The 54,808-nt window shown below is 65.7% G+C and carries 61 protein-coding genes (2 of these 61 cut by a window edge); 18 read left to right on the plus strand and 43 right to left on the minus strand.

Going from position 1 to position 54,808, the window contains the following annotated elements:
* The 3 genes in view from ACOGI7_RS09220 to ACOGI7_RS09230 are tightly spaced (at most 57 nt apart) and all read right to left on the minus strand, a layout consistent with a single transcriptional unit that may run on beyond the window.
* Window positions 1-874 carry the 5' end (the start) of a tubulin-like doman-containing protein gene (locus ACOGI7_RS09220; RefSeq protein ID WP_419848463.1) on the minus strand. 2,381 nt of this gene lie to the left of the window's left edge, so the window shows 874 of its 3,255 coding nt (coding positions 1-874); the start codon lies at window positions 872-874; its stop codon lies beyond the left edge, outside the window.
* Between the two features lie 57 nt (window positions 875-931).
* A complete protein-coding gene (locus tag ACOGI7_RS09225; RefSeq protein WP_419848464.1) occupies window positions 932-3,877 on the minus strand; it encodes a hypothetical protein in 2,946 nt (981 codons plus the stop codon).
* Window positions 3,877-4,248 (minus strand): hypothetical protein, encoded by a 372-nt coding sequence (locus tag ACOGI7_RS09230; protein ID WP_419848465.1) that lies wholly within the window; start codon window positions 4,246-4,248, stop codon window positions 3,877-3,879. The genes ACOGI7_RS09225 and ACOGI7_RS09230 overlap by 1 nt, the downstream gene beginning before the upstream one ends.
* Window positions 4,249-4,670: 422 nt before the next feature.
* On the opposite strand from ACOGI7_RS09230, the gene ACOGI7_RS09235 reads away from it, so the two are divergent.
* Window positions 4,671-4,871 carry a hypothetical protein gene (locus ACOGI7_RS09235; RefSeq protein WP_419848466.1) on the plus strand — a complete coding sequence of 67 codons (201 nt, stop codon included), beginning with the start codon at window positions 4,671-4,673 and terminating at the stop codon, window positions 4,869-4,871.
* Here the strand turns inward: ACOGI7_RS09235 and ACOGI7_RS09240 are convergent.
* From ACOGI7_RS09240 to ACOGI7_RS09260, 5 genes are all read right to left on the minus strand, one after another.
* The gene (locus ACOGI7_RS09240; protein WP_419848467.1) at window positions 4,868-5,020 is read right to left on the minus strand and encodes a hypothetical protein; all 153 of its coding nucleotides are present in this window, start codon (window positions 5,018-5,020) and stop codon (window positions 4,868-4,870) included. The two genes, ACOGI7_RS09235 and ACOGI7_RS09240, sit on opposite strands and share 4 nt — an antisense overlap.
* 5 nt (window positions 5,021-5,025) lie before the next feature.
* On the minus strand, window positions 5,026-5,487 hold the full coding sequence (locus tag ACOGI7_RS09245; protein WP_419848468.1) for a hypothetical protein: 462 nt from the start codon (window positions 5,485-5,487) through the stop codon (window positions 5,026-5,028).
* A gap of 97 nt (window positions 5,488-5,584) precedes the next feature.
* A complete protein-coding gene (locus ACOGI7_RS09250; protein ID WP_419848469.1) occupies window positions 5,585-6,256 on the minus strand; it encodes a ribonuclease HII in 672 nt (223 codons plus the stop codon).
* Window positions 6,257-6,269: 13 nt separating this feature from the next.
* Complete coding sequence (locus tag ACOGI7_RS09255) at window positions 6,270-7,619, minus strand: hypothetical protein (RefSeq protein WP_419848470.1); 1,350 nt, start codon at window positions 7,617-7,619, stop codon at window positions 6,270-6,272.
* A gap of 13 nt (window positions 7,620-7,632) precedes the next feature.
* Window positions 7,633-8,727 carry an NAD(P)H-dependent glycerol-3-phosphate dehydrogenase gene (locus tag ACOGI7_RS09260; RefSeq protein ID WP_419848471.1) on the minus strand — a complete coding sequence of 365 codons (1,095 nt, stop codon included), beginning with the start codon at window positions 8,725-8,727 and terminating at the stop codon, window positions 7,633-7,635.
* 88 nt (window positions 8,728-8,815) lie between these two features.
* On the opposite strand from ACOGI7_RS09260, the gene cofC reads away from it, so the two are divergent.
* Genes cofC through ACOGI7_RS09275 form a run of 3 tightly spaced genes read left to right on the plus strand, consistent with a single transcriptional unit; the run spans window position 8,816 to window position 11,107 of the window.
* Complete coding sequence (gene cofC / locus ACOGI7_RS09265; protein WP_419848472.1) at window positions 8,816-9,391, plus strand: 2-phospho-L-lactate guanylyltransferase; 576 nt, start codon at window positions 8,816-8,818, stop codon at window positions 9,389-9,391.
* Window positions 9,388-10,116: a PIG-L deacetylase family protein gene (locus ACOGI7_RS09270; protein WP_419848473.1), complete on the plus strand. Its 729-nt coding sequence runs from the start codon at window positions 9,388-9,390 to the stop codon at window positions 10,114-10,116. The genes cofC and ACOGI7_RS09270 overlap by 4 nt, the downstream gene beginning before the upstream one ends.
* 19 nt (window positions 10,117-10,135) lie before the next feature.
* Window positions 10,136-11,107 carry an NAD-dependent epimerase/dehydratase family protein gene (locus ACOGI7_RS09275; protein WP_419848474.1) on the plus strand — a complete coding sequence of 324 codons (972 nt, stop codon included), beginning with the start codon at window positions 10,136-10,138 and terminating at the stop codon, window positions 11,105-11,107.
* Here ACOGI7_RS09275 and ACOGI7_RS09280 read toward each other — a convergent pair.
* Window positions 11,104-12,009, minus strand: coding sequence for an alpha/beta fold hydrolase (locus ACOGI7_RS09280; RefSeq protein ID WP_419848475.1), 906 nt, complete (start codon window positions 12,007-12,009; stop codon window positions 11,104-11,106). The two genes, ACOGI7_RS09275 and ACOGI7_RS09280, sit on opposite strands and share 4 nt — an antisense overlap.
* A 56-nt stretch (window positions 12,010-12,065) precedes the next feature.
* Here ACOGI7_RS09280 and ACOGI7_RS09285 point away from each other — a divergent pair, with 56 nt between their 5' ends.
* The 4 genes from ACOGI7_RS09285 (at window position 12,066) to ACOGI7_RS09300 (ending at window position 15,244) form a co-directional block, all read left to right on the plus strand.
* Window positions 12,066-12,710: an RDD family protein gene (locus ACOGI7_RS09285; RefSeq protein WP_419848476.1), complete on the plus strand. Its 645-nt coding sequence runs from the start codon at window positions 12,066-12,068 to the stop codon at window positions 12,708-12,710.
* 27 nt (window positions 12,711-12,737) lie between these two features.
* Window positions 12,738-13,925, plus strand: coding sequence for an RDD family protein (locus ACOGI7_RS09290; protein WP_419848477.1), 1,188 nt, complete (start codon window positions 12,738-12,740; stop codon window positions 13,923-13,925).
* Window positions 13,926-14,009: 84 nt separating this feature from the next.
* Window positions 14,010-14,459, plus strand: coding sequence for an RDD family protein (locus ACOGI7_RS09295; protein WP_419848478.1), 450 nt, complete (start codon window positions 14,010-14,012; stop codon window positions 14,457-14,459).
* 74 nt (window positions 14,460-14,533) lie between these two features.
* Entirely contained in the window at window positions 14,534-15,244 is a 711-nt protein-coding gene (locus ACOGI7_RS09300) for an RDD family protein (RefSeq protein ID WP_419848479.1), read from the plus strand.
* Window positions 15,245-15,246: 2 nt separating this feature from the next.
* On the opposite strand, the gene ACOGI7_RS09305 is transcribed toward ACOGI7_RS09300, so the two are convergent.
* The 3 genes from ACOGI7_RS09305 to ACOGI7_RS09315 are packed head-to-tail and all read right to left on the minus strand — an operon-like array spanning window position 15,247 to window position 17,970.
* Window positions 15,247-16,227 (minus strand): LLM class flavin-dependent oxidoreductase, encoded by a 981-nt coding sequence (locus ACOGI7_RS09305; protein ID WP_419848480.1) that lies wholly within the window; start codon window positions 16,225-16,227, stop codon window positions 15,247-15,249.
* Between the two features lie 5 nt (window positions 16,228-16,232).
* Window positions 16,233-17,084, minus strand: coding sequence for a TIGR03619 family F420-dependent LLM class oxidoreductase (locus ACOGI7_RS09310; RefSeq protein ID WP_419848481.1), 852 nt, complete (start codon window positions 17,082-17,084; stop codon window positions 16,233-16,235).
* A gap of 43 nt (window positions 17,085-17,127) precedes the next feature.
* Complete coding sequence (locus ACOGI7_RS09315) at window positions 17,128-17,970, minus strand: SDR family oxidoreductase (RefSeq protein WP_419848482.1); 843 nt, start codon at window positions 17,968-17,970, stop codon at window positions 17,128-17,130.
* Window positions 17,971-18,056: 86 nt separating this feature from the next.
* Here ACOGI7_RS09315 and ACOGI7_RS09320 point away from each other — a divergent pair, with 86 nt between their 5' ends.
* Window positions 18,057-18,863, plus strand: coding sequence for an SDR family NAD(P)-dependent oxidoreductase (locus tag ACOGI7_RS09320; protein ID WP_419848483.1), 807 nt, complete (start codon window positions 18,057-18,059; stop codon window positions 18,861-18,863).
* Here the strand turns inward: ACOGI7_RS09320 and ACOGI7_RS09325 are convergent.
* From ACOGI7_RS09325 to ACOGI7_RS09345, 5 genes are read right to left on the minus strand one after another with little or no spacing between them, the layout of a single operon-like run.
* Window positions 18,860-20,032 carry an acyl-CoA dehydrogenase family protein gene (locus ACOGI7_RS09325; RefSeq protein WP_419848484.1) on the minus strand — a complete coding sequence of 391 codons (1,173 nt, stop codon included), beginning with the start codon at window positions 20,030-20,032 and terminating at the stop codon, window positions 18,860-18,862. The genes ACOGI7_RS09320 and ACOGI7_RS09325 overlap by 4 nt on opposite strands.
* A gap of 53 nt (window positions 20,033-20,085) precedes the next feature.
* Entirely contained in the window at window positions 20,086-22,521 is a 2,436-nt protein-coding gene (locus ACOGI7_RS09330; RefSeq protein WP_419848485.1) for a CaiB/BaiF CoA transferase family protein, read from the minus strand.
* An 8-nt stretch (window positions 22,522-22,529) separates the two neighbouring features.
* Complete coding sequence (locus ACOGI7_RS09335; RefSeq protein ID WP_419848486.1) at window positions 22,530-23,432, minus strand: cyclase family protein; 903 nt, start codon at window positions 23,430-23,432, stop codon at window positions 22,530-22,532.
* 53 nt (window positions 23,433-23,485) lie between these two features.
* On the minus strand, window positions 23,486-24,169 hold the full coding sequence (locus tag ACOGI7_RS09340) for a DUF3159 domain-containing protein (RefSeq protein WP_419848487.1): 684 nt from the start codon (window positions 24,167-24,169) through the stop codon (window positions 23,486-23,488).
* A 20-nt stretch (window positions 24,170-24,189) separates the two neighbouring features.
* Complete coding sequence (locus tag ACOGI7_RS09345) at window positions 24,190-24,927, minus strand: maleylpyruvate isomerase family mycothiol-dependent enzyme (protein WP_419848488.1); 738 nt, start codon at window positions 24,925-24,927, stop codon at window positions 24,190-24,192.
* A gap of 47 nt (window positions 24,928-24,974) precedes the next feature.
* On the opposite strand from ACOGI7_RS09345, the gene ACOGI7_RS09350 reads away from it, so the two are divergent.
* Window positions 24,975-25,379 (plus strand): hypothetical protein, encoded by a 405-nt coding sequence (locus tag ACOGI7_RS09350; protein ID WP_419848489.1) that lies wholly within the window; start codon window positions 24,975-24,977, stop codon window positions 25,377-25,379.
* A gap of 35 nt (window positions 25,380-25,414) precedes the next feature.
* Here the strand turns inward: ACOGI7_RS09350 and ACOGI7_RS09355 are convergent, their stop codons facing one another.
* Window positions 25,415-26,632, minus strand: coding sequence for a hypothetical protein (locus tag ACOGI7_RS09355; RefSeq protein ID WP_419848490.1), 1,218 nt, complete (start codon window positions 26,630-26,632; stop codon window positions 25,415-25,417).
* A gap of 10 nt (window positions 26,633-26,642) precedes the next feature.
* On the minus strand, window positions 26,643-27,824 hold the full coding sequence (locus ACOGI7_RS09360) for a hypothetical protein (protein ID WP_419848491.1): 1,182 nt from the start codon (window positions 27,822-27,824) through the stop codon (window positions 26,643-26,645).
* A 31-nt stretch (window positions 27,825-27,855) separates the two neighbouring features.
* Between ACOGI7_RS09360 and ACOGI7_RS09365 the strand changes: the two genes are divergently transcribed.
* Both ACOGI7_RS09365 and ACOGI7_RS09370 read left to right on the plus strand, forming a co-directional pair.
* On the plus strand, window positions 27,856-28,674 hold the full coding sequence (locus tag ACOGI7_RS09365; RefSeq protein ID WP_419847137.1) for a formate/nitrite transporter family protein: 819 nt from the start codon (window positions 27,856-27,858) through the stop codon (window positions 28,672-28,674).
* Between the two features lie 63 nt (window positions 28,675-28,737).
* Window positions 28,738-29,643, plus strand: a complete 906-nt coding sequence (locus ACOGI7_RS09370; protein ID WP_419848492.1) for an SDR family NAD(P)-dependent oxidoreductase — start codon at window positions 28,738-28,740, stop codon at window positions 29,641-29,643.
* A gap of 27 nt (window positions 29,644-29,670) precedes the next feature.
* Here the strand turns inward: ACOGI7_RS09370 and ACOGI7_RS09375 are convergent, their stop codons facing one another.
* Window positions 29,671-30,258 carry a TrmH family RNA methyltransferase gene (locus ACOGI7_RS09375; RefSeq protein WP_419848493.1) on the minus strand — a complete coding sequence of 196 codons (588 nt, stop codon included), beginning with the start codon at window positions 30,256-30,258 and terminating at the stop codon, window positions 29,671-29,673.
* Window positions 30,259-30,398: 140 nt separating this feature from the next.
* Between ACOGI7_RS09375 and ACOGI7_RS09380 the strand changes: the two genes are divergently transcribed.
* Window positions 30,399-31,688, plus strand: coding sequence for a branched-chain amino acid ABC transporter substrate-binding protein (locus ACOGI7_RS09380; protein ID WP_419848494.1), 1,290 nt, complete (start codon window positions 30,399-30,401; stop codon window positions 31,686-31,688).
* Here the strand turns inward: ACOGI7_RS09380 and ACOGI7_RS09385 are convergent.
* From ACOGI7_RS09385 to ACOGI7_RS09445, 13 genes are all read right to left on the minus strand, one after another.
* Window positions 31,657-32,715, minus strand: a complete 1,059-nt coding sequence (locus ACOGI7_RS09385) for an acyl-CoA dehydrogenase family protein (protein ID WP_419848495.1) — start codon at window positions 32,713-32,715, stop codon at window positions 31,657-31,659. The genes ACOGI7_RS09380 and ACOGI7_RS09385 overlap by 32 nt on opposite strands.
* A 2-nt stretch (window positions 32,716-32,717) precedes the next feature.
* A complete protein-coding gene (locus ACOGI7_RS09390; protein WP_419848496.1) occupies window positions 32,718-33,911 on the minus strand; it encodes an acyl-CoA dehydrogenase family protein in 1,194 nt (397 codons plus the stop codon).
* 21 nt (window positions 33,912-33,932) lie between these two features.
* Window positions 33,933-34,451, minus strand: a complete 519-nt coding sequence (locus ACOGI7_RS09395; protein WP_419848497.1) for a hypothetical protein — start codon at window positions 34,449-34,451, stop codon at window positions 33,933-33,935.
* Complete coding sequence (locus ACOGI7_RS09400; RefSeq protein ID WP_419848498.1) at window positions 34,448-34,855, minus strand: PaaI family thioesterase; 408 nt, start codon at window positions 34,853-34,855, stop codon at window positions 34,448-34,450. Before ACOGI7_RS09400 ends, ACOGI7_RS09395 begins: the two co-directional genes overlap by 4 nt.
* Complete coding sequence (locus tag ACOGI7_RS09405) at window positions 34,852-35,301, minus strand: SRPBCC family protein (protein WP_419848499.1); 450 nt, start codon at window positions 35,299-35,301, stop codon at window positions 34,852-34,854. Before ACOGI7_RS09405 ends, ACOGI7_RS09400 begins: the two co-directional genes overlap by 4 nt.
* A 12-nt stretch (window positions 35,302-35,313) precedes the next feature.
* On the minus strand, window positions 35,314-36,123 hold the full coding sequence (locus tag ACOGI7_RS09410; RefSeq protein WP_419848500.1) for an ABC transporter ATP-binding protein: 810 nt from the start codon (window positions 36,121-36,123) through the stop codon (window positions 35,314-35,316).
* A gap of 66 nt (window positions 36,124-36,189) precedes the next feature.
* Window positions 36,190-37,170, minus strand: a complete 981-nt coding sequence (locus ACOGI7_RS09415) for an acyl-CoA dehydrogenase family protein (RefSeq protein ID WP_419848501.1) — start codon at window positions 37,168-37,170, stop codon at window positions 36,190-36,192.
* Window positions 37,171-37,172: 2 nt separating this feature from the next.
* Window positions 37,173-38,315: an acyl-CoA dehydrogenase family protein gene (locus ACOGI7_RS09420; RefSeq protein ID WP_419848502.1), complete on the minus strand. Its 1,143-nt coding sequence runs from the start codon at window positions 38,313-38,315 to the stop codon at window positions 37,173-37,175.
* A gap of 48 nt (window positions 38,316-38,363) precedes the next feature.
* Entirely contained in the window at window positions 38,364-38,798 is a 435-nt protein-coding gene (locus ACOGI7_RS09425) for a type II toxin-antitoxin system VapC family toxin (protein WP_419848503.1), read from the minus strand.
* Between the two features lie 4 nt (window positions 38,799-38,802).
* Window positions 38,803-39,066, minus strand: a complete 264-nt coding sequence (locus ACOGI7_RS09430; protein ID WP_419848504.1) for a type II toxin-antitoxin system Phd/YefM family antitoxin — start codon at window positions 39,064-39,066, stop codon at window positions 38,803-38,805.
* Window positions 39,067-39,104: 38 nt separating this feature from the next.
* The gene (locus ACOGI7_RS09435; RefSeq protein WP_419848505.1) at window positions 39,105-40,163 is read right to left on the minus strand and encodes an NAD(P)H-dependent flavin oxidoreductase; all 1,059 of its coding nucleotides are present in this window, start codon (window positions 40,161-40,163) and stop codon (window positions 39,105-39,107) included.
* A 7-nt stretch (window positions 40,164-40,170) separates the two neighbouring features.
* Complete coding sequence (locus ACOGI7_RS09440) at window positions 40,171-40,938, minus strand: CoA-transferase subunit beta (RefSeq protein ID WP_419848506.1); 768 nt, start codon at window positions 40,936-40,938, stop codon at window positions 40,171-40,173.
* Window positions 40,935-41,789 carry a CoA transferase subunit A gene (locus tag ACOGI7_RS09445; protein WP_419851492.1) on the minus strand — a complete coding sequence of 285 codons (855 nt, stop codon included), beginning with the start codon at window positions 41,787-41,789 and terminating at the stop codon, window positions 40,935-40,937. Before ACOGI7_RS09445 ends, ACOGI7_RS09440 begins: the two co-directional genes overlap by 4 nt.
* A 104-nt stretch (window positions 41,790-41,893) precedes the next feature.
* Here ACOGI7_RS09445 and ACOGI7_RS09450 point away from each other — a divergent pair, with 104 nt between their 5' ends.
* Window positions 41,894-42,682, plus strand: coding sequence for an SDR family oxidoreductase (locus tag ACOGI7_RS09450; RefSeq protein WP_419848507.1), 789 nt, complete (start codon window positions 41,894-41,896; stop codon window positions 42,680-42,682).
* 41 nt (window positions 42,683-42,723) lie between these two features.
* Window positions 42,724-43,605 carry an MBL fold metallo-hydrolase gene (locus ACOGI7_RS09455; protein WP_419848508.1) on the plus strand — a complete coding sequence of 294 codons (882 nt, stop codon included), beginning with the start codon at window positions 42,724-42,726 and terminating at the stop codon, window positions 43,603-43,605.
* 40 nt (window positions 43,606-43,645) lie between these two features.
* Here ACOGI7_RS09455 and ACOGI7_RS09460 read toward each other — a convergent pair whose 3' ends face one another.
* The 3 genes from ACOGI7_RS09460 to ACOGI7_RS09470 form a co-directional block, all read right to left on the minus strand.
* Window positions 43,646-44,116 carry a hypothetical protein gene (locus ACOGI7_RS09460; RefSeq protein WP_419848509.1) on the minus strand — a complete coding sequence of 157 codons (471 nt, stop codon included), beginning with the start codon at window positions 44,114-44,116 and terminating at the stop codon, window positions 43,646-43,648.
* Between the two features lie 241 nt (window positions 44,117-44,357).
* Window positions 44,358-45,665, minus strand: a complete 1,308-nt coding sequence (locus ACOGI7_RS09465; RefSeq protein WP_419848510.1) for a peptidylprolyl isomerase — start codon at window positions 45,663-45,665, stop codon at window positions 44,358-44,360.
* Window positions 45,666-45,881: 216 nt separating this feature from the next.
* On the minus strand, window positions 45,882-47,021 hold the full coding sequence (locus ACOGI7_RS09470; protein WP_419848511.1) for a CaiB/BaiF CoA transferase family protein: 1,140 nt from the start codon (window positions 47,019-47,021) through the stop codon (window positions 45,882-45,884).
* A gap of 50 nt (window positions 47,022-47,071) precedes the next feature.
* Between ACOGI7_RS09470 and ACOGI7_RS09475 the strand changes: the two genes are divergently transcribed.
* Window positions 47,072-47,890, plus strand: a complete 819-nt coding sequence (locus ACOGI7_RS09475) for an SDR family NAD(P)-dependent oxidoreductase (protein ID WP_419848512.1) — start codon at window positions 47,072-47,074, stop codon at window positions 47,888-47,890.
* Between the two features lie 30 nt (window positions 47,891-47,920).
* Here the strand turns inward: ACOGI7_RS09475 and ACOGI7_RS09480 are convergent, their stop codons facing one another.
* The gene (locus ACOGI7_RS09480; protein ID WP_419848513.1) at window positions 47,921-48,667 is read right to left on the minus strand and encodes a tyrosine-protein phosphatase; all 747 of its coding nucleotides are present in this window, start codon (window positions 48,665-48,667) and stop codon (window positions 47,921-47,923) included.
* 59 nt (window positions 48,668-48,726) lie between these two features.
* Here ACOGI7_RS09480 and ACOGI7_RS09485 point away from each other — a divergent pair, with 59 nt between their 5' ends.
* Window positions 48,727-49,062 (plus strand): hypothetical protein, encoded by a 336-nt coding sequence (locus ACOGI7_RS09485; RefSeq protein WP_419848514.1) that lies wholly within the window; start codon window positions 48,727-48,729, stop codon window positions 49,060-49,062.
* Window positions 49,062-49,643, plus strand: coding sequence for a Dabb family protein (locus ACOGI7_RS09490; RefSeq protein WP_419848515.1), 582 nt, complete (start codon window positions 49,062-49,064; stop codon window positions 49,641-49,643). The genes ACOGI7_RS09485 and ACOGI7_RS09490 overlap by 1 nt, the downstream gene beginning before the upstream one ends.
* Here the strand turns inward: ACOGI7_RS09490 and ACOGI7_RS09495 are convergent.
* The 6 genes in view from ACOGI7_RS09495 to ACOGI7_RS09520 are tightly spaced (at most 57 nt apart) and all read right to left on the minus strand, a layout consistent with a single transcriptional unit that may run on beyond the window.
* Complete coding sequence (locus ACOGI7_RS09495; protein ID WP_419848516.1) at window positions 49,640-50,422, minus strand: SDR family oxidoreductase; 783 nt, start codon at window positions 50,420-50,422, stop codon at window positions 49,640-49,642. The genes ACOGI7_RS09490 and ACOGI7_RS09495 overlap by 4 nt on opposite strands.
* Window positions 50,419-51,312: an SDR family oxidoreductase gene (locus tag ACOGI7_RS09500; RefSeq protein WP_419848517.1), complete on the minus strand. Its 894-nt coding sequence runs from the start codon at window positions 51,310-51,312 to the stop codon at window positions 50,419-50,421. The genes ACOGI7_RS09495 and ACOGI7_RS09500 overlap by 4 nt, the downstream gene beginning before the upstream one ends.
* On the minus strand, window positions 51,312-52,214 hold the full coding sequence (locus ACOGI7_RS09505; protein WP_419848518.1) for an SDR family oxidoreductase: 903 nt from the start codon (window positions 52,212-52,214) through the stop codon (window positions 51,312-51,314). The genes ACOGI7_RS09500 and ACOGI7_RS09505 overlap by 1 nt, the downstream gene beginning before the upstream one ends.
* An 11-nt stretch (window positions 52,215-52,225) precedes the next feature.
* Window positions 52,226-52,915: a TlpA family protein disulfide reductase gene (locus ACOGI7_RS09510; RefSeq protein WP_419848519.1), complete on the minus strand. Its 690-nt coding sequence runs from the start codon at window positions 52,913-52,915 to the stop codon at window positions 52,226-52,228.
* A 20-nt stretch (window positions 52,916-52,935) separates the two neighbouring features.
* Entirely contained in the window at window positions 52,936-53,736 is an 801-nt protein-coding gene (locus tag ACOGI7_RS09515; RefSeq protein WP_419848520.1) for an SDR family NAD(P)-dependent oxidoreductase, read from the minus strand.
* A 57-nt stretch (window positions 53,737-53,793) separates the two neighbouring features.
* Window positions 53,794-54,808, minus strand: the 3' portion of a protein-coding gene (locus tag ACOGI7_RS09520) for an MFS transporter (protein WP_419848521.1). Its footprint extends 308 nt past the window's final position; the window shows 1,015 of its 1,323 coding nt (coding positions 309-1,323); its start codon lies off the right edge, out of view — the gene reads right to left on this strand; its stop codon occupies window positions 53,794-53,796.

Here is a 54,808-nt window from a genome sequence, read left to right on the forward strand (position 1 = left end):
AGGTGGACAGCGCCTCGCCTACCGCTTGGTAGACCTCGGCGGTGGACCCCAGGCTGGCACCGCTGTAGCCGTACTTGCCCAGGATGAACACCGAGTGCGGACCCACCCCCGAGTCCTGTACCCCGTCGTAGGCGAGCGGCGAGTCGATCTCGCCGGGCTCGGACCAATAGGCCGCCAGCAACTCTGACATCAGCCCCAGAGAATTGGCCGCCATGGCCTCTTCGTTGGGCAGGTCGAAAATGTCGTTGGCGAACAGCACCAGAGCGGGGTGCGCACCCTGTGGATCGCACCTCCGCACCAAATCCACCACGTCGAGGGACACCCCGGCACCGGTGCCCCCGGCCATAGACGAGCACACAACCACCATCGGCGCGGGAGTGTTCGACCCCAGTTCCGCATCCACTCCCAGATACCGGCCGACCTCATGGAGGATCGGCGCGCCGGACTTCGATCGCTCGAAGGCCGCCTTCAGGCGGGGCAACAAGACCCGCTCCAAAGACCGCAGCCCCGCGGCCCGCCCGATGGCCCGGTTCTGGCCGGCCCCGTCCTTCAACGGGATGCGCACCTGTTTGTGATCTGGCAGCCAGCCGCACAACAAGTCGGGACGACCGCGGTCGCCGCCGTGGTTGGCCATCAGCGCGCGGTGGAGGGCGGCATAGGAGTCGAACTCGGCGGAGAGCGTCAAGAAGTCCTCTCCGGGAATTGTGGGGATCTCGGTGGGCGACTCCTGGACGGTGAGCGTGTCAAGGCCGATGAACTGCCACGGTTCGGGCATCTCGCGCTCCCAGCCGGCGTGCTCCAGCCGGCGGCGCACGGCGTCCCGCACGTAGCGAACGGCCTTCTCCCCGGATCCACCGCATCCGATAAAGATCACTGGTCTCAGCATTGGCTCTTTCCCTTCATCTCTCGGTTGAACTCCTGTTGCCTTTGGTCACTCCGCGAACGGGTCGTCATCGGCGGCATCCCCGAACGGGTCGCGGCCTTCATCTGGTGGAGGGGCGGGCTGGGCTTCCCTTGACGACGAGGCGGCATCCTCTTCCGACATGGAGGCCTCACCGCGCTCCGTCCTCTCGATCCAATAGCCTGCCTCGTTCTCGGCCTCGGCCAACCGCTCGACGGTCTCTGCGTTCTCGTCCCGCAGGTCCCAGACTATGAGGCGCCTGCCGGTGGGCGAGATGTCCACCACCCAACCGTCGTCCAAGCTGTGGCCGACGAGGCCGGTTTGCTCCCGTCTCCGCGATTGCCGACGGGTGCCAATCCTGCCTTGGGGCCCCACACATCGGCTGCCCGGTGCCTTGGCCGCCAGGCGAGGGGGCCCGCCCATCAAGAGGGGCTTCCACACCGAGAACAAGCGCACCCCGCCTACCAGTCCCGAAGTCGACCTCCTGGTCAAATCCATGCACATCTGGAGATCGGCAGTGGCCGCTCCGGCCCCGTCCTCGACGTCCAACGATTTGACCAGATAGTCCGCTGACCGCAGCGGCTTCCACGGTCGCAGACGCCAAGCGGCGAGTACCCGCAGCGCCAGCGCCAGCGCCACCAAGAAAATCAGCAAGAGCAAGAACTCGCGCAGCTTGTCGCCGGGAGTGATCAGGTCCACGGGAAATGGGTCCGACTCCTTGAGCACTCGCCGGGATGCCGCAGCCTGCCGAATTCGATCCCACACTGCCGCCCACTCGTCGTCGGGGGGACTCCAAGAACGCGTTTCGCCCTCATAACTCGTGCTGGCCCGCACTGTCTCCGCCAATTCTTCCCAATCCCCGGCCAAGGCGATATCGAAGTCCAACTCCACGACAACGGTGGCATCTTCGGACAACCCCAGATCGATTGGAATGGCTCGGCAGGTCACTCTTCCACCGTCGGCAGGAACCGGACACGACCACTCCCGATCAAAAGTCAGGTCACCCGCAAGCTGCCGATTTTCAATCTGGGCTCTCACACCCTCAAGCGTTGCGATTCCAGAGAAGTAGCCGGAATTGACATCCGCCCTGAACACCACCCGGTCGTCTTCGAGGTCGTAGGGCGGATCATGTAGCTCCAAACCGGTGGGAATCGGGTCAATCTCCCCGGCCTCCATTGCCGCGGCGACCTCCTTCAGGTCCTCCCAGTTCTCTTTCGCCTTCTCGATTTCACGATCGACATCGATGGTCTCCTGCAAGTCGAGGGCGGCCTGTCCAATATCCCGGACCCAGGCCAACGGCTGGCCGCGCGAGCCGCCCGAGCCGAAGCCATCGGCACCGCCGTAGAGAAATTCCTGCTCCAACACTGCCGTGGTCGATACCGGACCGCGCGCCTCGTGAGCCGCGGTCAGTTCCAACCCATTTCCACCAGCCTCGAGACTGTCCCACCAGAAAGTCTCGTCAACCACCCTCATGATCTCGAAACGACGGCTGTCGTCCCCGCTCACCGGAACGGGATCGCACTCGCTTTCGCGGCATATCAGGTAGGGCCGTGTCGGATACACCGGTTTGCCGTCCTGGCCATCCAGCCGAAGGCGCAGCTCAACGGACGAATAGGCGTTGGGGAAGTCCCGGATGAACCCGACGAGATTTCCGCCGTCAACCGACATTTCGGCCGAAGGGGCATGCTGTGTGATTGCCCGAAACGCCGCGGCTACCTTTATCGCGTCTTCGACCGCCTGCGGGGTCTCACCCCAGAACAGCAGAGCCCATTCTCCCGCCCACTCCCAATCGGCTTCAGTCGTGAGTTGCTGGGCTGCCTGGTGGCCGATGATCTCCCATCGGCTGTCGTAGGGACGATGTGACAAGAAACCAGTACGGGCCACTGGCTGGTAGCGGACTATTTCCTGGCCGCCGACAGGGGCCACAGAGGCAATGGGCTCACTTCTCCGGCCCGAAGGGGATTGCAAGACCATGTTCACCGCAACCGGGTTTCTGATTCCCCGGTTGAGGTACGTCATGTCAACGAACACTCGGAAACTGTCATCTCCTTCGTCGAGGGAAAAGTGGTACAGGCACGGGCGGTCCTCGGTGCCATCGCCCCCTTCGCAGGGCTCGTAATCTTCATCTGGTGGTTGCCCGTCAGGCTCGCCGGGCAAGTCGTCGTCTGTGTCTGGATCGATCGTATAGATGGTTTCAGCAATCAACTCGCCCAGCGCATCGCTCAAATCATCGGCGCCGATGTCCAGCCGGATATCTCCATCGAGCGCGTGGCGACAGGGGCTGTCTCCAACACCGAATAGCTGCCGCAGGGGCCCAGCGCTTGCCGGCGAGTCAGTCGAAGAGAGGAGCACAGCCAACGACCAGACCCCTTGTTCTGCCAATTGCTGCATATCCGATGATCTGCACGCCTCCCGGAGCTGCTCCCATTCCCGATCGGACACGTGCGGGCTGGTTCCCTCGGTCGCGTGTTCGCCGTCGGTGAACCACAGCAGAATGTTGCAGTTGCCCGGGACCTCCCCGAACCTCCCGGCGGCGCCTTGCATCGCCTGGCGGTAGTCGGTATAGGTAATGGTCCCCGGGCCGGGCAGCGAGGTGATGCTCTGGAACCTGCCCGCCAGCGCCCGATGTGCTTCCTCGGCATCCTGCCAGCCATGCCGCCGCTCGTATCCGGTGGCAAACGTGTCTACCGCAACGTAGATCTCCGCTTCTGGGTTGCTGCCCGCCAGGTCTGCCAAGTTGCGCACCGCGGCATTCAAGCCAGCCCGCCGGGCATTTTCGGGGTCGGTTCTCTCGAGACTCTTTGAGGCATCCAAGAGCAGGAGAACATTGATGCGTAGGTCGTCAGGGGAGAGTTCGCACTTGTCGGTCTCCGGCACACCGGTGTCGGCCAGCGCTCCGGGCATGGCGGGCGCGGCCAGCGCCAATCCTGCGCCGACAATCAGCGCGGCCAAGGCCATGTGGGCGAATGGCTTCATCACGCACCGACCAAAGATGATGCGGCGAGCCAGGCCACCCCCACTGCCGCGGCGAATGTCGCGAACCGAAGAACCAGCATCGCCTTCGGGCGTCGATAGTTCCTGCTGTCATACCGAAACCTCCGAGTCGCCACGTCAGCCATCACCGCCAGCAGGTAGCCAGCCGCGGCCACGCCGACGGTCCCGTATCCCTGCGCTCCGGCCAGCGAGGCGACGACCGCAATGAGCGCGAGCACGGCAGCGGCGATGCCGAACAGCACTGCTGGGCTGCGCAACCGCCGCTGGGGATCACTTGACCCTGCGCCAGCAGATTCAGGCACCTCCCCGCCCGAAAACAGATCGGTCTCAGTTCCCCAAGGGTCGCCGCTCATCGTTCAGCCCGACCCTGGCCGGCTAGCCATCCAAGCCGTTGCCGTCTGCGTGTTTGCACGGTCGGAGAGGTTACGTGCGGGGTGTGACAGTTTACGGAGGAGGGTCGCCCAACTCTGCCTACGCGACCTCCGGTGCCCCGGTTGGGGGGGGGGGGGGGGGGAGCAGCATGGCCGCAGAGGTTACACGGTGGCAGTTAACCCCTGCCTTATCCCGCTGGGCAACCCCCAGCTTCCCCATAAGCATGTCTTTGCTACTGCGCCAAAGCGGCATCAACAGATGCGCCATTTCGACATGAATCCATGCGCCAGCGCAATCGCCTCAAACGCTCAGGTGACGATACCTTTATCCTGTAGCTAAGACATCTGTTTTTGCAGATAGGGATACCGCTCAGAGAGCTGCGGAGATATTGGGGACGAAAACGATGCGAGAGACCATTCATGCCTCCCTGTTGGAGGTGGTCAACGCCAAGCGGCGCCTTGAGCTGATCGGGCTACTCAGCCAACCCGAACGCTTCGACTTCGATGCCGCCGAAACCGCCTGGGGCGGAGACAAGCAGTGGAAGACGGCGTCGCTGGCTGATACAAGGGGCGGTTTCTGGCCCGATGCGATACCTAGGAGCTAGGAGGCGGCTTCTGGCTTCCGCTTCCGACGCCGCCAAAAGAACAATTCTTCCGGGAAGATACCTTGGGCAGCGGTGACGCTCTCGAATTTGATGATGTCTTCGAATACGTCCTGCTCTTCGGCCTCAGTATCTTTGTCCGTCGGCTCCATAGTGGTCATGCTAGCTCGCGAATCGTAAGAAGCAGTGTGGCGAGTCCTGCAAGAGCGATGAGACCTTGAAGGATCACGAGTCTCCTGACGCTGTTGAGGATTCTGCTGTTGTGGGCATGGTCCGCTCCAAGGGTGACGACCATGGAGAACTGCAATTGCTGACTCGTGGGCCTTCGGTCGCGGAGAGCCTCAAGGTGTTCGTTGATGCCGGGCCCCTCCTTCCATCCAGCGGCGAAGGCCTCGACGGCGAAGAGGATGATACCGAGGGCGATGACAGCGCCGAAGACGACGACAGCCGCGGGCGCAGCCAGATCCTCAGGGACCGCAACTGCGACGGTGCCAGCAGACAAAACGACGACTGGTGTGGTGGTCGCGAGCCTCAGCAATCGCTGGAGCTTGCTGTCCTGCTTGCGTCGAAGGTCTTCCGCCTTGTGGTGTATGAGTTCAAGCGTGTCTCCGTTGGCCATGGGGTGCTTTCTTCGCGCGACCGGAAGGACACGACAGGGTACACTAACTTATATACTATTTCAATATATATGCTGGTATAACCTACTAACCCTGGCATCAAGAAAACGGCAGAGGCGAGCCGGGGGTGGTGCGGAGGTGGGGCCAGCCGTGGGTGTCCATGAAGGACCAGGAGCGGCGGTGCAGGGGGGTAGGGCCTTGGGTGGTTAGGGCGGCTCGGTGGCGGGGGCAGGGGTAGCCCTTGTTGCTGTCGAAGTTGTAGTCGGGGTAGTCGCTGGCTGCGGCCCGCATGAGCCGGTCGCGGGTGACCTTGGCCAAAATGGATGCGGACGCGATGGACAGGCAGGTGGCGTCGCCTTTCACCAGCGCTTGGGTCTTGCCGTTGCCCACGAAATCCCACCGGCCATCTACCAGCACTGCGTCGGCTTCTAGGCCCAGGCCATCCAGAGCCCGTCGGGCGGCCAGCCGCTGGGCCGCCGACATCCCCAGCCGGTCGCACTCGTCGTTGTTGGCGTGGCCCGCCGACCAGGCCACGCACCAGTCGGCGACCCGGTCGAACAGCCCTTCCCGTTCGGCTTCGGTCAAGAGCTTGGAGTCCCGCACTCGGTAGACCCTCCGATCGGTGGGCAGCACCGCGGCCACCAGGGTGAGAGGCCCGGCCCACGCCCCCTTGCCCACCTCGTCCATGCCCACGACCACCTGGTGGCCCTCGGCCCACAGACGGCGCTCAACCGCCAAGGAGGGGGCAGCCGACTTGAGTGCGGCCCGCATCTCTTCAAGGTAGCTATTGGGGTGCGGCCAACAGCGTTTCTCCGGTTGATTCCTGGCTCGACCAACTCTCGTCCAGAGCGGGGGCCCGGATCACAACCGGATCCTGGCCGGGCCGGGAGTCCAGCTCCCACAGCAGCGCGGGACGGGCGCCGTGCCAGCGCACCGCATACGACACCGAGCCGAACCGAGTGGGCAGCCCGTAGACCGCCAGCGGCCCTCCCCTCCATGCTGGTCGGAAGCCGGGGGCCACCAGCAGATCTTCGCCGTGGTCGGCCACCAGCTCGGCCCTTAGCCCTTCAGCAGGAGGTTCAGCCGCATCCAATTCGAGACGACGGAGATCTTGCGCAGCCCGATCCTGGCCCGCGGCGATTAGGAGGCGCTCGACCGGCTCGACCGGCACGTCGGCACCAATCCGGGCGGCAGCCTCCACCGCCTCGGCCACCGCTTCGACGAATCGAGCAGCCGCCTCGGCGTCGCCCGTCAGGTCGTGGTGAACGGCAAGAGCGATCAGCCGCTCGGTGGGTGCCTCGGTGGTCCAGCAGGCAGCGATCTCATCCAGCACCAGCTCGGCATCGCCGTGGTACCCGTGATGGTCGAGCCGTACCGACAGCTCGCAGAGCTCGGCAACGTCGGCCGTTTCCATGCGGCCGGTGCGCCCCAGCCATCGGCGCCGATTGCGATCGATGCGCCGGGCCAAGCCCTCATCGGGTACCTCGATCCGAGCACCCCTATCCAGATGGGCCTGCCAGCCCCGCACCACCGCCTCGGCGTCGGGCAGGTCGGATGGCGCCGGCACCATGCCCCGGCCCAGCGATGCGCTCACCGCCATTCGGGCAGTATGAGGCAGCGGCCACACCGCGGCGGCGATGTCGCGGCCTTTGCAGTCCAACCCTGTCGTGGCCCCGCTTTCAACCTCGAGCAGGGTCTCCACCTCGTCAGGCCCGACCACAGCACCCGCTGGGGGACGATCCCACACCAGCACCGGCTGTCCTCCAACGGCCATTCCGGTGGAGTCCACCGCCAGCACCGCCCCCGGGGCCCGCACCACCAGTGCGACTGCGAAAGCAGTGGCGGCCTCGTTGCCGACCTCCACCACCGCCACCGCCGGTCCCCCACCGGCAGCCACCCCCCAAACCCGCTGTACCGCATCTCCATCGGGCACCTTCATCCGGGTCTCCACCACCGCACCGGCCCCCACCTCGCTCTGGCGCACGGCGGCCTCCTGCGATGCCCGGTGCCAGCGGTCAGACGCCCCCACCCACCAGTCCAGCGTCCATTCCCTCGAACCAGGGCAGACCAACCCGCGGGCATCCACCTCTCCCCACCCGGGCGCGCCCAAGACATCAAGGGACTTGTTGGCCATCAATTCCTTCTCATCAAGAAGATCGGGTAACGAACCGCCAGAACCGGCGCAGCGGCGACCCCTTGGAATCCGGCCTCTCCGGCCATAGACGGCGGAAACGCGATGCCCTGGTCGCCTCCGGCTCGGGGCGGGTTTGGCGGCCCATCAGCACCATCGATGCCTCAGCCGCGGTCCGCGTGCCCTTGATCACGGCATGCACCTCGGTGCTGATAGGCATCTCCACGCTGTGCTCAGCAGCCAACTCCACCACTACTCCGGCGGTGAACACCCCTTCGGCAACCTGGTCCATCTCAGCCACCACCGCTTTGGCTTTGCGGCCCCGTCCCAGCTGCTCGCCCACATGGCGGTTGCGGCTCTGGGGACTTATGCACGTGGCCAGCAGGTCTCCCATCCCGGCCAGTCCGGCAAAGGTGTCGGCCCGACCGCCCATGGCGGTGCCCAAACGGCCGATCTCTGCCAACCCCCTGGTAATCACCGCCGCTCGGGTGTTGTCCCCCGCGCCAAGGCCGTCCACCATGCCCGAAGCCAGAGCGATCACGTTCTTGAGGGTGCCGCCCAGCTCGCAGCCGATCACGTCGTCATTGGTGTAGACCCGGAAGCGATCGGTGGTGAACACCCCCTGGAGGGCGGTGGCCACGGTGTCGTCGGCCATGGCCATCACCGATGTGGCCGCATGTCCGGCCAGGATCTCCTTGGCCAGGTTGGGGCCGGTGAGGGTGCCCGCGGGGTGGGCCGGCGCCACCTGGTTGATGATCTCGGTCATACGCAATCGGGTGCCCTGCTCCAGCCCCTTGGTGAGGCTCACCACCGGCACCCACGGCCGCAGATGAGGGGCCACCCTCTCCAAGACTTGTCGGAACGCGGACGACGGAATCCCCATTACCACCACCTCGGCCTCCGCCACGGCCTGCTCCAAGTCGGTGGTAGCCCGCAGATGGGGATGCAGCTCGAAGCCGTCCAGATAGCGGGGATTGACGTGGCGCTCGTTCACGGCGGCGGCCGTCTTCGGATCGCGGCACCACAACACGGTGGGCTCGTTGTGCGCGGCCAAATGGGCAACCGTGGTGCCCCACGACCCCCCGCCGATGACCGCGACCCTGTTCGACATAGGCATTGAGCGTAGACGGGTCAGTACCGAAACAGGCCAGTGGTACTGCGTATGGGCCGCCTGAGCCGATGGCCGTAGACTCCTGCGGGTGAGCCCAGGGCCGACGGTGGCGGTGTTGATCCCGGTGAAGGCCTTCGCCGAGGCCAAGCTCCGGCTTGCACCGGCTCTCGGGGCCGAGGAACGAGCTGCTCTGGCCCGCGATATGGCCACCCACGTGGTTCAGTCGGCTGCTCCGCTGGCGGTGGCCGTGGTGTGCGACGACGGCGGGGTGCGCGACTGGGCCGAATCCGTGGGGGCCGAGGTGGTGTGGCGCCCCGGCACCGGACTGAACGGCGCGGTGCGCAGCGGGGTGGACCACCTGCGAGAGGCGGGATACCACCAGGTGATCGTGGCCCACGGAGACCTACCGCGGGCCGGATCACTGGCCCCGCTGGGCGACTGGCCCGGCATCACCCTGGTGCCCGACCGCCACAACGACGGCACCAACGTGATCGCCCTGCCCGGCGACTGCCCGTTTGAGTTCTCCTACGGTCGGGGCTCGTTTGCCCGCCACATGGCCGAGGCTCAGCGGCTGGGACGCAGCCTGCGCATCCTGCGCGACCCCGCCTTCGGGCTCGACATCGACCTTCCCGCCGACTTGGACGAGCTGGCAGTGATGGCGTGAGATCGCAGGATTTGACCACCCCCGAGCGGGCGCTGGCCATCGGGGCCCATCCCGATGACATCGAGTTGAACGCCGGGGCAACCCTGGCGAAATGGGCTGCCCGCGGCTGCGAGGTGAGTCTGCTGGTGTGTACCGATGGCTCCAAGGGAACCTGGGACCCCAATGCCGACCTGGACAAGCTGGTGGCGGTGCGCCAAGACGAGCAGCGCGAGTCGGCCCGGCGACTGGGTGCGGTGGGCGAGGTGGTGTTCTTGGGCTGGGTCGACGGGGAGCTGGAGTCTGGTCCAGAACCCCGCCGGCAGGTGGCCTCGTGGATCCGAACCCTGCGCCCCACCGTCGTGCTGGGCCACGACCCGTGGCGTCGATGGCGGCTCCATCCCGACCATCGCCACGCCGGCTGGCTGACCGTAGACGGCATCGTGGCTGCTCGCGACCCCCACTTCTTCCCCGAACTGGGCCTGGCCCCCCACCGCCCCGACGCCCTCCTCCTGTTCGAGGCCGACGAGCCCGACCACGCCGAGGACACCTCAGAATTCGAGTCGGCCAAGGCAAGAGCCATCGAGGCCTTCGTCAGCCAATATGAGACCACCCTGGACCTGCCCCCCAACCCCAGCCACGCCGACCTGGCCCGACTCCACGCGTGGGTGGCCGACAAGCTGGCCCAGGCAGGAGCAGAAGCCGGACTGGCTTCGGCCGAACTGTTCAAGCTGATCGACGACCTCTAGGACCTGCGAAGGAGTTCTCATGCTGCAAGACCAGAAGATCCTCATAACCGGCATGACCGGCCAGATCGCACTCCCCATGGCCGCCTATCTGGCCGAGCAAAACGAGGTATGGGGAATCGCCCGGTTCAGCGCCGAGGGCAGCCGGGAGATGGTGGAGGCCGCCGGGGTTCACACTGAGGTTGCGGACGTGGCCGACGGAGACTTTTCCATGTTGCCCGACGACTTCGACTACCTGGTCCACATGGCGGCTTTCCAGGGACAGGGCCTCGACTACGACTGGGCCATTCAGGTGAACGCCGAGGGAACCGGCCTGCTTATGGCCCACTGCCGCAAGGCCAAGGCCGCGCTCATCGCCTCCACCTGCTCGGTGTACCACCCCCACCCCGACCCGTGGCACCTCTACACCGAGACCGACCGCATCGGCGACTGCAACGCGGTGCACGCCCCCACCTACTCGATGTCGAAGATCGGCGGGGAGGCAGTGGCCCGGACCATGGCCCGAGCGCTCAATCTGCCCACCACCATCGCCCGCATCAACGCCAGCTACGGGCCCAATGGCGGGCTGCCCGTGTACCACATGGACTGGCTGATGAACGACCTGCCGATCCGACTGCGGGCCCCGGCCCCTTCGCCCTACTCCCCCATCCACCAAGACGACATGAACGCCCACGTCGAGCCGCTGTTGGCCGCGGCGTCGGTGCCGGCCACTGTGGTCAACTGGGGCGGGGACGAGCACGTCAAAGCCGAGGACTGGGTGATGCACCTGGGCGAGCTCTCGGGGAGGATACCCGAGATCGTCTACGACACCTTCCCCGGCTCACAACCCGGTGCGGGGGCCGATCCGGCCAGGCGGATTTCACTCACCGGCCCCTGCCAGGTGAGCTGGCGAGACGGCCTGGCCGGGGTCTACGAAGCCCGCTACCCCGGCGGCCAGCCCGCTCCCGGCATCGGCGGCGCCGAGCGCCTCACTGCCGCCTACGGCAACGACTAGCCCAGACGGGAGGCCAGCAAGCGGGCCAACTCCCGCGGCTGGTCGCCCTGGATACTGTGGCCAGCGTCGGCCACCACGACCACCTCGGCGTCGGGCTGGCGGCGCAAGAGCTCTTCCACGTCTTCGTCGCCCACCACTCCAGAGTTCGCCCCCCGATACAGCACCACAGGGCACGCCAGAGTGTCTACGGCGGTCCACAGGTCGGAGAACTCCGGGCTGCCCCCGCCCGGCTTGTCCGGGTCGGTGAGCTTCCAATCCCGCACCGGGTCCCATCGCCAAGTCCAGCTCCCGTCCTCCTGTTCGAAAGCGTTGTGGATGATGCCCCGCCGCAAGGACGACTCGGTGCGGGTGGGGTTGAACTCCATGGTCCGGCCCAGGATGTCGTCAAAGCTCTCAAAGGTCTGAGGCCCGGAGATGAACTCCACGATGGGCTCGGCCTTGGCGTGGTCGGTACCGGGCGTCACGTCCACCACCGCCAACGAGGGAACCACATCCGGGTGGCAGGCTCCCAAGCAGATGGCCGTCAGCCCGCCTAGCGACATGCCCACCACCAACTCGGCCTCCGGCGCCAGTTCACGGACGGCAACCGCCACGTCGTCGGCCATCGACGGCGGCCAATAGTCGTGCTCAGGCCTCCAGTCGGAGTGCCCATGGCCGGGCAGATCAATGGCCACCGCCGGCTCCCCCAGAGCCAACACCACCGTGTCCCAAGTGTGGGCGTTCTGGGCACCCCCGTGGATGAACACCACTCGCGCCGGCGAGTCGCCCCACACGATGGCGCTCAAACCAAGCCCGCTCGGCAATTCCACCCGGCACCGCTCCACCGGCGGCGGCCCCTCCCAGTCAAGCCCCACCTCAGAGGCATTGTCCGCCAGCATGGAGAACTCGTCATAACCAGTCATCCTCATCAGCTTCCCGATATCAGGTTGCCGCTGCCAACTACTACCCTGATACCAGCATGAGCGTTTCATCCTGGGAGCCCGACCCCACCGGCCGCCACCAATACCGCTGGTGGGATGGCGAGCAGTGGACCGACCAAGTCGCCGACGACGGCATCCAGTCCGTCGATCCAGTCAGCACTACCGAGGCGAGTCTTCCCCGCGATGCGCCTCCATTGCCGCCTCCGCCTCCAGGCTCGGTCCCGGGAGCACCGATCTCCGATTCTGGTTCACTGCCGCCCGACCCGCTTTCGATGCTGTCTTCAAGAAAGCGGCGCCTTGGCGCCGCACTGCTCGAGATACCACTGGCCGTGGTCACATTGGGCATCGGCTACCTCATCTGGTCGCTCATCGTCTTTGCGCGAGGTCAGACCCCAGCCAAACAAGTGCTCAGCATGCGGATTGTGCGATTGGAGGAGCGAAGAACCGCCAATTGGGGATGGACGGCGCTACGCCAGCTTGTGCTTGTTGGTGTGGTCGGCTTCGTCCTGGACTTCGTCTTCCCTGGCCTGTCCCTCGTTTGGCTGCTGGTCAACGGCATCGTCTTGCTGGCCACTAGTCGGCGCCAAGCGCTGTGGGACATGATGCTGAAGACGGTAGTGATTTATGACCCCGGCGATCTCTACAAGCGCCGCCACTCGTCGCAGACTGGGACAAACGACTAGTTGGACTATTGGTCACCCATCTGAGTCGTGAGCAACCCCGCTTGGCTTCCTGACCCCACCGGGCGTCACCAGTACCGCTGGTGGGACGGCGAAAGGTGGACCCACCATGGCGCCGACGACGGCGTTGCCACCAGCGATCCAGTCGCTGGCCTTGATGCCCTGCCCACCCCTTCTGATCCACAGGCCGCTGAGGCGGGACAATTTCACTTCGGCGGCCGAATGGCCGAATTCGGCGACGGGCGGAGCGTGACGCTGGCCAGTCCCGGCGCCCGGCTTGGGGCGAAGCTCATCGACTCATCCCTGATCTCCACGCCACTCGCCTTCCCCGCATTCTTCACAACAGAAGGGGACTTCAACTGGCAGGATTTCGCCGGTATTTTCCTAACGTCGCCAACCGTTGAAGATTGGATTTTCTTCGGGGTGGTGTTGTTCATCAGCTTCGTCTACGAGGTCGCGTTCACTGCCACAAAGGGCCAGACCTTGGGCAAGATGGCCGCGGGGATCAAAATGGTAGGAATCAAGGACGGCAGCATTCCCGGTGTCGGCATGGCGCTGCGCAGGTGGTCTATCCCCAGCTTGCTGGGCCTGGTCCCCTTCGCCGGGTTGATCTTGGCCCCACTGTGCTTTCTCGCTCTGACCTGGCACCGGGACCGCCGAGGATGGCACGACTTGGCCGCAGGCACCATGGTGGTGAAGGTGAACCGGGCTGCGTCCCCCAAAGCAGTCTGGGCCCGCACCAAGACCGGCCAGCCAGTGCTGCTGGCCACCCCCGGTGCCCGACTCGGAGCCCGAATTATCGACTTCTTGGTCATGTTCTTCTTTTGGCTTGCCCTGATATTCCCCATTGGCTTCGCTCTCGATGCCCTGGACTTTTGGGACGACCAATCCTGGCCCGGGACAGCGATCTATTGGCTCATAATCTCCCCCGTTTTCATTGTTGGCTTGCTCTACGAGGTAACGATGATCTCGGCTGGTGGGCGAACCCTGGGGAAAATGGCCACTGGGATTCATGTCATCCGCAAAGACACTGGAGACAGACCAGGACCCAGCCGATCGATCCGTCGCTGGGTCATTCCTGGGCTGCTACTGCTGATCCCATTTGTCGGGTGGCTGGCGACACTGCTCTGCCGCCTATCCCTCACCTGGGGCACCGACCGTCGGGGATGGCACGACATGGCGGGCGACACCCTCGTTGTAGTCAAGCAGTCCCGGTAGCCGACCCGGGATCCGGCAAGTGCCCTCCGACTATTCCCCGCTAGCCTGAGTCCGGTATGGGTGTGCCGTCCGTCTCCTGATGACGTGGATATTGACTCAAGCGCCGAGCAACCCGATCTGTCACCGATGCTGGCGTCCCGGGGGCAGCGATTCGGGGCCCTTTTGCTTGAACTCCTACTAGCCGTCGCCACCCTGGTGATCGGGTGGCTGATCTGGTCTCTGATCGTCTACTCCCGAGGCCAGTCACCAGCCAAGCAAGTGCTGAAAATGAGAGTGATCCGGCTCGAAAGCAGCAAGGCTGCCGATTGGAGATGGATGGCCCTGCGCGACTTGGTCTTGAAGGCGGCGGTCATCTTCCTCTTGTCCGGTGTCTTTCTCTTGGGCATCATCTGGATAATCGTCAACGGCATCGTCTTGCTGAACAACGACCGCAATCAGACGGTGTGGGACAAAATGCTGAAGACCGTGGTCATCAGCGACCCGCACAATCTCTTCAAACCTGCTCCGCCGCCGCGACACCCACAAGCCGGCTAACGCCTGTGTCGGACCTGTCGACGCAGACTGAGCCACGGTTTGATTGACGACCACCGGTTAGCCTGACCTTCCGCATGAGCAATCCCGCCTGGGAGTCGGATCCCACGACCCGTCACGAATACCGCTGGTGGGACGGTGAGAAGTGGACTGAGTATGTGGCCGACGACGGGGTGCAATCCCTCGACCACCTAACCGGCGCAGAAAACCTGGAGCCCCCCAAGAACCGCCGCGCCCGCGCCTCTGGAGCGGCAGCTGAGCAAGACAGCCTTTCATCTGTCCAACCGGTCCAACTGGCCTCTCGCACCGCTCGTTTTGGTGGCCGCCTCATCGATTTGGCCATCTATTTTCTGCTGACCCTTGTCTTTTTGCTTGTCCTTCACTTCACCGACGTCAAGCCGATACCGGTAGATGACTCGTACGATTCCGATGCCGTTCGGGACTATGCCGAAAGCGTGGATGGTCTCTATTGGGTACCAATCCTGTTCAGCGCAATATACGAAATCGGGCTGACTGCAACACGAGGCCAGACCTTCGGCAAGATGGCAACCAGAACACAGGTGGTCCGAGCCGAGGATCTCTTCCAACCCGAATGGGGTCGCACCCCCAGGTGGGGGCAATCGATCATTCGCTGGGCTCTCCCCGCAGTGCTGCTGATTCCCGCCTTCTACCTTCCCTACATCGGAGAGATTCTGTTTCTTCTCTGCTATCTGGCCCTGATGTGGGATCGCGATCGACAGGGATGGCACGACAAAGCGGCAAGAACCCTGGTGGTATCGAAGCCGTAGGTTCAAGCCTGTCTGCGGCTCGTAGATCCTGACCTGGGAATCAACCGTTTGAGCCGTTCGACCAACTCTGCGTGGAGGTCGAGCTGGTCGCGGATGTAGGCGGGTGACAGGCCGACGACGTGGATGCGGATGTTGATGGTGTCGGTGCCGGTGGCTGCCATCGCGGCGTGCAGCTTCTCAGCGGCCTCGGCACCGTCGGTGGCCAGCACGGTGTTGGCCCCTTGGTCCCAGCGGGCCATTGTGCCCTCGGTGGTGTAGGTGCGGTACAAGTCGAGCTGGTTGTCGACGGCCTCGCCGGGGGGGCCGCCGATCCACACTCGGCGGATCAAGATCTTGGGGCCGGTTCCCCCGGCCTCGTCGTAGGCATCCGACAGCGCCTGCACGTGGTCGATGGCTTGGAGGCTGTCGTAGAGGATGCCCAAGCCGAGCCCGGCCGCCCGGCGGACCGCGGCGAGCGACTGGGCAGCGGCCACCATCGGCACCGGGTTCTCGGCACAGGCAGCGATGGCCCGGTCGTCGGCCAGCGGAGGGTCGGCCTCCCCTCGCAACGCGGCCACCACCAGGGGTAGGGCCTGTTTGAACCGCGGGTTGATCTCGTCAAACGGCACCTCAGCCAGCTCGAAGTCCACGGGCAGGGCTCCTGACGCGAAACCTGCCCCCACCCGACCGGGAAACGCCGCGGCCAGCCAAGCCACTTCTTCGGCGATCAGGGCGTAGGGCTTCATCGGGAGCAGCAGTGGACATGGCGCAGCCCATCCAGACGGCATAGCTGCCAGCAGAAATCCAGCCATTTGCTGCGGACTGGGGAAGTACCCCGGAAAACCGGCGTGGTGCTCCGACACCATTACGCCGTCGTAGCCCACCTCCACCGCCCGCCGAGCCAGCTCGCGCACCTCGTTTAGCTGCTCGGCGGCTGGGCCGTCGTGGGGATACAGCCGCAGCGACACCGAGCCCTTGGCCAGTGGCGATGCGACGTCAACCATGGAGTTCAGCGCCGGATGAAGGCGTCGGCGAAGCGGCCCAGGGCGTCCCGCTTGGCCTCGATGGAGGCGCTGGCCGGATCGCCGGGGTACCAGGGCATGGCGATGGTGGAGGTGACCCCGTGCTCAGTCATCTTGTCGTGCAGGCGAGGAGAGGGATCGGCGTTGGGGATCACCATCGTCTCGAACGGCCCGTCGTCTTTGCCGGCCTCCTCGCGCAGCTCGCCGAGACGATCGAGCAGGCGGTGAACCTCGGGGAGGTCGTAGTTCATGCCCAACCAACCGTCGTTGCGGACCGCCCGGGCCAGCGCAGCCTCCGACTTGCCCCCCACCCAGATGGAGATCGGCGCGTCGGGCTGGGGGTACATCCCGGTGGGGCCGAAGTCGAAGAACTCCCCGTGGAACTCGGCGGTGCCGTCGCGCCAGAACCGGCGGCATATCTCGATCATCTCGTCGGTGCGCCGCCCCCGGGTGTGGGGGTCGGCCCCCATCAGCTCGATCTCCTCCCGCAGCCAGCCCACACCCACACCCAGCCGGAGCCGGTTGTTCGACAGCAGCGAAAGGGTGGCTACTTGGCTGGCCACCGAGAACGGGTCGCGCATGGGCAGGATGTACACGTAGGTGAGCACCTCCAGGGCTGTGGTGGCGCTGAGCATGGCCGAGGCGGTGATCAGCGGATCGGCGAACGGCGAGGTGTGGTCGAAGGGGTTCTCCCCCGACGGGTGTACCGAGGCGAACCCGGCGGGCACGGCCACGTGGTCAGCCAGTGCGACTCCGGTAAACCCCTCGGCCTCGGCGGCTCGGGCGATGTCCACCAGCTGGTCGGTCTCCTCGAACATCACTGCGGCGTAGTACTTCACTGGCTTCTCCTTCTTTCGGCACCCGCTAAGCCGCCCTGGCCGGTCATGATCCGGGCATGTCGCCCAGCATCACGTCACGGCCCAACGCGGGCTCGATAAAGGAGCCGAAATAGGGTCCCCGCCGCAGGCTGTGGCCGCCGTCGATGTTGATGCACTGCCCGGTGATCCATCGGGACTCGGGACCGATCAGGAACCGGGCCAGATGGCCCACGTCCTCGGGATACCCCACATCGGCCATGGGGGTGTTGTCGATATAGCTGTCGTACACCTCGCCGTCTCGGGGGATGCCCTCCATGATCTCGGTGGCGATGAAGCCGGGGCGGATGGCATTGAACCTGATGTTGGCCGCGCCGTACTCGTCGGCGGCGTTGCGCATGATGGCCTCGATGCCCGCCTTGCCGGGGGTGTAGGCCCCAAAGTACATGTGGGTCACGTGGCCGGCGATCGACGACATGCCCACAAACGATCCGCCCCCCACAGCCCTCATCAGGGGTACCGAATGCTTGACGGTGAGCATGGTGCCCAGCACATTGAGATGCAGCACCCGCAGGAACTCCTCGGTGTCCTGGAGGTGGTAGGGGCCCATTCCCCCGCCCCCGCCGGCGTTGGCCACCACCCCGTTCAGCGTCCCGGTGGGCTCGGCTGCGGCCGCTACGGCAGCGGCTACTGAGGCCTCGTCGGTTACATCGGCCACCACGTAGGCCACGCTGCCCCCGTTGCCAGCTTCTTGGCTGATGCGCTCGGCAGAGTCGGCCAGCTTCGACTCGGTGCGCCCGCAAATGGTCACTGCCGCGCCGTCGGCGGCCAACGCTGCCGCGCAGGCATGGCCGATGCCAGTACCGCCACCGGTCACCAGCACTCCATATCCCTTCACGCCATCTGCCATGATTGCTCCCTGATGAATCGCACAAGGCATCTCCACATTGTGCGGTTGATTGATCTCAGCAGCCGCAAAGGTAACAGGAGGATCTGATGAAGGCAGACGCGCTGGACGCATTCCGGTTGGACGGCAAAGTCGCGGTGATCACCGGGGCGGCCTCGGGCATCGGCGAGGCCACCGCCGAGCTGTTTGCCGCCGCCGGAGCCAAGGTGGTGTGTGGCGACCTCGACGGTGAGGGGGCCGAGAGCACCGTCAAGGCCATCCGCGAGGACGGGGGTGAGGCCATCGCCCAGGCCTGCAACGTGACCTCCCGCGACGAGGTGGACGCCCTGGTGGCCCGAGCAGTGGCCGCCTATGGCGGGCTCGACATCATCGCCAATGTCGCCGGCGCCATGTTCCCCGGCTTGATCGAGGACTTGACCGACGAGGACATCGACCGGGGCATCGACCTCAACCTCAAGGGGGTGCTCTATGGCTGCCAGGCGGCCATCAGGGCGATGAAGGACGATGGCGGCGGGGTGATCCTCAACGTGTCTTCAGGGGCCATCGACCTGGCCTATGAGGGCATCGGGGTCTACGCCTTCACCAAGGCAGCGGTGGCCATGCTGGGCCGCACTTTGGGGCTTGAGGTGGGCCGCTACGGGATCCGGGTGTGCACCCTGGCCCCCGGCAGCACGCTCACCAACTTCACCACCTGGCGGCTCCACAACGAGGACGGCACCTTGAACCAGGAGGCCTACGACGAGTTCTTGGACTACGCCCGAGACCTGTCCCCCCTCGGCGCCCTCGGCGAGGCCATCGACCAGGCTTATCTGATGCTGTACCTGGCCTCAGACGCCGGGAAGTTCACCACCGGCAACGTCTTCCGCTCCAACGGCGGCCAGACAACGACCTTCTAACGAGGCGACCGGGGCAAGCCCATCCCGGCAGTGGCGATGATGTCGCGCTGCACCTCGTTCACTCCCCCGCCGAAGGTTCCCACCGGCGCTCCCCGGTAGGCCCGCTCCAGCTCGCCGGCCAGCACCGCCTCCGGCGTGCCCTTGACCAGGTACGACCGCTGCCCCAGCACCTCCATAAGGGCTTGGAACGACTTCACCTTCAGTTCCGTGCCGAACACCTTCATGGCCGAGGCGTCAGCGGGCTTCAACTCGGTGTCCTCCAGCGCGGCGGCCACCTTCCAGTTGTACATCTTGAGCGCCTCGTTGCGGGCGTACACCTCGGCCAGTGCCAGACGCACCCACTCCTGGTCGATCACCCGGCGCCCGTCGCCCAGGGTGGTCTGGCGGGCCCAGTCCACCACCCGGCGCAGCGGGCCGTCGATATTGCCCGCCGGAGCCAGGCCCACGCGCTCGTGGTTGAGCTGGGCGGTGATGAGCTTCCAGCCCCCGTTCACCTCGCCGATGCGGGCCCAGTCGGGCACCCGGATGTCGTTGTAGTAGGTGGCGTTGGTGTGGCCCCCGCCCAACAGCCAGATGGGGGTGTGGCTGAAGCCGTCCAGGGTGGTGTCCACCGCGAAGATGGTGATGCCCTTGTGCTTGGGAACGTCGGGATCGGTGCGGGTGGCCAGCCACACCCAGTCGGCCTCGTGGCCGCCGGTGGTCCAGATCTTCTGGCCGTTGACGATCCACTCGTCGCCGTCGCGCACCGCCCGGGTCTTGAGCGAGGCCAGGTCGGTGCCCGCGGTGGGCTCGGAGTAGCCGATGGCGAAGTGCAGCTCGCCGGCCAGGATCTTGGGGAGGAAGAACGCCTTCTGCTCCTCGGTGCCGTACACATTCAGGGCCGGTCCCACCGTGTTGAGGGTCACAAACGGCAGGGGCACTCCCGCCCGGTTGGACTCCTCGAAGAAGATGAGCTGCTCCAGGGGGGTGTAGCCCTGCCCGCCCCACTCCTTGGGCCAGCCCACCCCCAGCCAGCCGTCCTTGCCCATCTGGCGGACGGTCTCCTTGTACACCGGCCCGCCGTGCTCTCCCCCCAGGGCGTCGCGCCGCTCGGGAGTCATCAGGCTGTCGAAGTAAGACCGCAGCGTGGCTTGCAGCTCGAGCTGGCTTTCGGTGAGGGCGAGGAACATCGACGGAAACCCTATTGCCCTGCGGGTCGCGATCCGCAGCCCGGAGACGCCGGTCAGCCCCAGAAGGCGGGGCGGGTGCCGATGACTTGGGCTTCGGCCAGGCGGGCGATCTCGGCGTCGTCGAGACCGAGCACGTCGCGCAGGATCTCCTCGTTGTGCTCTCCCAGGGTGGGGGCCGGGCGGCCCAGGCGGTGGTATTGGCCGTTGAACCGGCCGGGAAAGCTGGGGTAGGGCACCGCTCCCACCACCACGTGGTCCATCCACTGCTGGTGGCCCCGGGCGGCGAGTTGGGGGTTGTCGATGGAGTCCCGGCCGGTGATCACTGGCGCGGCGGGCACACCCGCGGCCAGCAGTTCGTCGACCGCGTCATCCCGGTTGCGTTCGGCCACCCATGCGCTGATGGCGTCGTCGATCTCGTCGTGGTGGGCCTGGCGTTCGTCTCGGCTGGCCCACTCAGCCCAGTTATCGCGTCCGATGAGGGCAGCCAATGCAGGCCACTGGGCATCTTGGTCCACTGAGATCACCACCCAGCGGTCCTCACCGGTCGCCGCGTAAATGCCCTGGGGGGCGGCGTATGGGGAACGGTTGCCCTGGCGTTGGAGCAGCTGGCCGTAGGCGGACCACTCGATCACCTGCTCGGCGGCGGCGTTGAGCCCGGCTTCGATCAACGGCACCTCCACCAGCTGCGCTTCGCCGGTCTGGGCCCGGTGCTCCAGAGCCAGCAGCGTGGCGAACACCGCGTGCATTCCGCCGAGTTGGTCGCACATTCCCCGGGGGACCAGCGGTCGGCCCTCGGGATCGCCGGTGAGGAAGGCCAAGCCGCTGGCCTGTTCGATGGTCATGGCGAAGCCGGTGCGGTCACGCCACGGCCCGGTCAGCCCGAAGGCCGGCATCCGCACCATGATGGCGTTGGGATTAAGCCGGTGGACCTCGTCCCAGTCCAGGCCGAAGTTCTCCACCACCCGGGGCGAATAATTCTCGATCACGATGTCGGACATCTCCACCAGCCGCTTCACCTGCGCCAGGCCGTCATCGCTGGACAGGTTCAGCGTCACCGAGCGCTTACCGGTGTTGGCCCCGTGGGTCACCGGGCTCCACTCCCACAGGTCGTCGCGCGTGAGCCCGCTGGCGAAGCGCATCCCGTCGGGCCGCTGGATGGACTCCACCTTGATGACATCGGCACCCAAGGCGGACAACAGACATGACGCCACCGGTCCGGCCCAAAATGTGGCCAAGTCGCACACCCGGAGCCCGGCCAGCGGAAGCGACGGCTCGGTGCGGGCCGGCCGTGGGCTTGGGGCGGGGCCCGGATCGCCAGTTGCCTCCAGGAGTTCATCGTCGGCCTCTCCCAGAGCGGGGGCGGGCGGCACCGGGTGGGGCGGACGGGCGCTGAGCTGGTAGGGCACTCGGGGCTGGGTGAACCCGCCGGGGTTCTCCACGTACACCCCCCGGTCGGCAAAGTGGTCGATCTGGGCCACCCGGCTGCCGTCTCCGATGGGGGCTACCGGTACTCGCAGGAGGGTGGCCTTGTCAACGATCTCGTCCACGGTGTGGGCCTGGGTGAAGCGAGCGATGCGGTTCCACACCTCGTCGCGGTGGTCCATTCGGCCGTCGCCGCTGGCCAACCTCGGGTCTTCAGCCATTTCAGGGTCGTCAATGACCACGCAGAAGTCCTTGAACTGCTGCCCGGTGATGGTGCAAAAGCCCACCCAGCCGTCTTTGGCCGGCTCCACTGAGGGGATCTCGATGGAGCGGGTGGCCCCGGTGCGAGCGTCAGAGGCGTAGGCCGCGTAGAGGTGGGCGTACACCACAAAGCTGGTGGTCATGGCCTCATAGGCTGACACGTCCACGTGCTCGCCCCGGGCGTTGTCTCGCCGGGCGGCCATCAGCGCAGCCAACCCCAAAGCAGCAGCGTTGGCCGCCACCAGGAACTCCCCTAGTTTGCCCCCCACGCCGAGGGGCATCTCGTCGGGAATGCCCCGGCTGTGGGTGGAGCCCACCCAAGATTGGAGGGTGAACTCGTTGGCCGGACGCTGGTCCCACGGCCCGCCGCGGCCCCACGGGGAGATCGACAGCAGCACCAAGGAGGGGTTGCTCTCGTTCAGCTCGGCGTGGCTCAGGCCCATAGCCTCGACCGTTCCCGCACTCAAGTCCTCCACCACCAGATCGGCGGTGGCCGCCAGCGCCAAGAACTGGTTCCGGCCTCCAGGACCGTCCAAGTCGATCACCACGCTGCGCTTGCCCGCATTGAGGAACTGGAAAAACGCCCCGTCACCGGAATCGCCGCCCGCGGGCGAGCCCGATGCCGACCACGACCGCAATGGGTCGCCGTCGGGAGGCTCGACTTTGACCACCTCGGCTCCGGCGTCGGCAAATAGCTTGGCGGTGTAGGCCCCGCTGATGGTGCCGGTGAGCTCCAGCACTCGCACCTGGTCGAGCACCGCCCCTTCAGGGGTGCCCAGCAGGCCTCCTCCGGCCATCTCGGGCATGGGCGGAGTTACCCGATGACCACAGGGTTGATCGGGCTGCCGGTAGCCCCGGTCACATTGAGGGGAGACACGGTCATGAAGCCCTCGTGGCAGCCGTCGGCGGCCATCTCAGAGAAGCTCAGGAACTCCAGCATGTAGATGCCTGCGCCCACCAGCAGGATCTTGTGCACGGTGAGGAAGTCGTTCTCGTCGAACGGGATGACCTCGATGGCGGCGTTGTCAGACCCCACGGCCACGACATCCTTCTCAGCCAGCCACCTGGCGCCGTCGTTGTTGATGCCCGGCTGGGCGAACGGCTGCTCGGCGGTGGGGTCGGCCTCGATCGACCACCACATGTCGAGATAGCCGGTGCGGACCAACACGATGTCGCCCGCTCGCACCGGAGTGCCCTGGGCCTCGGCGCAGGCGGCCAAATCGGCCCCGCTGATCGGCGTGCCCGCCTCCAGCCAGCCGTCGGCACCGGTGTGGGCCACCATGTCGAGCAGCACGGCCCGCCCGGCGATGGCGCCCACCTTCTCGATGCCCAACCGAGATGCCCCGGTATGGGTCTTCATGGCCTCCTTGGAGAAGCCGTTGTAGTGCTTGTCTTGGCCGTACACATGGCAAAGGGCGTCCATGTGGCTGGTGGTGTGGGAGGCGAACACCAGCACGTCCTCATGGGCCCCGGTGCCGTCGTGGCAGCCGTACGCCGCATAGATGCCCTCATCGGAGGCGTTCTGGAGGGTGAGCCGCATAGGCGTGCCCCGGTAGTCCATGATGGGCACGCCCTGCGACTGGATGGGAATGCCCAGCGGGTACACCTTCCCGGTGGTGATCGAGGCACTGGCCTCCTTCACCACCTCGGGGGTGAGCAGATTCAGCGCCCCCCGCTCATCCTCGTCGCCCCATCGTCCCCAGTTGTTCTCTCCCATGCGGGGAACTCTAGTGATACCAGCGCTCGGCGGTCACCCCAGCCAGCCCGTCTTCACTCCGAGGACGGTGGCGGGTTCATGCCGGGGCCTTTCAGACTCCGCTCCACCAGGGGCATCATGCCGGGGAAGCCGGGGATGCGGCGCAGACGGCGATCGAGGTACAGCCCGGCCAACACAATCGTGAGGATGGAAAGCCCCCAGTTGACCCCTAAGCGGATAAGCACGAACTTGTTGATCGAGGCGTTTTGGAGCAGCCAGGTGTCGAACCCGACGCTGGCGAACACCACCAGCGCCACCGCGATGGACACCCGCCGGGTGGCCGCTCGATATTCCGGGTGGGCTTTGACGTCGCGGTCGATCGGCACGAGATAGGGCAGGGCGTAGCCGGCACCGTTGCGTTTCATGGCTGCCGACACCAATAAGGCCAGCGCGGCCAGTGCCTTGGCCGAGATTCCGATGCCGAAATACACCTCTCCGCTGTCATAGATGATGCCGAACGTGCCCCGGATCAACAGGTAGACCACGATGATCGGCATCACCCGTCCGAGAGGCAAGCCCCGGCGGTAGCGGCTGACCTGGGCCTTGACGGCCCACAGCGTCATAGCGGCGATGGCGGGGATCAAACCGAACGCGCTGTTGAGCACCAAGAACAGCACGATGGGCATGTACTGGTCGAAGACATCGGCCCGGGTGGGGACCGACGGCGTGGGCGCCGGGCGGGATGTGTCGTCGGCCATGGTCGGGTTTCTCGGCGGCTCTACCGGGACAGGGCGAACCAGGCTCGGGCGACGTCGGCGTCGCCGAAGGTCTCCACGCCGGGGCTGTCCAACCCGATGCGCTCCCACGACAGCAGCAGCAGGTCGGTGCCGCTGGCCCGCACCGCGGCGCCGCCTTTGGATTGCTCATGGCTCATCTTGATGCGACCGCCGTCGTTCACCAGCAGCCACTCCCCCTCGCCGTCGGTGCGGTGCAGATGCAGGCTGGCGTCGGGCAGGGTCATGTCCCAGTTGGCCACCGCGAACGGCAGCACCACCTCGAACAGCTCGCTCACCCCGTCGGCAGCCAGATCGGAGTCGATCGGGCCAGATGCCCCGAAGGCGGCCTCTGCGTCCCAGCGGTGTACCGCAGTCTCATGGGCCATGCGGCGGAAGTAGAAGGCCATGGTGTTCTGGCCGGCCCAGCTCCACACCGCCTCGTCGGGGTCGGCGCCATCCAGCGCGTCTTGCACAAACCGGTGGCCCTCCTCGAACCATTCCCCGATGGCGTCGCCCTCGGGGGGTCGGGGAATCTCGTCGGCGGGGATCATCTCGGTGGCCCGCTCAGCCACGTGGCGCCCCACCGAGCGGTACACCCGGCCGACGTGGGCCAGCAGCTTGTGCACGGTCCAGCCGGGACACGACGGCACTACGGCGTTGATGTCCCTTCGCCCGGCCGCGGCAATGGCCTCGCCGTCGGATCGCAGGGCTTGCCGATAGACGGCCCGGTCGATGCTCATGGCGCGACGGTACCAATACCAAGTGGTCGGATAGCTAGATTGAGGCCATGATCGAAGCCAACTGGGACCTCGACGCGTTCCGAAACTTCCTTCACGTCTTGGGCGCCTCGGTGTGGGTGGGAGGCCAAGTAGTGGTAGCCGCATTAGTACCGGCCTTGCGCAAGATCGGTCCCGAGGCCACTCAGGCCGCGGCCCAGCAGTTCGGAAGGGTGGCGTGGCCGTTCTTCGCCCTGTCGGTGGCCACCGGGCTCTGGAACATCTTCGAGGTGGAATTCGCCGATGCGGCCACGAGCTATCACGTGACCTTCGGCGTCAAGTTCGTGCTGGTGATCGCCACCGGGCTGGCCGCCTGGCTGCACACCAAGGCCACCGAACGCCGCCACATCGCCATGCTGGGATCGGTGGCAGGCGTGACTGCTATCGCCGCCCTGCTCTTGGGCGTGACCCTGTAGGGCGGGAGCAAGTCCTCAGCAGCCCAGCGGCAGACTCATTCCCCGACCCTGACGAAATCGGGGACGGCGAGGACCATGCCAACCTCGAAAGCCTCTCGGGCCTCCACCAGAGCCTCCAGCGCCGAACTGGCCATATCGTGCGCAGCCCGAGTTTCAATCAGAGCCTCGGCGCCCACCGCAGCTCGGGCCTCGATCAAGGCATCGGCCGCCACGGCTCGGACTTCGGCCAATACGCCCTCCACCGCCTCGTAGGCAGCCTTGCAGCGAAGAAGGTCGTTGGTCACTTCCACAACCACATCCACGGCGGCGTCATAAGCGTCGGGCGACGTGTCGTCGGAGTCGCCGAGGGCCGCGACCATGGCCGAGGCGGCATAGGGATCGCTGTCTTCGCGGTGGACATCGACCGCGGCCTGAACCTCTCCCAGGGTTGTGGCCGCCTTGGCGAAGGCCATCCGCACCTCGGCGAGGAGGTCCCATACGTCGTTCGTCACGGTGGCGTTGTACGCCGATCGCACAACGCGCAGTTCGGCCAAAGCAGCCCTGACATCGCCCACCCGGTCCATCTGGGCCTCGGCGGCCAGATGAGCCTGGATATCGGCCGCGACGGCAGTTTGCCAGTCGGCGCCGATTTCCTGCCGGTAGGCCTCCAGGGCCTCCAGCAAGGTAATCAGGGCATCGGCCACGTCGCGATATGCGCCCCGGGCCTCCGTCAACACGCTCAGGCTTTCTGCCAGGGTGATGTAACCGTCGTCAGAAGCGCGACCGGTGTCGGCGGTCACGCCGTTTCGGCGCTCCTCGGCCAAAGAACTCAAGGCATTCACGAGGGCGTCGAAGGCGCTGCTGGACGAGATGTCTGCGCCTTCGTCTGTGCCTCGTTCGGGCAAAGCGCGGGCGCCCTCACTCGCGGCACTGGCTCCCATGCTTTCGTCGCTCTCCTCAGTGGCGGCGTAGGCCGAGGCGATCTCGGCAACGGTTTGGCGGGCCGCCTCGGCGAAGACGGCTGTCTCCTGCCTTGCCCGACGAGCTGAGACCGCGGCCCAAACTGCGGTCAGGTCGGCCTCGACGGCTGCGGCGTCGGCTTCGTCGTCCCAATTGGCCATGCTGGCGAAGAACCCGGCCCTTTGTGCGGCATCAGCCGCCTCGCCCACAAGAGCGAAGGTGCTGCGAATGGCGTCGGCGGCTCGGGCATAGAAGCCCGAATCGCCCATCACACCCCCTGGGGGCAGCTCAATGCTCAGCTCGGGCTCAGACATGGCCGTCACGCTATTCGAGGTCTCCGAAGATCTCGGGGAGAGTGAAATCGAATCCCACTTCGAAAGCGGCCCGAGCTCCGAACAGGGCGTCCATGGCGGCGCTGGCCGTGTCGTACGCAGCCCTGATCTCAAAGAGGGCCTCAGCACCGACCACTGCTCGGGCCTCAATCAAGGCGTCAGCGGCAACTGCCCGGTTCTCCACCAGCAGGGCATCCACCGCGTCGCAGGCGCTCTGGGCCCGGCGCCGGTGCTCCTTGGCCTCGATGACCACATCTCGGGCTGCGTCATAGATGTCGGTCGGAGTCCCCGAGTCGCTGAACGAGTACGCCAAGGCCGAAGCGGCGTGAACGTCGTCGGCCCCGCCGTGGTCGCCTGCGGCAGCCTGGATCTCGAACACGGTGGAAGTGGCCGCGGCCAGATTGGCCTGAGCCTCAGCCAGGGCGCTCCACAGACCGTCGGCGACTTCCGCGTTGTAGGCCGTTCGGGTTACCGCCAGCGTTGTCACCGCGGACCGGAACTCGCCGACAAACGACGACCGGATGTCATCGGCCAGAGCGGCCCCGATATCGGCGGCCACCGCGGTTTGCGAGGCCGCTTCCGACTCCTTCAGGTATGCGGTTCGAGCGTTGGCCAGCAGAATCAGAGCCTCGTCGACGTCTCGATAGGCAGTACGGGCGTCAGCGAGCACCGACAGGGTCTGGGCCAGCTTGCTGTAGCCATCGTCTTCGCCGCGGCCGGCCTCATTCTCCCGCTGCTCGGCGAGCGCGACGAGCGCACCGGACAAGTGGCCCGAGAACGACCCCTCTTCTTCCCCATCCTCCTCGGCGGCGTCGGCCTCTTCTGCGCCGGTGTCGCCGGTGGAAATGCTTGGCATTGCGGCCGCGGCAAACGCCGCAGTCACCTCGGCCAGCGTCTGCCGGGCGGCGTCGGCATAGGCGGCGACCGCTTCTTTGGCCCGCAGGGCCTCGGCCATCGCCATGACCGCGGCCTTGTCAGCATCATGAGCCGAGGCGTCGGCCTCGTCGGTCAGTTCGTCGATATCGGCGAAGAATCCGGCTCGTTGGGCCGTGTCGGCCGCCTCCCCGATCTGGGCGCAGGCACTGCGCAAGGCCTCTACGGCACCGGCGTAATACCGGGAGTCGGAGATAACGCCCCCAGCAGAGAACTCCATGCTTGCGACCGGATCAGCCATGCCTACACGCTAGTTGGGTAAGAATAGGAACATGTCGGAAGCCCTGACTCCAGAGGAGATTGCCCGGAAGATCAAGCGAGCCGGGATCGGCAAGGCCAAGTTCGACCTTGCCCAGACGACCATCCTCGGCATCATGGCCGGGGCGTTCATCGCCTTGGGCGGTGTTTTCGCCCTCACCATCGCGGTCAGCCCCGAGTTGGGCACTGGGCCGGCCCGGCTGCTCATCGGCGTGGGATTCTCCCTGGGGCTGTTCTTGGTGGTGGTCACCGGATCGGAGCTGTTCACCGGCAACAACCTCATGGTGGCCAGTTTCTTCAGCCGCCGCATCAGCGGCCGCGAGCTCACCCGCAACTGGGCGCTGGCGTTTGCGGCCAACCTCATCGGCTCGCTGGTGATCGTGTTCCTGCTGTACTACAGCCGGTGGTGGGCCCAGGGAGACTTCTCCTTCTCGGTGCGGACCATCCAGATCGCCAACGACAAGGTCAACCTCTCCTTCGGGACCGGGTTCGTGCGGGGGCTGATGGCCAACATGCTGGTGTGCTTGGCGGTATGGATGGCGGTGGCCGGCCGCACCCTGGTGGACAAGATGATCGGGATCATCCTGCCCATCACCGCCTTCGTGGCCGCCGGCTTCGAGCACAGCATCGCCAACATGTTCTTCTTGCCCCTGGGCTGGCTGGTATCCACCGACGCCGACGCCCTAGCCGCCGCCGGGCTCACCTCCGAGCAGATCAGCCGCCTGAACTTCCCCTGGGTAGTCCACAACCTCGCCGCCGTCACCCTCGGCAACATCATCGGCGGCGTCCTCGTCGGCCTCGCCAACTGGACCGTCTACCTGCGACGGCAGTAGCAGTCTGCCCACCAACGTCTCCACCTCGAAAGGCCACTGTCACCGGCGGCTACTGTGCCAGCCATGAGCAAGAGGCTGGATGGAAAAGCGGCGATGGTGACGGGGGCGGGGAATGGGATTGGGCGGGCCATTGCGCTGCTGTTGGCGGAGCATGGGGCGCAGGTGGTGGTGAACGACCTGGGGACTGATGAGTTGGGGGATGGGGCCGATGCTTCTCATGCGGCTCAGACGGTGGCTGACATCGAGGCAGCGGGGGGTACGGCGGTGGCCAACCACTCAGACGTGGCTTCCTTTGAGGGGGCTGGAGCGGTGGTGCAGCAGGTGGTGGATACCTATGGGCGCATCGACATCGCGGTGAACTGCGCGGGGGCGGCCATCGAGGGGTCGATCTATGAGATGGCACCGGAGCTGTACCACAAGACCATTGCCTTGCAGATGTCCCAGAAGTGGTACATCGCTCGCCATGCCGTGCCGCTGATGGTGGCCCAGGGCTGGGGCCGGGTGGTGAACACCACCTCCCACGGGGCGTTGGGCGATCTGGGCCAGCCGGCGTTCGCCGCGGCCATGGGCGGGGTGATCTCCATGACCAAGGCGCTGGCCACCGAGACGGCGGGCACCGGTGTCACCGTGAACTGCCTGGCCCCGGGAGCGGCAACCCGGCTGCACGCCAAGTCGCACGACGGCTTCAAAGCCTGGCACGAGCAGGGGATCATCGACGATGAGATGTGGCAGAGCTACCTCACCACTCCCCCGCCCGAGTACGTAGCCCCCGCGGCGGTGTGGCTGTGCACCGATGCGGCCGAGTACATCAGCGGCCATGTGGTCCACGCCGCGGGCGGCCAGGTGGCGGTGTTCAACGAGCTGCGGGAGGAGCGGGCCATCTACCGGGGCGACCATGCCGAGGTGGACCCGTGGACCTTGGACGAACTCGATCACCTGTTCCCCCGAAACCTGCTGCCTCGGCCCTGATTTACGGGGCTCGCCATCGGCGAGCGGTCAGAGGGCGTGCTGGCAAACCCAGCGGTGCATGGCGATGCCGGAGGCCACTCCGGCGTTGATGGAGCGGGTGGAGCCGAACTGGGTGATGGCCAGCACCGCCTCACACACCGATACCGCCTCGGGGGACAGGCCGGGGCCCTCCTGGCCGAAGAGCAGCAGGCAACGCTCGGGCAGCGAGTAGCCCTCGATGGGCTCAGTGCCGGGGCCGTTGTCGATGCCCAAAATCGGCAGCTCGGCTTCGGCGGCCCAAGCGACCAGGTCGTCGAGCTCGGGATGGTGCAGCACGTGGAGGTAGCGGTCGGTGACCATGGCCCCCCGACGGTTCCAGCGCCGCTTACCCACGATGTGCACCGCAGCCGCCCCGAAGGCATTGGCGTTGCGCACCACGGTGCCGATGTTGAGGTCGTGCTGCCAGTTCTCCACTGCGACGTGGAACCCGTGGCGGCGGGCATCCAGATCGGCCACGATGGCCTCATGGCGCCAGAAGCGGTAGGCGTCCACCACATTTCGAGTGTCGCCAGCCTCCACTAACTCGGGGTCGAGGTGGGGTGGAAGGCGCTCAGCCCAGCGTCGCGATTCCTGCACCCTCGCACCCACTGGCCGTGCCCCGAGAGCCGACGCCGCAGTGAACGGCTCGGTCGATGCTCACTGAACGACGGTACCAACCCCACGCCAATCGAGAGGAAATGGCCGAGCCAACTGCGGCAGTCAGCTAGAAACAGGCCGTGAGATCACGGTGCCTCACCGCGGCGACGTCTGTACTGCTGGCCGCCTCCCTGCTGGCGTCGGCCTGTAGCGACTCCGACCACAGTTCCCTGGGCAACGGATCGCTCGGCACCGTCACCGTGAGGCCGGGCGACTCCATTCAGATCCGGTCGATCAGCTCGTTCGACCCCTCCGGTCCCGGCGAGAAGGACTATCTCCGTGCCGTCGAGCTTGCCGTTGAGGATTACGGCCCGATTCACGGTGGGTTCAGCTTCGAAGTCGGAGAGGGCATCGACGACCCCTGCTCAGCCGACTCCGGGCCGAGCATGGCCGGGGCGGCATTGGCAGATGCGAGCACCGTCGGCGTGATCGGCCCGTCCTGCTCGGCAACCGCCACCACCGCTGTGCCGCTGATCACTGCCGGGGGGCTGGTGGTGATCTCGATGTCGAACACATCACCGCTGCTCACATCCGATCTGGCCGGCACCCCGAGCGAGCACTACCAGCCGGGGTACTACCGCACAGCCCACAACGACCTGTACCAGGGCGAGGCGGTGTCGGCCTTTTTGCACGACGAATTCGGCCCTCTGAATGTGGCGGTCGTCCACGAAGGCGACGCCTATACGCAAGGCCTGGCCGAGGCATTCCGCAGCGCATTCGAGCGCCGCGGCGGCATGATCACCGATTTCATCAAGATCGAATTGGGCGCCACCGACCTGTCAGAGGTGCTGGACCAAATCGCTGCCGGCCAGCCCGATGCTGTGTTCATGCCGCTGCTCGCGAACCCCACCGCTGAGCTGCTCGAGGTCTTGAGGGAGCATGAGGCCTTCGACGACACCGTGCTGGTGTCCGGCGACGCAGCTCTGCACCATTCGCTCTTGGAGCTGCCCACCACCGAGGGGATCTTCATCGCCGGACCCGACCGAGACTACGGCGACAACATCAACCAGGCCACCGGAGTGGATGCCAAGCAGGCTGCCGAGCGGTTCGAAGCCAAGGCGGGCACACCTCCCTTCCGGGCATTTTGGGCCCACGCCTACGATGCGACCACACTGCTGTTAGACGCGGTGAACGCCGCTTCCCACTTGGAACGCGGCAAGCTGGTGATCGACCGGGCCGGCATCCGCGACTACCTCGATCAAGCAGCCGGCTACCAGGGCATCATCGGCACAATCTCCTGCGACCTGTTCGGGGACTGCGGGCCGTCGAAGATCACCATCATCGAACACCGCGACTCCGACAACCCCGAATCCGCCTGGGAGAACGTGGTCTACCGGTTCACCCCGCAGTCACCCCCCACAGGCCGCTAGACCGCGACACCATCGCGGCGATGCGCTCAGCGTGCTCGTCGATTGACCCGAAACAGGGGGTGAGCGCCCAGGCCCGCTTGAGGTAGAGGTGGGCGTCGATCTCCCAGGTGAAGCCCATGCCGCCGTGGATTTGCACGCAGTCTTTGCCGTTGTGGTCGGCGGCCTCGGCGGCCAGGATACGGGCCCCCGATATCGCCCTGACCATGTCTGGCTGCTCCTCATCGCCTCTGACGTCGCCAGCAGCAATCGTGCAACCGTGGAAGAACAGATAGTCGCCAGGGTCAGCGGGCAAGCCAGGCCCCATCGTGGCGTCCATCACGCAGCCGGCGTAGTACAGGGCGGCTCGGGCTACCTCTTCGCGGCTGTACATGTCGGCGCACATGTGCTTGATGGCCTGGAACTGGCCGATGGGCTTGCCGAACTGCTGGCGCTCTTGCGCATAGGCCACGGCTAGCTCTCGAGCGCCCGTTGCCAGCCCCACTTGGAGGGCCGAGCTCAAGAACACCGCCCGGTTGGCCCAGCCGTAGCAGCCGTCAACCTCTTCACCCTGGGGCAGTTCGGCCACCCGGCCCACCGGGGTCAGCGGGTCCACCGACTGGGCCGGCTCCACCGACAGCTCGGCGGCGTCCACCCTCCACACGCCCTCCCGGTCAATCACCAACAGGGCATCGAGCACATCGGGGTACTCCACCAACGCGGGCCCGTCGGTGCGCTCGATGAAGCCGACCACCGCATCGTCGACCACCCCCGCGGCCAGCAGCGTGCCCACCAGCGGTCCGGGCACCAGGGCTCGGCCGAGTTGCTCGAACACCAGCCCGGCCTCGGCCCAGCCCAGACCCACCCCGCCTTCTTCCTCGGGCACCACCAGCGAGAACACGCCGGTGTCGGCCAGCTCGCCCCACAACTGGCGGTCCACCCCGCCGCAGTCGGCCAAGCCCCGCACGGTGTCGATGTCGAAGCGTCCCTGGCACAAGTCCCGGATGCCGTCGCACAGGGCAACCTGGTCGTCGGATAGCTCGAAGTCCATGCCTACCGCTCCTTGGGCAAGCCCAGGATGCGCTCGCCGATGATGTTCTTTTGGATCTGGGAGGTTCCCGCCGCGATAGACAGGCTGAGCACGTACAGGCGGCTGGCCACCATGTCGCCGCCGGTCTGCTCGTCGCCCACATCCTCGGCAAGCACGAGGGCGTCCCGCTCGAGCATGCGGTGGGCCAAGTCGGCCATCCGCTTCTTGACCTCCGCGTAGTAGAGCTTGAACACCGAGCCGCCGGGACCGGGCATCCCGGTGCGCTGGGCCTGCGACACCACCCGCTTGGTGAGCGCCCACAGGGCGTCGTATTCGGCCTGAAGGCGGCCGATCTCCCGGCGAATCTCGTCGTCATCCCAAGCGGTGGAACCGTTGCGGGGGATTTGACTGGCCAATTCGGCCATATCGGCCAGCTGGTTCATCGTGCCCAGCAGCTCACTGATGAAGGCCGTGCCCCGCTCGAAGCTGAAGGTGACCATGGCCACCCGCCAGCCGTCGTTCTCGTCGCCCACCCGGTTCTCCACCGGTATGCGGACCTCGTCGAAGAACACCTCGCAGAACTCGCTGGAGCCGGCCACGGTGGTGATGGGCCGCACCTCGATGCCGGGCAGATCCATTGGGCAGATCAGCCAGGTGATGCCCCGGTGTTTGGGGGCGTCGGGGTCGGTGCGCACCAAAAGTTCGCAGTAGTCGGCCACATGGCCGAACGATGTCCAGATCTTCTGGCCGGTCACCACGTAGTGATCACCGTCGCGAATGGCCCGGGTGGACAGCGAGGCCAGATCCGACCCGGCGTTGGGCTCGGAGAACCCCTGGCACCACACCTCTTCGCCTTTCAACATGGCGGGCAGATGACGGGCCTGCTGCTCGGGAGTGGCCTCCAGGATGAGGGTGGGGCCGGCGTGGAGCTGGGCGACGAAGTTCATCCCCACATACGGGGCACCCTTCCTGGTGGTCTCCTCCAGGAAGATCAGGTGCTCGGTGGGAGTGGAGCCCCGGCCACCGAACTCGGACGGCCAGTTGATTCCCGCATACCCGGCGTCGTAGAGCTTGCGCTGCCAGCCCATGTCCCACTCTCGGCGAGCGGTCCAATCGTCGCGGTCGGGAGGATCGCCCAGCGTCGGCAGCACTTCGCGGAGCCAGGCGCGCAGCTCGTCGCGGAACGCGATCTCGTCCGCGGAGAAACGTATGTCCATCGGCAGCGATGGTACCCAGCGCTAGAGCAAGGGCAAGAGTTGATCCATCAGCGAGTCGATCTCGCGGGCGCAGGCGATGAAGATGTCGTCGTCGAAGCCGCCGGGGTCCACCACCTCTTCGCCGTAGGGCACTGGAGCGTCGGCCAGGTTTAGGGTGGCCACCCGCTGGGCCAGCGGCTCGGGACCGGGTGGCAGGTCTTCGACAAGGCGCTTGATGGTGGCGGTGCGGGCTGCGGCTTCGGGGTGGACTCGGCGCACGTAGTCCACGTGCTCGGGAGCGAAGGCCACAATGAGGTCGGCGGCGCGGGCGTCGGCGGCGGTGAGCTGGTGGCTGCGGTGGCTGCCGTCGGCCAGTCCCAGCGACTCCAGCGCCCGCCGGGTTCGCCCGCTCATGGGCAGGCCCTCGATGCTGTGGGTGCCAGCTCCGACGAAGCGCACGCCGTCGGTTCTGTCCCGGCCGATCACAGTGGCCATCACCGAGCGAGCCGCGTTGCCGGTACACAGCATGACCACCACCGGCCGGAGGTCTGATTCAGTCATGGCCCCTCAGCGGTGGGGCGGACGAACAGAGCCTCGGCCTCAGCGGTCAGCACCCCGTCGGCATGGCACTGGCCCGCGGCGGTGACCCGCCGGCTGCGGACACTGGTCAGACTGCCGGTGAGAACTAGTTTGGAGTTGAGCGGAGTGAGCGCCCGGTAGCGCACGGTGAGCCGACCCGTGAACGCCCCCTTGCGCCCGGTCAGGCGGTAGGGCAGCACCCCCAATAGGTTGTCGAACATGGCGGCCAGATACCCACCATGGACGGAATCGGGTGGTCCCTGATAATCCTCGCCCAAACACACCACCGCGGTGACGGTGGGGTGGCCCAAGTCGTCGACGTCGTATCGCACGTCCAGCGCGGGGGGCAGCAGTGTGGGTGCGGTCAGCCGCCCCGATTCGCTCACGCCGATTGGGCTCTGCGCTGAGCCTCCTCGGCGATCCCAGCGGCCATCTTCGCTACCGCCGACGCCATCAAATTGCGCAAAATCCCGCCGGTCAGCGGAATGATGACATCGAACCAGGAATCCCAGTGGAGCTGGCAGCTATCGCCCCCGTCGTCGTCCACCAGCATCATCTCGGAGCGGTAGTTTCGTATCGGCAGCGGCGCGCTCAGAACCCGATAGACCATGCGATGAGGCGGCTCGAAAACGGTGACCTCCTCACGAGTGCTCACCGGGCCGGTGCGAAACGCCCTAACCGCCCCCACGCCGTTGGGCTCGGGCGACCCCTCGATTTCCAGGTCGACCCGGGAACTGGGCGTCCACCGGGCGTAGAGCTCGTGGCTGGTCATAACCTCCCAAGCGATCTCACGAGGAGCCGCAATAGAAGTGGAGGATGAGAAAGTCTGCATGACCGGCTACTGCTAACCCAGATACGCGTCGCGCACAGCCGGATTACTGCGGATTTCCTCGGGCGAGCCCTCGCCAATCACCTGGCCCAGGTTCAACACGGTGATCAGGTCGCACTGGGCCATGACGAAGGCCACGTCGTGCTCCACCAGCAGCACCGAGCACTGGTCCTCGGTTCGAATGGTCTGAATGATCTGGCCGAGCTGCTCGGCCTCATCGTGCTCGATGCCCGAAGTGGGCTCGTCCAGCAACAGGAGCTTGGGGCGGGACACGATGGCCCGACCCAACTCCACCATGCGGGCTCGGGCAATGGGCAGCTCCCCCGCGGGGGTGTCCTTGATATCGGTGAGGCCGCACAGCTCCAGCACTTCGTCCACTCGCTCGCGCCGCTTCGCTTCGATGCGGCGGCGGGCGGGAAGGGCGATCAGGTCGGCGGTGATACCGCCGCCGCCTCCTTCCCACTCCAAGGCCGACAGCACATTGTCGGCCACCGACAGCCAGCCGAACGGCTGCTGGCGCTGGAAGGTGCGGCGGATGCCCTGGCGGGCCCGCCAGGTTGCCGGTCGTCCGGTCAATTCCTCGCCCTCCAACCGGATGGAGCCAGCCGCCGGCGTGTTCACGCCGGTGATGCTGTCGAACAGGGTGGTCTTGCCTGCACCGTTCGGCCCAATGAGCCCTCTGACCTGGCCGGACGGCACCGACATGGACACGTTGTCCACTGCCACCACGCCGCCAAAGCGAACCGTGACCCCCTCAACTGCCAAGAGGGGCTGGCCCGAATCGGCGGGACGCTCGGCCACCGAAGTGGCACCCTCAGTGCTCATCTCCGCCACGCTACTCCAGACCGGGCCGATGCAACCGATAGAGCCATAACGGGCATGGCGCTTATGTCAGATGCCCAGTGCGGCGGCGATTCTGTTCCGGTGCCAGGCGGCGTCGCCCCAAGCGGCCGACAGGGCCCAGCCCCGCTTCATCCACAGATGCAGGTCGTACTCGAAGGTGTAGCCGATGGCGCCGTGGCACTGAAGGGCGGTGCGGGCGGCCAGGTCCACCGCCTCGGAGGCCAGGGCCTTGGCCAAGGATACGTCCCGGCTGCGGTTGGGATCACCGACGGCGATACACCAAGCAGCGTGGCGGGCCGCGGGGCGGGCGAACTCGATCTTGAGGGCGGCGTTGGCCAAGTGGTGCTTCACCGCTTGGTAGCTGCCCACCGGCTTGCCGAACTGATACCGCTGGGCCACGTACTCCACCGTGGCGTCCAGCAATTGCTGGGCCACGCCCACGCACTGGGCGGCAGCCGCTCCGGCGGCCCGGTCGAAGGCCAATGCCGGGTCGGCGTCGAGCACTGCGGCCTCTCCGTCAACTTCGAACAGGCGGCGAGAACCGTCGACCGACCGGTGCTCGACCAGCGATGCCCCGGCTACCGGCACGGCTTGGACCTGGGTGCCGATGAGCAGCACCAGATCGCAGGCGGCCGCCCCGACCGCGTAGCCCTCGGCGGGACCCGCGCCCAGGGTCGCATCCCCCACCGCAGCCCGTTCGAGCCAGGCCTCGGCAACCGCGCCGCCCCCCTCAGCCAGGGTGGGAATCCCCACTGCAGTGTGCTCAAGCAGGGGCTCGGGAAGGGCGGCCCGTCCGGCCTCTTCGAGCAGCAGCACCAAGTCGATCTCGTCCATGCCCAAACCGCCGGCCGACTCGGGGGCGGTCATGCCCACCACCCCCATCTCGGCCAGCGCCGCCCATAGGCCCTCGGTACGGCCGGTTTCGTTCTCCCAGGCCGACCTCACCACTTCGGGTGGACACTCGTTGGCCAGGAAGTCCCGCACCGCCTCTTGGAACATGACCTGGTCGTCGCTGAACGAGAAATCCACGTCTACCGCCTCGGGAGTCCCAGAACTCGTTCAGAGATGATGTTTCTCTGGATCTCGTTGGTGCCGGCGTAGATCGGACCGGACAGTGCGAACACATATCCGTCCATCCACGAGCTGTCGGCCCGCTCCCCGTCGCGGCCCAGCAGCCGCAGCGCGGTGGCGTGCAGTTCCACATCCAGCTCCGACCACAGCACCTTCATGAAGCTGGCCTCCGAGCCGATGGGGGCGCCGCCCCGCAGGCGGGCCTCGGTGGCGTAGGTCTGCCAGCGGTAGGCCTGGGCCCCCATCCAAGCGCTCACCACCTGGTCGCGGCGGTCCAGGTCGGGGCCCCGGCTGTCGGCCAGCTCCTGGTAGAGGCCCACCAGACGGTCGGCGGCGGCCATGAACCGGCCCGGCGCCCGCAGGTTCAGCCCCCGCTCGCTGCCGGTGGTGGCCATGGCCACCGCCCAGCCCTCGCCCTCGCCGCCCAGCAGGTAGCGCTCGTGTACCCGGGCGCCGTCGAAGAACAGCTCAGCGAAACCGGGCTCGCCGTCCAGGCGGCCGATGGCCCGGGCCTCGAGCCCCTCGGTATCGGCCGGAACCAGCAGATAGCTCAATCCGGCGTGCCGCTCGGAGTCGGGATCGGTGCGCACCAAACAGAAGAACCAGTCGGCGAAAGCACCCCGAGAACACCAGGTTTTCTGACCGTCGATCACGAAGTATTCGCCGTCGCGCTGCGCCTTGGTCTTGATCCCGGCCAGGTCCGACCCGGCGTCGGGCTCCGACCAGCCCTGGGCCCATACCTCATCGCCCCGGGCCATGGGCCGCAGAAAGCGGTCCTGCTGTTCAGGAGTGCCGAAGTCGAAGATGGTGGGGGCCAAAAGGCTCACCCCGTTGGACGAGACCCGTCCCGGCGCCCCCGACGCCCAGTACTCCTCCTCAAAGATGAGCCACTCCACTAGCGACGCCTCTCGGCCGCCGTAACGCTCAGGCCACGACACCACCGCCCACCCGGCGTCGAACAAGACGTGCTCCCACGCCCGATGCTCCTCAAAGCCGTGCGCGGTGTCCATCGACGCCAGCGGCTCAGCGGGCACATTCTCGGCCAACCAGGTGCGGGCCTCCTCCCGGAACTCCTCTTCCGTCGACGTGAACGACAGGTCCATCAGCGCAGAACTCTACGCGGGACAAGTCCGTTGAGACGACACGCTGAGTCAACCGGGCAAAGCGGGAGGGGAGACTGCCAGATGCTCTGCTATTGCTCCGGCGTGGAGGCGGCGATCCCAAACCGCGACCACAAGGTCGGGTGCGCCAAGAGCCAGTGCGCTGGCCAAGTGGACAGCATCGGCCCCGCGCAGGCTGTGCGTCTTGGCTAGACGGCCAGCGGCCACCTGCACACTTTGGGTGAGCTCAACCGGGCGCATCGCGGCCCAGAACTCCTCCCATTCCCGCTCACACCTCTCAAGGCTGGCCTCGTCCAAGACATGGTTGCGCCCCGCCGCAGCCAATGCCGCCCGCACTTCTGGGTAGGCGAGGCGACTCGACACTGCGGCATCACACCCGTCCCAAAGCGCGGCCGCGATATCGCTGCCGGGCTCTTCAACTACCAGCTTGACCAGTGCACTGGCGTCGAAATAGACGAGGGCCACTCAGTCAGTCCCGCAGTTCAGTAACCAGATCTGAGACCGGTCTGCGGGACCGAGGCCGCTGGCGGCCGGTGGCCACGGGACGACCCTGAGAGGACGGCCTCGCGATGATCCCCTGCTGCACCAGAGACTCGATAGCAGGAGTAGCTTCCAGACCGAGGATTTTGACCACCGGAGTACCCCGCTCGGTGACCACAACCTCCTCGCCGTCCTTGGCTCGACCCAGCCAGTGCCTCAGATTGGCCCGAAGTTCGGCAACTGCTACATCCATGTTCATTAGTGTACAACTTGTAGCGAGTGATCTGTACACTAGATAGTCAGGCGGTCTAAGACCTCGGTGGCTTCGGTAACGATGGAGTCGATGATCTCTTGGCAGCTGGGGAGGGCGTTGATGTTGCCCACCACCTGGCCGGTGGGCAGGATGCCGACCTCGGGGTGGCCGTCGACCATGGCGGCCTTGGTCATCATGGGGGCGTTGGCTGCCATGGCCATCTGGGCCCAGGTCAGGTTGAGGCTGCGGCGCATGGCCAGGCCCTCTGATAGGAGTTGGCGGTAGCCCACCCCGGTGAGGGCTCGGAACTTCAGCGCATTGCGGGCCGCCCGGATGAACGACAGCGGTCCCGAGCGCTCCAGCCGGGAGATCACACTGGTGTTGATCACCCGCTGGGGTACGCCGTCTACTGCGGTAGTGACCACTGTGCCGGTGAGCTTGGTGTCGAGATAGACGGCCTTCACGTGGTCGGGCACATCGCTGTCGGACGACAGCAGAAATCTGGTGCCCATAGCCACGCCGTCGGCTCCGAAAGCCAGGGCCGCGGCCAGCGAGCGGCCGTCCACCATGCCGCCGGCGGCGATGACCGGGATGTCCACCGTGTCCACGACCGCGGGCAGCAGCAGCGTGGTGGCAATGGGACCGGTGTGGCCGCCGCCCTCGGCCCCTTGGGCGATCACCGCGTCGACCCCCCAGGCGGCCACCTTTTCGGCGTGGCGGGGGGCGCCGATGGTGGGAACCACCACCACTCCGGCGTCCTTGAGCTTCTTGACAGTGGCCTCGCCAGGGGCCTGGGCGAAGCTGGCCACCGGGATCTGCGCCGCGATGATATGGTCAACCCGGCGGTCGATGTCGGCCGCGTCGGTGCGGAGGTTCACCCCGAAGGGCCGGTCGGTTGCCGCAGCCACCGCGTCGATGGTCTCGACCATCTGATCAAAGGTGAGCGGCGCGGCGGCAATGATGCCCAGGCCGCCGGCGTTGGAGGTGGCTGCGGTCAGCCGGGCGCCTGATACCCAGCCCATGCCGGTTTGCACGATGGGGTACTCCACCCCGAACAACTGGCACACCCGGGTCTGGAGTCGGGGATCTACAGCCATCGGAGGCTCAGCGGAACTCGGCCTTTCGGGCACTGGTGGGATCTAGCACCTCGCGGATCAGGTGAAGTTCCTCGTCGGTGGGCAGCCGAGTCTCGACTACGTCGTCGGTGCCGGCCAGCTCGAACGCAGTGGCCTCGATCACCTGCTCCACGGTCACGCCGGGGTGGACCGAAGCGATCCTCATGCGGTTGTCGTCGGTCTGGAAGTCGAACACCCCCAGATTGGACACCACCCGTCGCACCTCGTGGAAGCGGTTGCTCGGCGAGCCGAGCGCCCGCATCCGGTCGTACCCCGGCCCCGACACCACGTCCACCGAGGCCACAAACGAGCGGATGGAGTGGTTGGGCACCCAGTAACTAGTGGTGTGGTTGACCAAATTGCCCGGAGCGCCCCGCAAGCCGAGGAGCTGGGCCTTGGGCTGGCGGAAGTCGCCGATGGCGGCGATGTTCTGGTTGCCCCACTGGTCGATCTGGCTGGCCCCCATCAACACATGGCGCTTGCCCGACCACACGATGTCGAACACGGTGCGGTAGGGCACCCACGACTCCACCACCTTGGGGGCGTCGGGATCGCCCACCGGGAAATCGTTGGCGGGAAGCACCGCTACGGTGTCGGTGTACACCAGATCGGGCTCGAAGGTGGCCCGGGCCAAGCGGCCGCCCACGATGGGCACGGTGCCGATGGGGTTGCACAGGATCTCACCGTCACCCCGGAAGGCCTCGGCGCAGGCCACCACACAGATCTCGTCGATGGTTGCTTCGGTGACAGTGCTCATGACCGGGCCTCCAGCGCCTTCAGGTACTCGGCATGGGAGGGAGCGTCGAGGTAGGTGGAGCGGAAGGCCTCCCATGCCTCGGGGTCGCGGGCGGTGGCGGCGTACTCCCGCTGGAAGGCCTCATCGCGCCCGTAGTCAGGCGGGCACTCGGTGAAGTGCGCCCCTCGGGGGGCCTCCACCACGCCGTCGGTGAAGATGCGCTGGATGCGCAGCGTGTGTACCGATCCCTCGTCGAGAAGGCTCTCGGTGGGCACGATCTTCTCGGTGCTCAGGTAGGTCTTGTCGGCGGCCATGGCGAACAGATCGTCGAAATACAGGTCGGGCCCCAGGAACTGGCCGTTGCCGGCGGCGTCGGCCCGGTTCATGTGGATCAACGCGGCGTCAAGCTTGAAGGCGGGGATGGCCACCAGCTCCTCCCCGTCGTCATAGGGCGAGGTCACCGTGCGCAGCTCGGGGTTCATGGTCAGCATGTCGGAGCCCAGACCGGCCCGGGTGGGATAGAACGGAACCCGGTGAGAGGCGGCCAGAAGCCCCAGGTAGAAGGCACCCTCGTCCAGTTCGGTGAACTCGATGGCCCCGCTCTGTCGGGCCTGGCGGAAATGGGGCTCCAGCGGGATGGAGTCCAGCGACACGAACCCGTACACCGCCCGGCGCAGCTTGCCCGCCGCGCACAGCAGCCCGATGTCGGGTCCTCCGTAGGCCACCACGGTGAGGTCCTTCAGATCGGAGCGCAGAATGGCCCGCACCAGCGACATGGGCTTGCGCCGGGATCCCCAGCCGCCGATGCCGATGGTCATCCCGTCTTTCAGTTCGGAGACGACTTCGTCTTCGGTCATCCGCTTGTCGACCATGGCGGCGACGATAGCCCGCGCCTGTGACCCGGCCCACACTGGCAGAACAGCCTCCTTCGGCGCGGTCATGCTCCCGGTAGCCCCCATAAGGCACACTGGCAGCAATGGATGACCTCGATTTCACCGGCAAGACCGCCATCATCACCGGCGGCACCAAAGGGCTGGGCCGAGGGATGGCCACCCGCTTCCTGGCTGCGGGCGCCGATGTGGTGATCTGCGCCCGCCGCCCGCCGGAGGAGCCGGTAGCCGCCGACGGCCGAGAGGCGCGGTTCGTGGCCGCTGACGTGCGGGATCCCGAGCAGATCGCCGGGGTGGTGGACGCTGCGGTGGAGCGCACCGGGCGGGTCGACACCCTCATCAACAACGCCGGCGGCGCTCCTCCAGCCGATTCCGCCACCGTGTCGCCCCGGTTCAACGAGAAGATCGTGGCGCTGAACCTGATGGCCCCCATGGCGTTCAGCCAGGCGGTGTATCCGGTGATGCAGAACCAGGACAGCGGCGGGGTGATCCTCAACATCTCGTCGGTATCGGGCATCCGGCCCAACCCCATGGGGATCGCCTACGGGGCGGCCAAGGCCGGGCTGTTGAACCTGAGCGAGACGCTCGCGGTGGAGTGGGGGCCCAAGATCCGGGTTCTGACCGTGACCGTGGGGCTGATCGTGACCGACGACGCCCACCTGTACTACGGCGACGATGCCGGCATCGCCGCGGTGGGCGAGACCATCGCCTTGGGCCGCATGGGCCAACCCGAAGATGTGGCCGATGTCTGCCTGTTCTTGGCCTCGCCCATGGCCCGGTGGATGTCGGGGGCCAACATCAAGGTCCACGGCGGCGGCGAGAAGCCCGCCTATCTGGGCGTCTCCACCGGTGAGGTGGCCGCCGAGGACACCTGATCGGCCTGGAGAACCCCAACGTGGCGGTGAGCATCCCTTTCGTGACCGAGCCGGAGGTGGAATACGGCGCGGTAGTGGAGATGGCCCCCGGCCTGCGCCGGGTGGTGGCCAACAACCCCGGCAAGTTCACTTACAGGGGCACCGGCACCTACATCGTGGGCCAGGGCCGGGTGGCCATCGTCGACCCCGGCCCCGACGACGCCGACCACATCGAAGCCGTCCTGGCCGCGGTGGCCGATGAGCAGGTAGAAGCCCTGCTGGTCACCCACACTCACCGGGATCACTCACCCGCGTCACAGGCGGTGGCCGAGGCCACCGGTGCTCCGTCCTATGGGTTCGGCCCCCATCCACCTGCCGATGACGACGACGGCAAGAGCGAGGAGAGGGGCGACCTCCACTTCGTCCCCGACGCGGCGGTGATCCACGGGGATGTGGTGAAGGGACCGGGGTGGAGCTTCGAGTGCCTGTACACGCCGGGTCACATCTCCAACCACATCGCCTACCGCTGGCGGGAGGCATCCGGGGTGTTCACTGGCGATCACATCATGGGGTGGTCCACCACTATCGTTCCCCCGCCCGACGGCAACATGACGGACTATATGGCCAGCCTGCGGCTCTTGGCCGAAGCCACCCACGACCGGGTTTACTGGCCTACCCACGGCCCCCCGGTCACCGAACCCCAAACGCTGGTAGAAGCCCTTTACGCCCACCGCTTGGATCGGGAGCGCCAGATCACAGAATGTCTGGCCTCCGGGCCGCAGACCATTGCTGAGATGGTGAAGGTGATGTACGCCGACGTGGCCCCCGAACTGCACGAGCCTGCCAGCCGCTCGGTGCTGGCCCACCTCATCGCCATGGTGGGCGACGGCCGAGTGGGCACCGACGACGAGGTCACCGCCGAGTCGGTCTACTACTCGCAGTAGCAGGCGGCAACAGCTGCCGCCTCCTCGTCGGGCTGTTCAACTACGAGACGCTCGTTGAAGGCTCATTCAAGTAGCAAGCAACCAGAGCCGACGCCACCTCGTCTTGTGCCTCCCCGAAGCCCTCTCCCGTGTCGATCACCATCGCGTCCCTTACGACGTCTCGTAGCCCTTCAACTGAGATTTGTGAGGCGATGCATCTGGCTCGATCTACCGGCTCACCCTCTGCCACCAAGACATTGACCACGAAGTTTCGCCAGTCGACGCAACCCAAAGACAGATTCTCAAGGTCGAACGCCTCACGATCGGAAATGTCGAACCAGCTCCCGAACACAAACAGTCCCGGTTGCTGGTATGCCTCGGTAAACGACTCCGGGTTGAGTCCCAATTCGTCAAGCCGTTCGTCGGTGAATACGGAAAATGCCTCCTCAGCCAGACACATGATCTCCTGTCGAGATATGAAGGCGGTGACCAGCTCGTCTCCCAAGACCAGCTCAGCAAATGTGTCGGTCAACTCCTGCCTGTTGGGCCCGGGTGGATCCCCAATATCAGCCTGCTCGCCATTATCGGTTCCAGCGGCCTCGGTAGGTTGCGGAGTGGGAGCTTCGACCGCCTCAGTGGGTTGGACTGCGGAAACCTGGGTAGCTGGCACAGACGGCGCGCTGCCCTCGCTTTCGCTTGAGCAGGCCGCCGCCAAAAGGGTTGCAAGGATTATCGGGAGGAACCAGCCACGGCGCATAAAGACAGGTTCCGGGTCAGCCGGATTCCTCGATAGTCACCGAGTTGACGAACACCGGAGGCTCGGGGCCCCCACCCAGGGGATTATCGGGCTGGTCCACGTGGCTAGCCAGAATAGCCTCGGCCACCGCCAGGCTCGCATCGTCCATCTGGCCGAACACCACATAGGTGCCCTGGTTGTTGAGCCGGGCGGTCTGCTCGTTGACCGCGAAGAAGAACTGGGCGCTGGCGCTATCGGGCGCCGCGGTGCGAGCCATCACCAGCTGGCCCGGCTCATAGGTGAACCCAGAGCCCTCATCGGGAATGGTGTAGCCCGGACCGGGATCGGATGGCGAGTTGGTATGCGGCGCCCCGCCCTGAATGATGCCGATGCCCGGATCGGTCCGGAACAACAGCGTGTTGTCGTAATAGTGATAAAGGGCCAATACCGCGAAGTTGTTGGCGGTGATGGGCGTGTTGACCATGTCGAGGGCGACCCGCATCTCCCCCGCCGTGGTGTCGAACACCGCGGTGTACTGCTTGGAGGCGTCCAAGCACATCGGCTGGGGACCGTCGAAACCCAGGACCTGGGGTCCCGAACCGTCAACAGGAGGGCATGCGCCTGCGCCACCGCCCCCGCCTGGGTCGGCACCAGCCGATTGGAACCCGGAGCCGCCCATGGAATCGATCTCCTCAGGAGTCAGGCATCGGTTCTGGAGTTCCGCGAGTTCGCCCATCAACTGCAAGAAGGCTTCTTCGTCCTCAGGTTCTTCGCCTTCGAGCATCATGTCGACCACCTCGTCGGGCAGTCCGTCAGCGACGCAGCGGGCGCTCTGCTCGGAGAGGCCGTCTTGGACGAATGTCTCAAAGAGCATGTCTCGAACGCCGTCACAAGCTTGGAATGCCTCGAGCACATCCTCCTCTGCTAGCCCGAAGTCGTCCTCTGATTCGGTGATCAGCGCGCTGATGACCACATGACGGAGGGCCTCATCTGAGACCTCAGAAGCGATGCATCGGGCTTGATCCGGTCGGACCCCCTCACCAGCGATCTCTTCAGCTAGAACGGCCCTCCAATCGAGACATTCCAAGGCAGTGTCCACCAGTTCGGATGATTCCCTATCGGTGATCTCGTAGACATCGCCAAAGCCAAAAGTGCCTCTGGCCTCATATATCGCGGTTACCGATGGCCCGTTCAAACCAAGCTTGACCAACCGGTCATCAGAAAAAACCTCGGCCAAGCCGTTGGCCATGCATCTCTGGCCTTCTGTGAAGAATGGGCGCTTGTCGGCTTCGAGCATCACGGTGAGCATCGCGTCGGCCAGATCATGCCGGTCGGTCGAAGGCATGACAGGGGTCTCGGTTGCCGCTGCGGGCGGGGCGCTGTCCTCGCTATCGCTTGAGCACGCCGTAGCCATTAGGGCCAAAGCTAGAATCGGGGCAAGCCAGTAGCGGTGCATCGGACAAGTCCTTTCTCGGCAGAAACTCACTGCCATCACCTACCTACGACGCCCAAACAGTAGAAGACGTTCCAGCAAGACAAGCGGTATTGCCGACACCGCGCTTCAGGCCACCGCTCCAGACGACCGAAGCGCCTCCACTTCATGGGGGGAGTAACCCAAATCGGCGAGCACCGCATCGGTGTCGGCTCCTGTCGGCTGCGACGCCGTGGCGGGTTCGGAGGGAGTGCCCTGGAATCGGGGGGCGGGGCGGGGCTGGTTGATGCCGTTGAACTGGAAGAACGCATCGCGAGCCATGGCGTGGGGATGGGCCGGGGTCTGGCCCATGGTCAGCACTGGGGTGACGCAGGCATCGGTGCCGTCGAACACGGCCATCCACTCGTCCAGGGTGCGGGTGGCGATGATCTCCCCCACTCGCTGCTTCATCTCCGGCCACCGGTCCCGATCCATCTGGTCGGGCAGATCGTCGGCGTCGGCCAGGCCGATGCCGATCATGAACTCCGCGTGGAACTGGGGCTCGATGGCCCCCACCGCCAGCCACTTCCCGTCGGCGGTGCCGTACACCTCGTAGAAGTAGGCCCCGGAGTCCAGGAAGTTGGCCCCGTAGTCATCGGTCCAGAATCCGCTGGCATGGGCCGCATAGAGGGGCGACAGCAGGTAAGCGGCGCCGTCCACCATGGCGGCGTCAACCACTTGGCCATCGCCACCCCGGGCCACATCCAACAAGGCGGCCACCATGCCCAGCACCAGGAACACCGAGCCGCCTCCAAAGTCGCCGATGAGGTTGAGCGGCACCGACGGGGGCTGTCCTGTACGCCCGATGTGGGCCAGCGGACCGGCCAGGGAGATGTAGTTGATGTCGTGGCCGGCCCGGTCGGCCAATGGCCCAGATTGCCCCCAACCGGTCATCCGTCCGTAGACCAGCTTGGGATTGCGGGCCAGACACGCATCGGGGCCGACACCGAGACGCTCGGCCACACCGGCCCTGAAGCCTTCGAAAAGCCCGTCGGACGATTCGACCAGGCGGAGCACCGCATCCACTCCCTCAGGCTGCTTCAGGTCGAAGGCCACGGTGCGCTTGCCCCGCTCCATGGGGCCCGACTGCGAGGCCACTGGGTTGCCCGAGACGCCCACCCGGTCAACCCGGATGACCTCGGCACCCATGTCCGACAGCATCATGCCGGCAAACGGGGTCGGCCCGATACCGGCCAGTTCGATGATGCGCATTCCCTTTAGCGGACCCATGGCCCTACGGTATGCCTGAGAGTCGGAGCAACCGAAAGGCAGAGACCCAGATGAGCGCCACCGAACGAAAGACCGCCCTGGTCACCGGAGCCAGCCGGGGCATCGGAAAGGCCAGCGCCATCGCCCTGGCCCGGGCAGGATTCGACGTGGCCGTGTCGGCCCGCACCCTGGTGGACGGAGCGGGCCGCGACATGTACAACCCCGACCTCACCATCCCCGGGGGCCTCGACACCACCGTGGCCGCCATCGAAGCCGAGGGCCAACAGGGAGCAGCATTCACCATGGACCTGCTGGACCGGGCCAGCGTGGATGCGTGCATCGGCGGTGCCCTAGAGCACTTCGGACACCTCGACGTGCTGGTGAACAACGCCATCTACCAGGGCAAAGTGAGCATGACCCCGATTCTGGACCTGGAAGAACCCGAGGTTCACAAGCTGTTCGAGGGAAACGTGTTCGCCCAGATGGCGATCACCGAGCGGGTGCTGGCCGCGATGGTGGAGCAGGGCTCCGGAACCATCGTGAACATGATCTCCGCCTCGGCCTACACCGACCCGCCCGGCCCCATCGGCAAAGGCGGCTGGGGCATGGCCTACGCCATGAGCAAGGGGGCGTTCACCCGCATGACCCCGCACATCCACGTGGAGCACGGCCCCGACGGCATCCGCTGCTTCAGCATCGATCCCGGCTATGTGATCACCGAGGCCGCCCGGGCCCGCAACACCGCAGGATCGTTCCCCTACCCCGGTGGAGAGCCGGCCACCATCGGCGCAGTGGTGGCCTGGCTGGCTACTACTTCCGACGCCGACGAGCACTTGGGCGGCATCGTGTACGCCCAGAGCGAGTTCAAGAAGCGGGGCCTGTCGGCGTGAGGGCAGTGCGCCACACGCCCGAAGGCTTCGTCAGACCAAGAAGGATGCCCGCAAGCGCTCGATGGTTTGGGGCTTGACTCCAAACTCGAGGGCGTAACCCTCAAGACCGCCCCACCGGTCGTCGACGATGTCCAATAGCTCGGTAATGGCGCTGACGGGGGCATTGGTTATGTCGTCGGGCAGCTTCGCCCACACTTTGGCCATTTCGGGCAACTCGGCCAAGGACCGTTCTCGGATTGCCGGCACCGCGGGCGCGGTAGCCGCGTAGTCGCCCACTATGTCTTGGCGACTTACCCCGGCCAATCCCAGAATCATCGCAGCCAGACAGCCAGTCCGGTCCTTGCCTGCCATGCAGAAAAATGCAGTCGGCCAAAGGCCGGGATCGGCCACCACTTCGATTGCCGCGGCGAACCGCTCTCCCCCGCTGCTGATCATGTTCTCGTAGAGCTGGCCGAAGGAGCGGTTCGCCATGTCGGGATCGGGGCGCTCATAGGTGTGCATGGTCCGGTCGGTGGTTCCCACGTGGTGCTCGACGATGCCCAGGGTCGGATTGAGCACCCCAACCCGCTCCCGCTCGTCGTTTGCCCGCAAGTCCACGGCGGTGCGGACACCCAGCCGGCCCGCAATCACCTCGGAGTCCGTCGGGCTTAGGCGGTGCAGTGAGTCAGCCCGGAACAGGACTCCCCACTTGGTGGTGCCGCCCAATGAGCTGGCGTAGCCGCCCAGGTCTCGGAAGTTCACGCACCCTTCCAGAGGGATGCGCCGCTGATGGTTCATTGCTCCAATTTCCCGTCTTTCCTCCGGCCCGCAATCTAGGACACCACTAGCGTGAGGGCGTGGTCGGGAAGATTCACGTCTTGGACGAGTTGACCGTCGAACCCGGACGGCTGGACGAGGTGCGTCGGTTGATGACCGAGGGCTACATGGAGGGGGCCAAGGCGCGGGGCATGACGTTGGAGCAGACGTGGCTGACACCGCCGATTGAGCTGTTCGACCAGCCCAACACGCTGGTGTACTTGTGGTCGGTGCCCGATGCGGCTGCGTGGTGGGCGATGCGGGGCGCCGCCGGGCGAGACCCCTCCGTGGCCGGGTTCTGGGCCGAGGTAGACGCTTGCTGCGTGGAGCGGCAACGACGGTTTCTGGTGGACGATCAGATTGGCGAGGAGGAATAGTGGGCCGAACGCTGGCACTGGTGACCCTGCTGGAAAGCGCCGATCCTTCTCGGGTGGCCGAATTGGAATCGGCGGCGGTGCTGGGCAAACACCTGCCGGGCACGGTGGGCGGCGGCCACTACACCTGGGACGGAATCGACGATCCGGTCCCACCTGGCTTTGAAGACGTGGCCGATGTCGACTTGGTAGAGCTAGAAATCATCGACGGAGCGGTAGCCGATCCCGGTTTCGCCGGGGAGATCAAGCGCACCCTCCTACTTCGGGTCGAGCCCGACGCACCGGCCGATTCTGTGACTGCGTTCGAGCGGGATCTCATGGCCATGCCCGACCACATTCCGGCCATCGTGAACTGGACCCTCAGCCGAGTTGTCGGCCCATCGGGCACCCGGTGGACCCATAGCTGGGAGCAGGAGTACTACACCCTCGACGGGCTCAAGGTGGACTACATGATGAGCCCCCACCACTGGGGCCTTATCGACGGCTGGTTCGATCCTGAGATGCCCCGACAGATCGTGGACCTCAAGCTGGCCCACGTCTACCACCCCACCGACCGCTCTGTTCTGGCCGCCGCCCTCGGTTAAGGGTGCTGGGAGCTGACCGAGACGATCTCGCCAGTCATATACGTCGAGTAGTCGCTGGCCAGAAACACCATCACGTTGGCCACCTCCCACGGCTCGGCGGCTCGGTCGAACGCCTCCAGCGAAATCAAGCTGTCGAGGAACTCCTGGCTGGATGTCTTGGCCAAGAAAGGGTGCATGGCCAGGCTGGGCGCCACGCAATTGACCCTGACTCCGGTCTCGGCCGCTTCAATGGCCGCGCAGCGGGTAAGGGCCATCACCCCGGCTTTGGCCGCGGCGTAGTGGCTCTGGCCGGCTTGGGCTCGCCAACCCATCACCGAGGCGTTGTTGACGATGACTCCCGAACCCCGGGGCATCATGTGGCGCAGCGCGGCTCGGGTGGTTCGCATGGTGCCGTTGAGGGTGACATCGATCACCACCTGCCACTGCTCGTCGGTCATGTCCACCAGATTGGCGGTGCCCCCCAAACCGGCGTTGTTGATCATCACGTCCACATGGCCCAACTCGGCCACTGCGGCATCGATCAATGCTTGGACTTCCTCTTCAACCGTCACATTGCAAAGCTGTGTGGTGGGCCGGACACCAAACTCTTCATCCAAGCGGTCGGCGGCTTCATCCAAGCGGCGCTCGTGGATATCGCTGATGAGCACTCGGGCGCCCTCGGCAATGCACCGCCGAGCAGCAGCAAAGCCCAGGCCGGTGCCCGCCGCCGCGGTCACCACCACGGTCTTGCCCTCCAGCAGCCCCCGTCCCGGCGGCTCGGCGGGAACTTCCCGGCTCACGGCGACACCGGAACCGGCGGCAGATCCTTCATGGCCTCGGCCAAATCGGCGATGGTCCACTCCCGCTCTGTATCAAGGAAGTCTTGGCGCAGCCACGGGGTGTACCAGCGGACATCGCCGCCTTTGACCATGAACACCCGGCCAGTCGCCTCGCAGTCGGCGGTAGCCAGCCACCCCACCACCGGAGCGGGGTGGAACGGGTGGTACACGTCGAACCCCTCGGCGGGCTTGGCCACCATCTCGGCCACACCCGGTGCCCCCTCGGTCATGCGGGTGCGGCCCGCGGGGGTGACGCAGTTCACCCGCACGCCGTAGCGCCCCAATTCCTGGGCAATGATCACCGTCATGCCCGCAATGGCCGATTTGGCTGCGCCGTAGTTGGACTGGCCCACCTGGCCGATCAGCCCCGAAGTGGAGCTGATGTTGATCACCGAGGCGTTCACCGCCTCCGCGGCCTTGGTCTGATCGCGCCACCAGCCGGCACACACTCGGGTCATGCAGAAGGTGGACTTGAGGTGGCCTCGGATCACCGAATCCCAGTCGTCCTCGCTCATGCTGGCGAACATCTTGTCCCGCAGGATGCCGGCGTTATTCACCACCACGTCCACCCCGCCGAAGGCGTCCAGGGTCTGGGCCAGCACCGATTCAGCCCCAGCCATCTCAGCCACGTCATCGCCATTGGCCACTGCTGTGCCACCCGCAGCAGTGATTTCGTCGACCACCGCCTGGGCCACTGCTGGATCGGCGCCGGTGCCGTCGGCCTCACAGCCCAAGTCGTTGACCACCACTTTGGCGCCCTCGGCGGCAAACAGCAGGGCGTAGTGACGACCGATGCCCCGCCCGGCGCCGGTGATTACGGCGATCCGCCCCTCGAGCGCGCCGTCCGACATCAGCTGCCCTGGGCGGCCTGGCGCTGGGCGGCCTGTGCGGCCAGCAAGGCCATGGTGGGGTGCTCTTCGAAGCCGATGGTGCGGGGCAGCGACTCCTCGATCCCCTCGGGGGTCCAACTGCTGTCGGGGGCATACATGGAGCGAAGTTCGCCAAATTGGGCCCACACCGAGATCCGAGGACCGACCACTGTGTACACCTGAGCTGTGATGTCCCGAGCAGCATCGCTGAGCAGGTACACGGCCAACGGCGCCACGTCTTCGGGCTCGCCTGCCTCGATCTCAAAAGGCACGTTCTCCGACATGCGGGTCTTGGCGCTGGGAGCGATGCAGTTGGCGTTGATGCCGTAGCGCTTCAGAGCCAACGCCGCACTCTTGGTGAGCGAGATGATGCCCCCCTTGGCCGACGCGTAGTTGCACTGAGAGGTCGATCCGGTGAACGCCCCGGAGGTGATTCCCACTAGAGACCCGCCGGTCTCCTGCTTGCGCATGATGGCCGAGGCATGCTTGTACACCGTGAAGTGGCCCTTGAGGTGGACCCGGATCACATCGTCGAACTCTTCTTCGGTCATGTTGAAGATCATCCGCTCTCGCAGGATGCCGGCCACGCACACTGCGCCGTCGATGGATCCCCAGGCGTCCACCGCAGCCTGGACCGCAGCCGCGCCGCCCTCCATGGTGCTGATGTCGGAGGCCAGAGCCAGGGCAGTACCGCCCGCCGCCTCAATCTCGGCCACCACCGCGTCGGCCACCTCCGATGACGGGTCGGAGCCGTCCAGCGACACGCCGTAGTCGGCCACCACCACGTTGGCCCCGGCTGCCGCGCAACCCCTGGCGATGGCTCGGCCAATGCCGTTGCCCGCTCCGGTGACGACGATGTTCTTGCCTTCTAGGTATCCGGTCACGGGCGAAAACCCTACCCCTCCAGCGGTTCGAGCAACTGGTCGAAGAGGCCTGCCAGATCGTCGGGAAGGATCTGGCCGCTGCCCCGGCTGGCCAGCATGCCGTTTTCGTTGATGATCACCCAAAACGGGGTTCCTGAAAGGCTGAAAGCATCTGACAACGTGCTGTCGGCGTCGTCGAGGAGCACCGGGAACGGCCAACCCTCATCTTTCAGCCATTGGCTGGGGGGATAGTTATCCCGCTCCGGGTTGACCAGGGTGGAGATGCCGAAGAACTCCACCCCCTCAGGCAAGCGGTTGCCCTCATCCAGCCAGTGGGTCAGCTCGGCAATCTCGTTCTGACAAGCCGGGCACCAGTGGGCCAGAAACACGATGACCGTGGGCTCCGGACCAGGCCTCCACTCGAACGAAGAGCCGTCCATCGCGGTGCCGGAAAATCCGGGAACCAACTGCCCCTCGGTGAATTCGGGCAGCGTCCCCGTGGGAACGCCGTCAAAAGAGACCGCCGCGGTCTCCGGGACCGGGGTCGGCGCCTCGGTGGCCGTGGGTGTCGGTGCTGGCGTCGGCTGCTCGGTGGCTGCTGGCGTGGCATCCGTTGTCGGCACGGGAGGTGCATCGTCGTCGTTGCTTCCGCAGGCAGCCACCAGCAAGAGGGCAACCGCCGCGAGCGCCACGACCCGGCGGGCACAGTGCTTCGAGTTCATGACCACAGGCTACGGGCTGGCTACAGCGGCATCACCACGCCGCCGTTGGGCCGCATGGTCTGCCCGGTAACGAAGCGCCCGGCCTCGGAGCACAAGTACAAGACGGCGTAGGCAATGTCGTTGGGGTCGCCCACGAACCCCAGGGGGTTCATCTGGGCGATGGTGTCGAAGTGGTTCCGCTGGCGCTCAGGGTCCACCTTGCCGTCGTCGTCGAGGAAGTGGCGGTCGTAGATCGGGGTCTCAATGGAGCCGGGGGCCACCGCGTTCACCCGGATGGGGGCCATCTCCACCGCCGCGGTTCGGGTGATCATCTTCACCGCCGCCTTGGTGAGGGCGTACACCGAGATCATCGGGGCGGGCATATCGGCCCCGGCCGATGACAGGTTGACGATGGATCCTGATTTCTGGTCGGCCATGGCCCTGCCCGCGGCTGCGGTGCCCCAGTAGACACCCTTGATGTTCACGTTCATCACCCGGTCGAGCTGCTCGGGGGTGGTGTCCACGATCAGGCTGTCGGTGATGATCCCGGCGTTGTTCACCATGATGTCCAGCCGCCCATGCCGATTCACCGCATCAGCCACCAAAGCATCCACCGCCGCCTTGTCACTCACATCGGTAGGCACCGCCGACCAACTGGCTCCCAACTCGTCGAGCGCCCCTCCGGTCTCGCCCATCCCGTCGGCGTCCACATCGCCCAGCACCACCGAAGCCCCAGCCTTGGCCAGCGTCACCGCCGTCCCCCGGCCGATCCCCGAGGCCGCCCCCGTGACCACCGCCACCCGGTCGGAAATATCAAACGCAGCAAGGATGTCGTCGTGCATGGCCCCATCATGGCCCTTGCAGCGCCCCCAAGCCCTACCGAGCAGGCCTACAAGCAGTCAATCGGTCGTTGCAGAGTCCATCTTGTCTGCGGGCTGACGTACTCCTGTTCGAGTGTCTATTCCAGAGGCAAGAGCAATCGCTCCGACGGCACACAGAGCCCCCAACCCGAATAACCATCGCTGCTCTTCTTGATAATCGCTTACTACCCACAATACAAAAATAGAGGTATAGATTGAGACTATTGAACCCAAATAGCTAAAGAAGCTATGGATAGCCACACCAACACCCAATCTCTCCATCGGCAGAGATCGTACTGCTGCGCCTTCGATGACCGTAGAAGCAACTCCAATATTGATAATGAATGCAATCATATATCCAAACCACAAGATAGATGGAATGTACCGTCCATCGGTCAGTAATGCTGACAGCAAAGAGAAAACTACAAGAAAAGTTACCGCTACTAGAATTAGTCCCCTGTGGCCTTTCTTGTCTGCGAATCTACCTACCAAGAGGGGTAGGGCTATCACGCCGATAGGTATGCTAGCCAGGAGAAACACGGCTCGTTCTATGCTGAGACCTCTCGAAAACGCGTGAATCAAATAGAGACTTACTGCAAAAGAGATGAATCCCATAGCAGATACCCAAGCAAATTCACAACAGTTTGCGAGGACCATGTTTTTGGTCCACAATTTCCGCAGACTAGGAGTCATTTGAGGTATTATTTGTTTGGAAGATATTGGCAAGTTCCCTACCCTTAATGAAGTCTCATGGTCGTCACCATCAGTCGCCTCGACCAGTCGATTTCTCCCCAACCAAATTGTGATAGCACCAATCAACACATATACAGGAATCATCAAATTCCAATTGATTTTATCTGCCCAAGCAATGACGGAAGCGCTAACGATTGTCACCACTCCAAACATGGTGTAATAGCCCCCGACAGCGGTTGACCGCCGCCGAGCAGGTACGGCTGCAAGTAGCATCGCCATTCCTACTGGAATTGCTGCTGAGTTTCCTACAGCGCTGATAAGTCCCGCAACGATCAGTATCTTCCAATTAGAAGATAAGGCT

The sequence above is a fragment of the Candidatus Poriferisocius sp. genome, assembly GCF_965204145.1.
Lineage (GTDB): Bacteria > Actinomycetota > Acidimicrobiia > Acidimicrobiales > Bin134 > Poriferisocius.

Bases quoted from the DNA above. Each gene is read 5' to 3' on its own strand.
- ACOGI7_RS09225 (WP_419848464.1), bottom strand. From the start codon at position 3,877: ATGAAGCCATTCGCCCACATGGCCTTGGCCGCGCTGATTGTCGGCGCA.
- ACOGI7_RS09230 (WP_419848465.1), bottom strand. From the start codon at position 4,248: ATGAGCGGCGACCCTTGGGGAACTGAGACCGATCTGTTTTCGGGCGGG.
- ACOGI7_RS09235 (WP_419848466.1), top strand. From the start codon at position 4,671: ATGCGAGAGACCATTCATGCCTCCCTGTTGGAGGTGGTCAACGCCAAG.
- ACOGI7_RS09240 (WP_419848467.1), bottom strand. From the start codon at position 5,020: ATGGAGCCGACGGACAAAGATACTGAGGCCGAAGAGCAGGACGTATTC.
- ACOGI7_RS09245 (WP_419848468.1), bottom strand. From the start codon at position 5,487: ATGGCCAACGGAGACACGCTTGAACTCATACACCACAAGGCGGAAGAC.
- ACOGI7_RS09250 (WP_419848469.1), bottom strand. From the start codon at position 6,256: ATGCGGGCCGCACTCAAGTCGGCTGCCCCCTCCTTGGCGGTTGAGCGC.
- ACOGI7_RS09255 (WP_419848470.1), bottom strand. From the start codon at position 7,619: ATGGCCAACAAGTCCCTTGATGTCTTGGGCGCGCCCGGGTGGGGAGAG.
- ACOGI7_RS09260 (WP_419848471.1), bottom strand. From the start codon at position 8,727: ATGTCGAACAGGGTCGCGGTCATCGGCGGGGGGTCGTGGGGCACCACG.
- ACOGI7_RS09275 (WP_419848474.1), top strand. From the start codon at position 10,136: ATGCTGCAAGACCAGAAGATCCTCATAACCGGCATGACCGGCCAGATC.
- ACOGI7_RS09280 (WP_419848475.1), bottom strand. From the start codon at position 12,009: ATGACTGGTTATGACGAGTTCTCCATGCTGGCGGACAATGCCTCTGAG.
- ACOGI7_RS09285 (WP_419848476.1), top strand. From the start codon at position 12,066: ATGAGCGTTTCATCCTGGGAGCCCGACCCCACCGGCCGCCACCAATAC.
- ACOGI7_RS09300 (WP_419848479.1), top strand. From the start codon at position 14,534: ATGAGCAATCCCGCCTGGGAGTCGGATCCCACGACCCGTCACGAATAC.
- ACOGI7_RS09305 (WP_419848480.1), bottom strand. From the start codon at position 16,227: ATGGTTGACGTCGCATCGCCACTGGCCAAGGGCTCGGTGTCGCTGCGG.
- ACOGI7_RS09315 (WP_419848482.1), bottom strand. From the start codon at position 17,970: ATGGCAGATGGCGTGAAGGGATATGGAGTGCTGGTGACCGGTGGCGGT.
- ACOGI7_RS09320 (WP_419848483.1), top strand. From the start codon at position 18,057: ATGAAGGCAGACGCGCTGGACGCATTCCGGTTGGACGGCAAAGTCGCG.
- ACOGI7_RS09325 (WP_419848484.1), bottom strand. From the start codon at position 20,032: ATGTTCCTCGCCCTCACCGAAAGCCAGCTCGAGCTGCAAGCCACGCTG.
- ACOGI7_RS09330 (WP_419848485.1), bottom strand. From the start codon at position 22,521: ATGCCCGAGATGGCCGGAGGAGGCCTGCTGGGCACCCCTGAAGGGGCG.
- ACOGI7_RS09335 (WP_419848486.1), bottom strand. From the start codon at position 23,432: ATGGGAGAGAACAACTGGGGACGATGGGGCGACGAGGATGAGCGGGGG.
- ACOGI7_RS09340 (WP_419848487.1), bottom strand. From the start codon at position 24,169: ATGGCCGACGACACATCCCGCCCGGCGCCCACGCCGTCGGTCCCCACC.
- ACOGI7_RS09345 (WP_419848488.1), bottom strand. From the start codon at position 24,927: ATGAGCATCGACCGGGCCGTCTATCGGCAAGCCCTGCGATCCGACGGC.
- ACOGI7_RS09350 (WP_419848489.1), top strand. From the start codon at position 24,975: ATGATCGAAGCCAACTGGGACCTCGACGCGTTCCGAAACTTCCTTCAC.
- ACOGI7_RS09355 (WP_419848490.1), bottom strand. From the start codon at position 26,632: ATGTCTGAGCCCGAGCTGAGCATTGAGCTGCCCCCAGGGGGTGTGATG.
- ACOGI7_RS09360 (WP_419848491.1), bottom strand. From the start codon at position 27,824: ATGGCTGATCCGGTCGCAAGCATGGAGTTCTCTGCTGGGGGCGTTATC.
- ACOGI7_RS09365 (WP_419847137.1), top strand. From the start codon at position 27,856: ATGTCGGAAGCCCTGACTCCAGAGGAGATTGCCCGGAAGATCAAGCGA.
- ACOGI7_RS09370 (WP_419848492.1), top strand. From the start codon at position 28,738: ATGAGCAAGAGGCTGGATGGAAAAGCGGCGATGGTGACGGGGGCGGGG.
- ACOGI7_RS09385 (WP_419848495.1), bottom strand. From the start codon at position 32,715: ATGGACTTCGAGCTATCCGACGACCAGGTTGCCCTGTGCGACGGCATC.
- ACOGI7_RS09390 (WP_419848496.1), bottom strand. From the start codon at position 33,911: ATGGACATACGTTTCTCCGCGGACGAGATCGCGTTCCGCGACGAGCTG.
- ACOGI7_RS09395 (WP_419848497.1), bottom strand. From the start codon at position 34,451: ATGACTGAATCAGACCTCCGGCCGGTGGTGGTCATGCTGTGTACCGGC.
- ACOGI7_RS09405 (WP_419848499.1), bottom strand. From the start codon at position 35,301: ATGCAGACTTTCTCATCCTCCACTTCTATTGCGGCTCCTCGTGAGATC.
- ACOGI7_RS09410 (WP_419848500.1), bottom strand. From the start codon at position 36,123: ATGAGCACTGAGGGTGCCACTTCGGTGGCCGAGCGTCCCGCCGATTCG.
- ACOGI7_RS09420 (WP_419848502.1), bottom strand. From the start codon at position 38,315: ATGGACCTGTCGTTCACGTCGACGGAAGAGGAGTTCCGGGAGGAGGCC.
- ACOGI7_RS09430 (WP_419848504.1), bottom strand. From the start codon at position 39,066: ATGGATGTAGCAGTTGCCGAACTTCGGGCCAATCTGAGGCACTGGCTG.
- ACOGI7_RS09435 (WP_419848505.1), bottom strand. From the start codon at position 40,163: ATGGCTGTAGATCCCCGACTCCAGACCCGGGTGTGCCAGTTGTTCGGG.
- ACOGI7_RS09440 (WP_419848506.1), bottom strand. From the start codon at position 40,938: ATGAGCACTGTCACCGAAGCAACCATCGACGAGATCTGTGTGGTGGCC.
- ACOGI7_RS09445 (WP_419851492.1), bottom strand. From the start codon at position 41,789: ATGGTCGACAAGCGGATGACCGAAGACGAAGTCGTCTCCGAACTGAAA.
- ACOGI7_RS09450 (WP_419848507.1), top strand. From the start codon at position 41,894: ATGGATGACCTCGATTTCACCGGCAAGACCGCCATCATCACCGGCGGC.
- ACOGI7_RS09465 (WP_419848510.1), bottom strand. From the start codon at position 45,665: ATGCCTTCGACCGACCGGCATGATCTGGCCGACGCGATGCTCACCGTG.
- ACOGI7_RS09470 (WP_419848511.1), bottom strand. From the start codon at position 47,021: ATGGGTCCGCTAAAGGGAATGCGCATCATCGAACTGGCCGGTATCGGG.
- ACOGI7_RS09475 (WP_419848512.1), top strand. From the start codon at position 47,072: ATGAGCGCCACCGAACGAAAGACCGCCCTGGTCACCGGAGCCAGCCGG.
- ACOGI7_RS09480 (WP_419848513.1), bottom strand. From the start codon at position 48,667: ATGAACCATCAGCGGCGCATCCCTCTGGAAGGGTGCGTGAACTTCCGA.
- ACOGI7_RS09500 (WP_419848517.1), bottom strand. From the start codon at position 51,312: ATGTCGGACGGCGCGCTCGAGGGGCGGATCGCCGTAATCACCGGCGCC.
- ACOGI7_RS09510 (WP_419848519.1), bottom strand. From the start codon at position 52,915: ATGAACTCGAAGCACTGTGCCCGCCGGGTCGTGGCGCTCGCGGCGGTT.
- ACOGI7_RS09515 (WP_419848520.1), bottom strand. From the start codon at position 53,736: ATGCACGACGACATCCTTGCTGCGTTTGATATTTCCGACCGGGTGGCG.